This is a genomic window from Escherichia sp. R1 (assembly GCF_003000935.1).
GTDB classification, from domain to species: domain Bacteria; phylum Pseudomonadota; class Gammaproteobacteria; order Enterobacterales; family Enterobacteriaceae; genus Escherichia; species Escherichia coli.
The window spans coordinates 173,015-222,341 of sequence record NZ_PSRU01000007.1; the positions used below are offsets into that span (position 1 = coordinate 173,015).

The 49,327-nt window shown below is 51.9% G+C and carries 45 protein-coding genes, 1 rRNA gene and 1 riboswitch; of the genes, 18 read left to right on the forward strand and 28 right to left on the reverse strand.

Annotated elements, in window-relative coordinates; translation table 11 throughout:
* Nucleotides 1–49: 49 nt before the first annotated feature.
* Together pspG and dusA are read right to left on the reverse strand one after the other, a co-directional pair.
* Nucleotides 50–292 carry an envelope stress response protein PspG gene (pspG, locus tag C4F37_RS11010; protein WP_000891396.1) on the reverse strand — a complete coding sequence of 81 codons (243 nt, stop codon included), beginning with the start codon at nucleotides 290–292 and terminating at the stop codon, nucleotides 50–52.
* Nucleotides 293–425: 133 nt separating this feature from the next.
* Nucleotides 426–1,421 (reverse strand): tRNA dihydrouridine(20/20a) synthase DusA, encoded by a 996-nt coding sequence (gene dusA, locus C4F37_RS11015; protein ID WP_001110630.1) that lies wholly within the window; start codon nucleotides 1,419–1,421, stop codon nucleotides 426–428.
* 155 nt (nucleotides 1,422–1,576) lie between these two features.
* On the opposite strand from dusA, the gene zur reads away from it, so the two are divergent.
* Entirely contained in the window at nucleotides 1,577–2,092 is a 516-nt protein-coding gene (zur, locus tag C4F37_RS11020; RefSeq protein ID WP_000416264.1) for a zinc uptake transcriptional repressor Zur, read from the forward strand.
* Between the two features lie 41 nt (nucleotides 2,093–2,133).
* On the opposite strand, the gene C4F37_RS11025 is transcribed toward zur, so the two are convergent.
* The 4 genes from C4F37_RS11025 to dgkA form a co-directional block, all read right to left on the reverse strand.
* Nucleotides 2,134–2,343: a CsbD family protein gene (locus C4F37_RS11025; RefSeq protein WP_001296638.1), complete on the reverse strand. Its 210-nt coding sequence runs from the start codon at nucleotides 2,341–2,343 to the stop codon at nucleotides 2,134–2,136.
* Nucleotides 2,344–2,458: 115 nt separating this feature from the next.
* Entirely contained in the window at nucleotides 2,459–3,784 is a 1,326-nt protein-coding gene (gene dinF / locus C4F37_RS11030; RefSeq protein ID WP_001296637.1) for an MATE family efflux transporter DinF, read from the reverse strand.
* Between the two features lie 72 nt (nucleotides 3,785–3,856).
* Nucleotides 3,857–4,465, reverse strand: a complete 609-nt coding sequence (gene lexA, locus C4F37_RS11035) for a transcriptional repressor LexA (protein ID WP_000646078.1) — start codon at nucleotides 4,463–4,465, stop codon at nucleotides 3,857–3,859.
* 109 nt (nucleotides 4,466–4,574) lie between these two features.
* On the reverse strand, nucleotides 4,575–4,943 hold the full coding sequence (gene dgkA, locus C4F37_RS11040; RefSeq protein ID WP_000002907.1) for a diacylglycerol kinase: 369 nt from the start codon (nucleotides 4,941–4,943) through the stop codon (nucleotides 4,575–4,577).
* 170 nt (nucleotides 4,944–5,113) lie between these two features.
* Between dgkA and plsB the strand changes: the two genes are divergently transcribed.
* On the forward strand, nucleotides 5,114–7,537 hold the full coding sequence (gene plsB, locus C4F37_RS11045; protein ID WP_000017354.1) for a glycerol-3-phosphate 1-O-acyltransferase PlsB: 2,424 nt from the start codon (nucleotides 5,114–5,116) through the stop codon (nucleotides 7,535–7,537).
* Between the two features lie 154 nt (nucleotides 7,538–7,691).
* Here plsB and ubiA read toward each other — a convergent pair whose 3' ends face one another.
* The 5 genes from ubiA to malK all read right to left on the reverse strand — a co-directional run bounded on the left by ubiA (nucleotide 7,692) and on the right by malK (nucleotide 13,114).
* Nucleotides 7,692–8,564 (reverse strand): 4-hydroxybenzoate octaprenyltransferase, encoded by an 873-nt coding sequence (gene ubiA, locus C4F37_RS11050; RefSeq protein ID WP_000455227.1) that lies wholly within the window; start codon nucleotides 8,562–8,564, stop codon nucleotides 7,692–7,694.
* A gap of 12 nt (nucleotides 8,565–8,576) precedes the next feature.
* Nucleotides 8,577–9,074: a chorismate lyase gene (gene ubiC, locus C4F37_RS11055; RefSeq protein WP_000019227.1), complete on the reverse strand. Its 498-nt coding sequence runs from the start codon at nucleotides 9,072–9,074 to the stop codon at nucleotides 8,577–8,579.
* A gap of 178 nt (nucleotides 9,075–9,252) precedes the next feature.
* Complete coding sequence (gene malM / locus C4F37_RS11065; protein ID WP_001298285.1) at nucleotides 9,253–10,173, reverse strand: maltose operon protein MalM; 921 nt, start codon at nucleotides 10,171–10,173, stop codon at nucleotides 9,253–9,255.
* A 413-nt stretch (nucleotides 10,174–10,586) separates the two neighbouring features.
* Nucleotides 10,587–11,927 (reverse strand): maltoporin LamB, encoded by a 1,341-nt coding sequence (gene lamB / locus C4F37_RS11070; RefSeq protein WP_000973666.1) that lies wholly within the window; start codon nucleotides 11,925–11,927, stop codon nucleotides 10,587–10,589.
* A gap of 71 nt (nucleotides 11,928–11,998) precedes the next feature.
* On the reverse strand, nucleotides 11,999–13,114 hold the full coding sequence (malK, locus tag C4F37_RS11075) for a maltose/maltodextrin ABC transporter ATP-binding protein MalK (RefSeq protein WP_000179165.1): 1,116 nt from the start codon (nucleotides 13,112–13,114) through the stop codon (nucleotides 11,999–12,001).
* Nucleotides 13,115–13,478: 364 nt separating this feature from the next.
* Between malK and malE the strand changes: the two genes are divergently transcribed.
* The 3 genes from malE (at nucleotide 13,479) to malG (ending at nucleotide 17,272) form a co-directional block, all read left to right on the forward strand.
* Entirely contained in the window at nucleotides 13,479–14,669 is a 1,191-nt protein-coding gene (malE, locus tag C4F37_RS11085; RefSeq protein WP_001540421.1) for a maltose/maltodextrin ABC transporter substrate-binding protein MalE, read from the forward strand.
* Between the two features lie 153 nt (nucleotides 14,670–14,822).
* Nucleotides 14,823–16,367 carry a maltose ABC transporter permease MalF gene (malF, locus tag C4F37_RS11090; protein WP_001350408.1) on the forward strand — a complete coding sequence of 515 codons (1,545 nt, stop codon included), beginning with the start codon at nucleotides 14,823–14,825 and terminating at the stop codon, nucleotides 16,365–16,367.
* 14 nt (nucleotides 16,368–16,381) lie between these two features.
* Nucleotides 16,382–17,272 carry a maltose ABC transporter permease MalG gene (gene malG / locus C4F37_RS11095; RefSeq protein ID WP_001252058.1) on the forward strand — a complete coding sequence of 297 codons (891 nt, stop codon included), beginning with the start codon at nucleotides 16,382–16,384 and terminating at the stop codon, nucleotides 17,270–17,272.
* 93 nt (nucleotides 17,273–17,365) lie between these two features.
* On the opposite strand, the gene psiE is transcribed toward malG, so the two are convergent.
* Nucleotides 17,366–17,776, reverse strand: a complete 411-nt coding sequence (gene psiE, locus C4F37_RS11100; RefSeq protein ID WP_000202902.1) for a phosphate-starvation-inducible protein PsiE — start codon at nucleotides 17,774–17,776, stop codon at nucleotides 17,366–17,368.
* 214 nt (nucleotides 17,777–17,990) lie between these two features.
* Between psiE and C4F37_RS11105 the strand changes: the two genes are divergently transcribed.
* Nucleotides 17,991–18,269 (forward strand): periplasmic protein, encoded by a 279-nt coding sequence (locus C4F37_RS11105; protein ID WP_001295279.1) that lies wholly within the window; start codon nucleotides 17,991–17,993, stop codon nucleotides 18,267–18,269.
* 46 nt (nucleotides 18,270–18,315) lie between these two features.
* Here C4F37_RS11105 and C4F37_RS11110 read toward each other — a convergent pair whose 3' ends face one another.
* The 5 genes from C4F37_RS11110 to pgi form a co-directional block, all read right to left on the reverse strand.
* The gene (locus C4F37_RS11110; RefSeq protein ID WP_000745752.1) at nucleotides 18,316–20,412 is read right to left on the reverse strand and encodes a YjbH domain-containing protein; all 2,097 of its coding nucleotides are present in this window, start codon (nucleotides 20,410–20,412) and stop codon (nucleotides 18,316–18,318) included.
* Nucleotides 20,412–21,149 carry a capsule biosynthesis GfcC family protein gene (locus C4F37_RS11115; RefSeq protein ID WP_001540419.1) on the reverse strand — a complete coding sequence of 246 codons (738 nt, stop codon included), beginning with the start codon at nucleotides 21,147–21,149 and terminating at the stop codon, nucleotides 20,412–20,414. The genes C4F37_RS11110 and C4F37_RS11115 overlap by 1 nt, the downstream gene beginning before the upstream one ends.
* Nucleotides 21,146–21,784, reverse strand: a complete 639-nt coding sequence (locus tag C4F37_RS11120) for a YjbF family lipoprotein (RefSeq protein WP_001296632.1) — start codon at nucleotides 21,782–21,784, stop codon at nucleotides 21,146–21,148. The genes C4F37_RS11115 and C4F37_RS11120 overlap by 4 nt, the downstream gene beginning before the upstream one ends.
* Nucleotides 21,785–21,898: 114 nt before the next feature.
* Entirely contained in the window at nucleotides 21,899–22,141 is a 243-nt protein-coding gene (yjbE, locus tag C4F37_RS11125; protein WP_000757333.1) for an exopolysaccharide production protein YjbE, read from the reverse strand.
* A gap of 497 nt (nucleotides 22,142–22,638) precedes the next feature.
* Complete coding sequence (pgi, locus tag C4F37_RS11130; RefSeq protein ID WP_089502729.1) at nucleotides 22,639–24,288, reverse strand: glucose-6-phosphate isomerase; 1,650 nt, start codon at nucleotides 24,286–24,288, stop codon at nucleotides 22,639–22,641.
* Between the two features lie 236 nt (nucleotides 24,289–24,524).
* Nucleotides 24,525–24,721: riboswitch (Lysine riboswitch) on the forward strand.
* Nucleotides 24,722–24,812: 91 nt separating this feature from the next.
* Here pgi and lysC point away from each other — a divergent pair.
* On the forward strand, nucleotides 24,813–26,162 hold the full coding sequence (lysC, locus tag C4F37_RS11140; protein WP_001290321.1) for a lysine-sensitive aspartokinase 3: 1,350 nt from the start codon (nucleotides 24,813–24,815) through the stop codon (nucleotides 26,160–26,162).
* A gap of 252 nt (nucleotides 26,163–26,414) precedes the next feature.
* Complete coding sequence (locus C4F37_RS11145) at nucleotides 26,415–26,687, forward strand: DUF3811 domain-containing protein (protein ID WP_001207638.1); 273 nt, start codon at nucleotides 26,415–26,417, stop codon at nucleotides 26,685–26,687.
* On the opposite strand, the gene rluF is transcribed toward C4F37_RS11145, so the two are convergent.
* The gene (gene rluF, locus C4F37_RS11150; protein ID WP_000936385.1) at nucleotides 26,688–27,560 is read right to left on the reverse strand and encodes a 23S rRNA pseudouridine(2604) synthase RluF; all 873 of its coding nucleotides are present in this window, start codon (nucleotides 27,558–27,560) and stop codon (nucleotides 26,688–26,690) included.
* Nucleotides 27,561–27,907: 347 nt separating this feature from the next.
* On the opposite strand from rluF, the gene C4F37_RS11155 reads away from it, so the two are divergent.
* The 8 genes from C4F37_RS11155 to pepE all read left to right on the forward strand — a co-directional run bounded on the left by C4F37_RS11155 (nucleotide 27,908) and on the right by pepE (nucleotide 34,691).
* The gene (locus tag C4F37_RS11155) at nucleotides 27,908–28,855 is read left to right on the forward strand and encodes a sugar-binding transcriptional regulator (protein WP_000431663.1); all 948 of its coding nucleotides are present in this window, start codon (nucleotides 27,908–27,910) and stop codon (nucleotides 28,853–28,855) included.
* 69 nt (nucleotides 28,856–28,924) lie between these two features.
* Complete coding sequence (locus C4F37_RS11160; protein ID WP_001540415.1) at nucleotides 28,925–29,731, forward strand: SDR family oxidoreductase; 807 nt, start codon at nucleotides 28,925–28,927, stop codon at nucleotides 29,729–29,731.
* 9 nt (nucleotides 29,732–29,740) lie between these two features.
* Nucleotides 29,741–30,148 carry a mannose/fructose/sorbose PTS transporter subunit IIA gene (locus tag C4F37_RS11165; RefSeq protein ID WP_000245630.1) on the forward strand — a complete coding sequence of 136 codons (408 nt, stop codon included), beginning with the start codon at nucleotides 29,741–29,743 and terminating at the stop codon, nucleotides 30,146–30,148.
* Nucleotides 30,148–30,642: a PTS system mannose/fructose/N-acetylgalactosamine-transporter subunit IIB gene (locus C4F37_RS11170; protein ID WP_001027853.1), complete on the forward strand. Its 495-nt coding sequence runs from the start codon at nucleotides 30,148–30,150 to the stop codon at nucleotides 30,640–30,642. Before C4F37_RS11165 ends, C4F37_RS11170 begins: the two co-directional genes overlap by 1 nt.
* A gap of 65 nt (nucleotides 30,643–30,707) precedes the next feature.
* The gene (locus C4F37_RS11175; protein ID WP_000406332.1) at nucleotides 30,708–31,505 is read left to right on the forward strand and encodes a PTS mannose/fructose/sorbose transporter subunit IIC; all 798 of its coding nucleotides are present in this window, start codon (nucleotides 30,708–30,710) and stop codon (nucleotides 31,503–31,505) included.
* Nucleotides 31,506–31,515: 10 nt separating this feature from the next.
* Complete coding sequence (locus tag C4F37_RS11180) at nucleotides 31,516–32,340, forward strand: PTS system mannose/fructose/sorbose family transporter subunit IID (RefSeq protein WP_000437896.1); 825 nt, start codon at nucleotides 31,516–31,518, stop codon at nucleotides 32,338–32,340.
* Between the two features lie 51 nt (nucleotides 32,341–32,391).
* Nucleotides 32,392–33,621 (forward strand): L-sorbose 1-phosphate reductase, encoded by a 1,230-nt coding sequence (gene sorE / locus C4F37_RS11185; protein WP_000858552.1) that lies wholly within the window; start codon nucleotides 32,392–32,394, stop codon nucleotides 33,619–33,621.
* 380 nt (nucleotides 33,622–34,001) lie between these two features.
* Nucleotides 34,002–34,691, forward strand: a complete 690-nt coding sequence (pepE, locus tag C4F37_RS11190) for a dipeptidase PepE (RefSeq protein WP_000421763.1) — start codon at nucleotides 34,002–34,004, stop codon at nucleotides 34,689–34,691.
* 89 nt (nucleotides 34,692–34,780) lie between these two features.
* Here pepE and C4F37_RS11195 read toward each other — a convergent pair whose 3' ends face one another.
* The 4 genes from C4F37_RS11195 to metH all read right to left on the reverse strand — a co-directional run bounded on the left by C4F37_RS11195 (nucleotide 34,781) and on the right by metH (nucleotide 41,138).
* A complete protein-coding gene (locus C4F37_RS11195; protein ID WP_000956822.1) occupies nucleotides 34,781–36,412 on the reverse strand; it encodes a Na/Pi cotransporter family protein in 1,632 nt (543 codons plus the stop codon).
* 170 nt (nucleotides 36,413–36,582) lie between these two features.
* Nucleotides 36,583–37,032, reverse strand: a complete 450-nt coding sequence (locus C4F37_RS11200; RefSeq protein WP_001540410.1) for a hypothetical protein — start codon at nucleotides 37,030–37,032, stop codon at nucleotides 36,583–36,585.
* Nucleotides 37,033–37,074: 42 nt separating this feature from the next.
* Nucleotides 37,075–37,395 carry a hypothetical protein gene (locus C4F37_RS11205; protein ID WP_001540409.1) on the reverse strand — a complete coding sequence of 107 codons (321 nt, stop codon included), beginning with the start codon at nucleotides 37,393–37,395 and terminating at the stop codon, nucleotides 37,075–37,077.
* Nucleotides 37,396–37,454: 59 nt separating this feature from the next.
* Nucleotides 37,455–41,138, reverse strand: a complete 3,684-nt coding sequence (gene metH / locus C4F37_RS11210) for a methionine synthase (protein ID WP_001540407.1) — start codon at nucleotides 41,136–41,138, stop codon at nucleotides 37,455–37,457.
* A gap of 199 nt (nucleotides 41,139–41,337) precedes the next feature.
* Between metH and iclR the strand changes: the two genes are divergently transcribed.
* Nucleotides 41,338–42,162 (forward strand): glyoxylate bypass operon transcriptional repressor IclR, encoded by an 825-nt coding sequence (gene iclR, locus C4F37_RS11215; RefSeq protein WP_000226409.1) that lies wholly within the window; start codon nucleotides 41,338–41,340, stop codon nucleotides 42,160–42,162.
* Nucleotides 42,163–42,178: 16 nt separating this feature from the next.
* Here iclR and aceK read toward each other — a convergent pair whose 3' ends face one another.
* From aceK to metA, 4 genes are all read right to left on the reverse strand, one after another.
* Nucleotides 42,179–43,903, reverse strand: a complete 1,725-nt coding sequence (gene aceK, locus C4F37_RS11220; RefSeq protein ID WP_001137237.1) for a bifunctional isocitrate dehydrogenase kinase/phosphatase — start codon at nucleotides 43,901–43,903, stop codon at nucleotides 42,179–42,181.
* Nucleotides 43,904–43,951: 48 nt separating this feature from the next.
* Nucleotides 43,952–45,256 (reverse strand): isocitrate lyase, encoded by a 1,305-nt coding sequence (gene aceA / locus C4F37_RS11225; RefSeq protein WP_000857856.1) that lies wholly within the window; start codon nucleotides 45,254–45,256, stop codon nucleotides 43,952–43,954.
* A gap of 29 nt (nucleotides 45,257–45,285) precedes the next feature.
* Nucleotides 45,286–46,887, reverse strand: a complete 1,602-nt coding sequence (gene aceB, locus C4F37_RS11230; RefSeq protein ID WP_001540405.1) for a malate synthase A — start codon at nucleotides 46,885–46,887, stop codon at nucleotides 45,286–45,288.
* A gap of 268 nt (nucleotides 46,888–47,155) precedes the next feature.
* Nucleotides 47,156–48,085 carry a homoserine O-acetyltransferase MetA gene (gene metA / locus C4F37_RS11235; RefSeq protein WP_001122785.1) on the reverse strand — a complete coding sequence of 310 codons (930 nt, stop codon included), beginning with the start codon at nucleotides 48,083–48,085 and terminating at the stop codon, nucleotides 47,156–47,158.
* A gap of 156 nt (nucleotides 48,086–48,241) precedes the next feature.
* On the opposite strand from metA, the gene C4F37_RS11240 reads away from it, so the two are divergent.
* Nucleotides 48,242–48,685, forward strand: a complete 444-nt coding sequence (locus tag C4F37_RS11240; protein ID WP_000236965.1) for an acetyltransferase — start codon at nucleotides 48,242–48,244, stop codon at nucleotides 48,683–48,685.
* A 63-nt stretch (nucleotides 48,686–48,748) separates the two neighbouring features.
* Here the strand turns inward: C4F37_RS11240 and C4F37_RS11245 are convergent, their stop codons facing one another.
* Both C4F37_RS11245 and rrf read right to left on the reverse strand, forming a co-directional pair.
* Nucleotides 48,749–49,132, reverse strand: coding sequence for a YjaA family stress response protein (locus C4F37_RS11245; protein ID WP_001298281.1), 384 nt, complete (start codon nucleotides 49,130–49,132; stop codon nucleotides 48,749–48,751).
* Nucleotides 49,133–49,208: 76 nt separating this feature from the next.
* Nucleotides 49,209–49,324: ribosomal RNA gene (gene rrf, locus C4F37_RS11250) — 5S ribosomal RNA — on the reverse strand.
* Nucleotides 49,325–49,327 lie beyond the last annotated feature (3 nt).

The window sequence follows — 49,327 nt, forward strand, 5'->3', positions numbered from 1 at the left end:
ATTTTGTTCTAAGGATAAAACCTTAGGTTGTGATCATCCGCACAATCCCTTAGTAACGCCAGCGGTCATAACGCTGATATTTCGGCACTTTTGGTGCTTTAATCGCCCTGATCACCCACACCACCGCAACCGCCAACAGCAGCCACGGCAGCAACTTAATCATCAATGCCAGCATACCGCCGAGGAACATAAAGGCCGTCGCCACAATCAGCGCGGCGATAATACCCAGCAACGAAACACCGGTGACCATCAGCATGACAAAAAAGCCAATTACAAAAAGTAGTTCCAGCATGATGCTCTCCCAAATATGAAATCTCTTGCTGGCATTACAAGAATCATGCCAAAAATAATCTGTTGATTTAACAGCAAAACACCCCGCGACGGTGCGCAGGGCGTGGTGAATTTGACTACTTTTTGGTGAAAAGTTAACGCTTATCCGCCACCAGTTTGAGCGCGTGTTCCAGCACATTAATGTCTGCACCCGCTTTATGGGCATTTTCACTTAAATAACGCCGCCACTGCCGCGCGCCAGGAATACCCTGGAACAAGCCCAGCATATGCCGGGTAATATGGCCGAGATACGTACCCTGGCTGAGTTCACGCTCAATGTACGGATACATGGCGCGCACTACCGCCACCGGATCGGCATCGGTATCCGAGGAACCAAAAATCTCTCGGTCTACCGCCGCCAGAATCCCCGGATTCTGATACGCCTCGCGCCCGACCATCACGCCATCCATATGTTGCAAATGCGCTTTAGCTTCTTCCAGCGACTTGATACCACCGTTAATTGACATCGTCAGATGCGGAAAGTCACGCTTCAGTTGATACACACGCGGATAATCGAGAGGCGGGATCTCACGGTTTTCTTTCGGACTTAACCCAGAAAGCCAGGCTTTACGTGCGTGGATGATGAACATCTCACACTCACCTTTGCCGGAAACGGTGTTGATGAAATCGCAGAGAAATTCATAGCTGTCCTGATCATCGATGCCAATACGCGTTTTCACCGTCACCGGAATCGACACCACATCGCGCATCGCTTTCACGCAGTCGGCAACCAGCTGCGCATTACCCATCAGACACGCACCAAACATGCCGTTCTGCACCCGGTCAGACGGGCAGCCAACATTCAGGTTGATCTCATCGTATCCACGCGCTTCTGCCAGCTTCGCACACTGTGCCAGCGCCGCCGGATCGCTACCCCCGAGTTGCAACGCTACCGGATGTTCTTCTTCACTGTACGCCAGGTAATCACCTTTACCGTGAATAATCGCCCCTGTGGTCACCATTTCGGTATACAGCAACGTATTGCGGGAAAGCAGACGCAAGAAATAACGGCAATGTCTGTCCGTCCAGTCGAGCATCGGGGCAATCGAGAAACGGTAAGCGGGATAAACAGTGTGTGATTCTGCTGGCATGGCGACTTTTTAAGCATCTGGTAAATTGGGGGCGCTACTATAGCATAACGAATATGCGATCAGGCAATGTGACAGCCATGACACCCTGTTCTCGGCGTTTAAGCGAGAACTATGGTAAAGTAAGGGCATTCTTAACCCCACTGTCGAGGTGCCCAATGGAAAAGACCACAACGCAGGAGTTATTAGCGCAGGCTGAAAAAATCTGCGCACAGCGTAATGTGCGCCTGACCCCACAGCGTCTCGAAGTGTTGCGCCTGATGAGTCTGCAGGATGGCGCTATCAGCGCTTATGATCTGCTTGATTTGCTGCGCGAAGCTGAACCGCAAGCCAAGCCGCCAACGGTTTATCGCGCGCTGGAGTTTCTGCTTGAACAAGGTTTTGTGCATAAGGTGGAATCCACCAACAGTTATGTGCTCTGTCATCTGTTCGATCAGCCCACCCATACTTCAGCCATGTTTATTTGCGATCGCTGCGGCGCGGTGAAAGAAGAATGTGCTGAAGGCGTGGAAGACATCATGCATACGCTGGCGGCAAAAATGGGTTTTGCCCTGCGGCATAATGTTATTGAAGCACATGGATTATGTTCAGCATGTGTAGAAGTAGAAGCGTGTCGTCATCCCGAACAGTGCCATCATGACCACTCTATTCAGGTGAAAAAGAAACCTCGCTAAAAGGGTGTACATCCTTGTACATGTCGGGCAGGAGGGATTAATTACCAGCGGTAATCATGGCGTTTTTCCCAACTATCAACCTCTTTTTCTGCCTGATCTTTCTGATAACCGTAGCGTTCCTGGATTTTACCCACTAACTGATCACGTTTTCCTTCAATGATCGTCATATCATCATCGGTCAGTTTGCCCCATTGCTCTTTCACTTTACCTTTAAACTGTTTCCAGTTACCGCCGGCTTCATCTTTATTCATAATCAAGACCTCATCGTTAGGTTGTGAATGAGAGTACGTTCACTTTTCTTCTGAACGTGAGATTAAGTGTAGTCAGCAATTTGGCTTAGGATTATTTATTCAGAATTTTTAACCGTCACGTTGCGACAAACCAGGTATCGTTACGCCAGTGACGCCGCCAGATAGCCGCCAGAGAAAGCCCGCGTAACGCCAGAAAGACGGTTAACGCCAGCCACAAACCATGATTCCCCAGCCACGGCAGCGTAAGGAGCGTCAGTGCAAAACCTGCGGCGGCCACCGCCATACTGTTACGCATTTCGGCGGCACGCGTTGCGCCTATAAACATGCCGTCCAGCAGATAACACCAGACGCCGACCAACGGCAAAATCACCTGCCAGATAAGATAGCGGTCAGCCAGCTGCTGAATCTGGGTTAACGACGTCAGCAACGCAATGATGTGTTCCCCTGCCAGCAAATAAACCACCGAAAACAGTAACGCTACGATCCCCGACTGGCGGCACGCTGCCCGCCAGACATCCAGCAATTGACTACCGTCGCGCGCACCGTATGCCTGACCGGAATGTGCTTCAACCGCGTAGGCAAAACCATCCAGCGCATAGGCGGTAAAGGTGAGTAGCGTCATCAGAACTGCGTTAACAGCGATAATGTCACTCCCCAGTCGCGCGCCAAGTACAGTGATCGCGCCGAAACAGAGTTGCAGCAACAGCGAGCGCAGCATGATATCGCGGTTAAGCGCCAGCAAGTGACGGAAGTTTCCTCGCCAGGCTGTTTTCAGCATTTCGCCGGAGATTCCGCGTAGTTTGAGAATTTTACGCACCATTAGCAGACCAATCAGCAATGTTGCATATTCCGCAATAACCGTCGCCAGAGCCGCGCCCTGCACGTTCATATGCAGCCCCATCACCAGCCAGACATCCAGCACAATGTTGAGGATATTGCCGACCACTAACAAAATTACTGGCGCACGGGCATATTGCACGCCGAGTAACCAGCCAAGTAATACCAGATTCGCCAGCGACGCCGGTGCGCTTAACCAGCGGATTTCAAGAAAGCGTCGCGCCTGTTCCAGGACTGCTTCACTACCACCAACAATATGCAGCGCCAGATCGATAATCGGCGTACGCAGCAGCGCAATTAACGCCCCGGCCCCCAACGCCAACAGCAACGGTTGCACCAGCGCACGGGCTAATGCCTGAGGATTTTTGGCACCATAAGCCTGCGCAGTCAGCCCGGTGGTGCTCATGCGTAAAAACAGCAACAACATAAAGAGAAAGCTGGTCGCCGTTGCACCAACCGCCACGCCGCCCAAATAAACCGGACTATCAAGATGACCAATTACCGCCGTATCGACCAGTCCCAGCAACGGAACGGTGATATTGGAGAAAATCATGGGTAAGGCGAGATGCCAGAGTGCTTTATCAGATGAAGTGAGGAATGCCATGCAGACAAGCCTGATGAAGAGAGATGAAAAACAAACCGCGACGCCAGGCGGCATCGCGGTCTCAGAGATATGTTACAGCCAGTCGCCGTTGCGAATAACCCCAACCGCCAGCCCTTCAATGGTGAAGCTCTGCTGACGAAGGTCAACGACAATTGGTTTAAACTCGCTGTTTTCTGGTAACAGTTCGACTTTATTGCCCTGTTTTTTCAGGCGTTTAACGGTAACTTCGTCATCAATACGTGCGACAACGACCTGACCGTTACGTACATCCTGAGTTTTATGCACTGCCAGCAAATCGCCATCCATAATGCCGATATCTTTCATCGACATCCCGCTGACGCGCAGCAGGAAATCAGCATTCGGCTTGAACAAGGAAGGATCGACCTGATAATGACCTTCGATATGCTGTTGCGCCAGAAGCGGTTCACCGGCAGCCACACGACCTACCAGCGGCAACCCTTCTTCCTCTTCCTGCAATAAACGAATCCCGCGTGATGCGCCGGAAACAATTTCAATAACGCCTTTGCGTGCCAGCGCCTTCAGATGTTCTTCAGCCGCGTTTGGGGAACGGAACCCCAAACGCTGCGCGATTTCCGCACGCGTCGGCGGCATACCTGTCTGGCTGATGTGATCACGGATGAGATCAAACACCTCTTGTTGCCTGGCCGTTAACGCTTTCATTCCGCCCCCTGGGTGTATATACAGTTATGCTGTGAGTATATACAGCAAAAGGCGATTTTGGAACCATAAACTGCACAATAAACCAGAGATTTATCGAAATCTGGAAGGGTTATCCAAAATGCGACCATAACAGGATGCACCAGGTAATCACGGCGACGATAATGGCAATCAGCACTGCGGCGGATCCCATATCTTTAGCGCGTCCGGAAAGCTCATGGTATTCAGAGCCAATTCGGTCAACCACAGCTTCGATGGCGCTATTGAGAATTTCCACAATCATCACCAGCATCACGGAGCTGATAAGCAGCACGCGGGTAATCGCGTCCACATCCAGCCAGCAGGCGATAACCACCGCTAACAATACCGCTACGCCTTCCTGACGGAATGCCGCTTCGTTGATCCATGCAGCGCGTAAACCTTTCCAGGAATAGCCAGCAGCTTTGATAATTCGGGTGAATCCAGTGGTATTATTGGCCATTGAAAGAACCTTTTTACATTATGAGCGTCAATATCAGTGTACCGTTAAATCCGATGATTCGGGTTTGCGTAACGCCGCGCGAAACATGAGCGGATACCACAGAATTTCCCATGACTTTCTGCTATCCTTGCCGCGCATTTGCATTATTAACCAGAGGCTTTACATCGTTTATGTCCGGCTGGCCACGAATTTACTACAAATTACTGAATTTACCATTAAGCATCCTGGTAAAAAGCAAGTCTATTCCGGCAGATCCTGCCCCGGAACTGGGGCTGGATACCTCTCGTCCAATTATGTACGTTTTACCGTACAACTCGAAAGCTGACTTGCTGACGTTGCGCGCCCAGTGTCTGGCACATGACCTGCCTGACCCGTTAGAGCCGCTGGAAATCGATGGCACGCTACTGCCGCGCTATGTGTTCATTCACGGCGGGCCGCGTGTGTTCACCTATTACACGCCGAAAGAAGAGTCTATTAAGCTGTTCCACGACTATCTCGATTTGCACCGCAGCAACCCAAATCTGGATGTGCAGATGGTGCCAGTATCGGTGATGTTTGGTCGCGCGCCGGGGCGTGAAAAAGGCGAAGTGAACCCGCCGCTGCGTATGCTTAACGGTGTACAGAAATTTTTCGCTGTACTGTGGCTCGGTCGCGACAGTTTTGTGCGTTTCTCGCCGTCAGTTTCGCTGCGCCGTATGGCGGATGAACACGGCACGGATAAAACTATCGCTCAGAAACTGGCGCGCGTGGCGCGTATGCACTTTGCCCGTCAACGCCTGGCTGCCGTGGGTCCACGTCTGCCTGCTCGTCAGGATCTGTTTAATAAGCTGCTCGCCTCCCGCGCCATTGCGAAAGCGGTAGAAGATGAAGCGCGCAGCAAAAAAATCTCCCATGAAAAAGCGCAGCAGAACGCGATTGCGCTGATGGAAGAGATTGCGGCGAATTTCTCTTACGAGATGATCCGCCTGACTGACCGCATTCTGGGCTTCACCTGGAACCGACTTTACCAGGGTATCAACGTCCATAACGCCGAGCGCGTTCGCCAGCTGGCCCACGACGGCCATGAGCTAGTGTATGTGCCTTGCCACCGCAGTCACATGGACTACCTGCTGCTTTCTTACGTGCTGTATCACCAAGGGCTGGTGCCGCCGCATATCGCCGCCGGGATCAACCTAAACTTCTGGCCGGCCGGGCCGATTTTCCGCCGTCTGGGGGCGTTCTTTATTCGCCGTACGTTTAAAGGCAATAAACTTTATTCCACCGTTTTCCGTGAGTATCTCGGCGAACTGTTCAGCCGTGGTTATTCCGTCGAGTATTTCGTGGAAGGCGGTCGTTCCCGTACGGGGCGTTTGCTGGATCCGAAAACCGGTACGCTGTCGATGACCATTCAGGCGATGCTGCGTGGCGGCACTCGTCCGATTACGCTGATTCCGATCTATATCGGTTATGAGCACGTCATGGAAGTGGGTACTTACGCCAAAGAACTGCGCGGTGCGACGAAAGAGAAAGAGAGCCTGCCGCAGATGCTGCGTGGTTTAAGCAAGCTGCGTAATCTCGGTCAGGGTTACGTCAACTTCGGTGAACCAATGCCGTTGATGACCTACCTTAACCAGCACGTACCAGACTGGCGTGAATCTATCGATCCCATCGAAGCGGTGCGTCCGGCCTGGTTAACGCCGACGGTCAATAATATTGCTGCCGATCTGATGGTACGCATTAACAACGCAGGCGCGGCAAACGCCATGAACCTGTGCTGTACTGCGCTTCTGGCGTCACGTCAGCGCTCACTCACCCGCGAGCAGTTAACCGAGCAACTCAACTGCTACCTGGATCTGATGCGCAACGTGCCTTACTCCACGGACTCTACCGTTCCTTCAGCCAGCGCCAGCGAGCTTATCGATCACGCGCTGCAAATGAACAAGTTTGAAGTTGAGAAAGACACTATCGGCGACATCATCATTCTGCCGCGCGAGCAAGCGGTGCTGATGACCTACTATCGCAACAACATTGCACATATGTTGGTGCTGCCTTCGCTGATGGCGGCAATTGTCACCCAGCATCGCCACATCTCCCGCGACGTATTGATGGAGCACGTCAATGTGCTTTACCCAATGCTGAAAGCGGAGCTGTTCCTGCGCTGGGATCGCGACGAGTTACCGGACGTTATTGATGCGCTGGCAAATGAGATGCAACGTCAGGGGCTGATTACCCTGCAAGATGATGAGTTGCATATCAACCCGGCGCATTCTCGCACACTACAGCTGCTGGCCGCAGGCGCGCGCGAAACGCTGCAACGTTATGCCATCACCTTCTGGCTGTTGAGTGCCAACCCGTCGATCAACCGCGGTACACTGGAGAAAGAGAGCCGCACCGTCGCGCAACGTCTCTCCGTGCTGCACGGTATCAACGCGCCGGAGTTCTTCGACAAGGCGGTGTTCAGTTCTCTGGTGCTGACACTGCGTGATGAAGGGTATATCAGCGATAGCGGCGACGCCGAACCGGCAGAAACGATGAAGGTATATCAGTTGCTGGCGGAGTTGATTACATCAGACGTGCGTTTGACGATTGAGAGTGCGACACAGGGCGAAGGGTAATCAGTGAGAATTGCCGGATGCGGCGCAAACGCCTTATTCGGCCTACCATGATCTGCAAATTCAATAAATTGCGATATGTTGTGTAGGCCTGAGAAGCGCAGCGCATCAGGCAACCCAGAAGAAAGCCGGATGATCATCCGGCTTTTTTACATCATCAGAAATGCCAGTAACTCATTGCCAGCCCTAAAAACAGTACCAGACCAACATAGTTATTATTCATAAATGCTTTAAAGCAGGCTTCACGCTCGCGGTTGGCAATCAGTTTTTGTTGATAAACAAACAGCGCGCCAGCTACCAGAATTGACCAGTAATATCCCCAGCCTAAGCCATTTAACTCACCGATGATCGCCATCAGCGCTAGAACGCCAATCTGCAAAATACCAATAATCAATTTATCGTATTGGCCGAACAGGATTGCGGTGGATTTAATGCCAATCTTCACATCATCATCGCGGTCAACCATCGCATACTGCGTGTCGTAAGCCACCGCCCAGAGAATATTGGCGAGGAACATTAACCAGCAACTCAATGGCACCGACTCACTCACAGCGGCAAAAGCCATTGGAATCGACCAGCCAAACGCCGCGCCCAGCACCACTTGTGGTAGATGGGTATACCGCTTCATAAACGGGTACACCCACGCCAGCGCCAGCGCGGCAATCGACAACAGAATAGTCATCGTATTCAGCGTCAGCACCAGTAAAAATGAAATCAGTACCAGCACTACAAACAGCGCGCGCGCCTCTTTCTCCGTTACCGCGCCGCTGGGAAGTGGTCGGTTCGCCGTGCGCTTAACATGACCATCAAACTTGCGGTCAGCATAATCATTCACCACGCAACCAGCAGCGCGCATCAGCCAGACGCCCGCGACAAACACCGCCAGGATCCAGAGCTGGGGAACGCCCGGTGTCGCCACCCACAACGCCCATAATGTTGGCCAGAGCAGCAGTAACGCGCCAATTGGCTTATCCGTACGCATTAAGCGATGAAACGCCAGCAGCTTATTCTGCGTCAGACTCCACTCCATATTTTTTTCCTCTTAGTACAACGGTGACGCCGGTAAAAACAGTTCTGTTAGCAACAGCGGTTTACCGCTTAATCGCAGGCGGGAACGTCGCCCCCACAGTCCGGCATCACGGCCTATCTCAATAAAGTCCCGGGTTAATGTCGATGATGTGAACAGATAGCGTCCTAACGGCGTTTTACCTAATTTTTGTAACGCCAGCTCCGGCCCGCTCAACGTTGACACAGGAACGACGGTACGACCGGCAAGCCACGGTTCACCATCGGCACATAACAAAATTTCACGTAACCAGTAACGAGACTCTTTCGGCAGCAGTGGCAGTTCTTCGGGGATTTCATTCTGCTCGACAAACCCTTCGCGGATCATCGTCACGCTCACCGTTTTTCCCTGCTGTTCAAAACGTTTTGTCATGGAATCTTCCAGCAACAGCCAGTCGAGCAGTTGCGGCTCCAGGGCAGGGATCTCTGTAAAATAGCGCAGCGCACGCAGTTGCGTTAACGCGGGGTGTGACATGCCGAACTCTCCGTTACATAACGTAAAGGCATTGTATCGCAGAAAAATATTTACGGGAGATGTAAAGCAAATTAAGTGAACTAATGCGCAACAAAAACGCAACAATAGTACAGGAGGAGAAAAAAAGGTGCGCCAGGAGACGCACCAGTTGTTGCAAAATCAGCACTGTGGGGCGTAATTACCCCTTGCCTTTTACACTGCTGATAAAGGTGGAACGGGCAGATGTCGACCCCAGGCGTTCAGCTTCATCAAGCAGTTTTAACGCCTTATCAACATCACCTTTCGCGACAGCGTTTTTGATCGCGGTATTAAAATAACTTTCCGTGTCGTTGAGCATCGGCTCGCTTTTCTTCACCGGTGCCGGAGCGGGTGCAGCCACAGCTGGTGCCGCCGTGTTGCCTACCGTAACCGGAGCTGGAGCGGAAGAACCAAATAGTGGTCCTACCAACACGCTGGAGCTGGAGTTCGTTTTCACTTTCAGTTTCAGTAAGCCATCGGTGGTATGACGAGCAACCGGATCGGGAATATCCGGGATCGAGTTACCGACGCCTTTGGCATAGGCTTTAGCCGGGTCGAGCAGTTGAGTCGTCTGCTGGAGATCTTTTTCCGTGGTAAAGACCAGAACATAAAGTTTTTGCTGCCCCAACGCCGGTGTCAGGCGCATAACGCCTTCCAGCCGATCTGCACTCATCACGCCGGGTTCCTGGTAGGTGAAATAACTGCTGGGGAAGAAGGCTGATGGGGTCATGTTCTGATCAAGAATCAGCACATTCGGCGCAAATACGCTGGTTTGTTTGTTCACTTCGCTGGTCAGCGTCAGTGTCAGTTCACCAATGTTTGCCGGGACGCTGTACGCAGCAACCGGACCACTGATGCCAGGGACATTCAGTTGTTGGCCGCCGGTCGACAGTTGAGTAGTCTGGGTTTTAGATTGATCGACCGGTGTCCAGGTGAGTTGTTGCAGCGCGGCAGATGGAATGGCTGGCGCGTCGCTGGTGTTTTGCGGTACGTAGTTAACATCGGCAAGGCTGATTCCAGGTGCGCTTGCCAGCAACCCTGCTGATAAACAGAGAGCGATGAGACTTTTATTCATTTTCATTGTTTTCACCTCAAAATCTGGAGCTCAGCGGTAGCCAGGCAATAGCGCGCTAAACCCGATAATCAGAGGGGCTTTCGCCCCTTAAAGCTGTTTTTATGCCGGATGCGGCGTAAACGCCTTATCCGGCCTACTTTCGGCAGCAGTTGTAGGCCTGATAAGACGCAACAGCGTCGCATCAGGCATTGGTTGCCGGATGCGGCGTAAACGCCTTATCCGGCCTACTTTCGGCAGCAGTTGTAGGCCTGATAAGACGCAACAGCGTCGCATCCGGCATTGGTTGCCGGATGCGGCGTAAACGCCTTATCCGGCCTACTTTCGGCAGCGGTTGTAGGCCTGATAAGACGCAACAGCGTCGCATCAGGCATTGGTTGCCGGATGCGGCGCAAGCACCTTATCAGGCCCAGGTTTTGCTATTACCACCAGATTTCCATCTGGGCACCGAAGGTCCACTCGTCGCTGTCGCCACGACCGAAGCTACCGCCGTTGAAATCAGCCGACACAGCCTTGCCGTAGTATGGGTTGGTTGAAGAGCTACCGGTGTAGTCATAACCCCATTTCTCATCCCACTTGGCGTAGGTTGCGAAGACACGAATAGCCGGGCGTGACCAGATGCTGTCGCCAGCCTGCCATTGTTGTGCGAGGGTAATTTTGTACTGATTGTTCTTGTCGCCGGTGCGCTGGGATTCGACGTTGTCGTAGCCGATTTCCATCACGGTGCTCATGATTGGCGTCCACTTGTACATCGGGCGAATACCGACGGTCCACCACTTGGTGCCGTTGTCGTTATCCCAGTTGATATCCTGGTACATACCCACGTACATCATGTCCCAGTTGTCGCCCATGGAGATCGCACCGTGGTCGAGGATACGCAGCATGTGACCGTTGTTATTGATATTGTAGGCAAATTTTTCGTTATCAAACGCGACGCCAGAACCCTGCGACAGACCTTTACCCTGCGAGGTCATCGAGTCAGTAGCGTACTGAACAACAAACTTGTTAAAACCCTTCAGGACACTCTGAGTATGTTCAGCAGTGAATAACCAGCCGTCTTTCGATGCGCCATCAACCAGACGATAGTTATCACGCAGGTTGGCACGACCGTAGTCGACACCCAGTTCTAATGTGCCGCCCGGGTTGATTTCCATCTGCGCTAAACGCACATCGAAAACGTCGTTCGCGGTTTCGTTGGTATAGTCATAAATATTGTTGCTGGCGAAAGAGGAAGAACCACCCGCTTCAGAGGAGCGGGTTGCTGCCAGAGAGAGTTTACCGAAGCCAACATCGATGTTTTCCAGACCGGCACCAGGACCAGAAATATCCCAGTAGTAGAAGTCGATCATATGAACGTCATGACGTTGGTAGAAGCGCTTACCTGCCCAGATGGTGGAGCCTGGCAGCCATTCGATCAGGTTTTTACCCTGCACGTTTGCTTCACGGAAGGCCGGATCGGTAGCTTCCCAGTCATTCTGTTGCGCGACGGAATAGGCCACGTTAGTGTCGAAATAGAAGCTCTTATCGCCCTCTTTCCACACTTCCTGACCCAATTTTAATTCAGCATAAGTTTCACATTCGTTGCCAAGACGGTATTTACTTTGAGCACCGGTAGTCTGGAAACACTGTTGTTCGCCGCCGCTACCTGTCCAGCCAATACCGGAACGTGCATAGCCGTGGAAATCAACAGCCATTGCCTGAGCAGACATTACGCCCGCTGCGACGGCAACCGCCAGAGGAAGTTTGCGCAGAGTAATCATCATTCTATCTCCTGAGTCATTGCTTTTCTTTTTTCACATCACCTGTGACAGGCTTTGTGTGTTTTGTGGGGTGCTTAAACGCCCGGCTCCTTATGCAGTCGACGACATGCAGTGCCATCCTCACGGAACAGATGGCAACGCTCTGGCGGCAGGCCGATAGCGAATGTGGCACCTTCTTCTACCAACACCACGTCGTTCTGGCGGTACACCAGGTTTTGACGAATGGAAGGGATCTGGATATGGATTTGCGTTTCGTTGCCGAGTTGCTCGACGACCTGAACTTCACCCTCAAGGATGACGTCAGCGATATCACTCGGCAGTAGATGCTCCGGGCGAATACCCAGTGACATATTGGCTCCCACCTGGACATCACGGCTTTCGACCGGTAGCCAGACTTGCTGACGATTCGGCATCGGCAGCTCCACCTGCACTTGATCGATTGCGGTGGCGGTCACTTTTACTGGCAGGAAGTTCATCTTTGGCGAACCGATAAATCCGGCGACAAAACGGTCTGCCGGATAGTGATACAGCTCCAGCGGTTTCCCAACCTGCGCCACGCGACCAGCGTCCAGCACCACGATTTTGTCGGCCAGCGTCATCGCTTCGACCTGATCGTGGGTGACGTAAATCATTGTGCGGCCCAGGCGTTTATGCAGACGGGAGATTTCGATACGCATTTGCACACGCAGTGCAGCATCGAGGTTGGAGAGCGGTTCATCGAGCAAAAATACGCTTGGCTCGGCCACCAGCGTACGGCCAATCGCCACACGCTGACGCTGACCACCGGAGAGCGCTTTCGGTTTGCGATCCAGCAAATGCGCCAGTTGCAGCACTTCCGCTACCTGGTTGACGCGTTGGTTAATCACCTCTTTTTTTGCGCCTGCCAGTTTCAGGCCAAATGACATGTTTTCTGCTACTGACAGGTGGGGATAGAGCGCGTAAGACTGAAACACCATACCAACGCCGCGTTCTGCTGGCGGAGTGTCATTCATCCGTTTCTCACCGATGAACAGGTCGCCGCTGGTGATCGTCTCAAGCCCGGCAATCATGCGCAGTAAAGTCGATTTACCGCAGCCAGACGGTCCGACAAACACCACGAATTCACCTTCATGGATATCGAGATTGATATCTTTCGATACCACGACCTCGCCCCAGGCTTTCGTTACATTTTGCAGCTGTACGCTCGCCATGCCCTTCTCCCTTTGTAACAACCTGTCATCGACAGCAACATTCATGATGGGCTGACTATGCGTCATCAGGAGATGGCTTAAATCCTCCACCCCCTGGCTTTTTTATGGGGGAGGAGGCGGGAGGATGAGAACGCGGCTTCTGTGAACTAAACCGAGGTCATGTAAGGAATTTCGTGATGTTGCTTGCAAAAATCGTGGCGATTTTATGTGCGCATCTCCACATTACCGCCAATTCTGTAACAGAGATCACACAAAGCAACGGTGGGGCGTAGGGGCAAGGAGGATGGAAAGAGGTTGCCGTATAAAGAAACTAGAGTCCGTTTAGGTGTTTTCACGAGCACTTCACCAACAAGGACCATAGATTATGAAAATAAAAACAGGTGCACGCATCCTCGCATTATCCGCATTAACGACGATGATGTTTTCCGCCTCGACTCTCGCCAAAATCGAAGAAGGTAAACTGGTAATCTGGATTAACGGCGATAAAGGCTATAACGGTCTCGCTGAAGTCGGTAAGAAATTCGAGAAAGATACCGGAATTAAAGTCACCGTTGAGCATCCGGATAAACTGGAAGAGAAATTCCCTCAGGTTGCGGCAACTGGCGATGGCCCTGACATTATCTTCTGGGCGCACGACCGCTTTGGTGGCTACGCTCAATCTGGCCTGTTGGCTGAAATCACCCCGGACAAAGCGTTCCAGGACAAGCTGTATCCGTTTACCTGGGATGCCGTTCGTTACAACGGCAAGCTGATTGCTTACCCGATTGCTGTCGAAGCGTTATCGCTGATTTATAACAAAGATCTGCTGCCGAACCCGCCAAAAACCTGGGAAGAGATCCCGGCGCTGGATAAAGAACTGAAAGCGAAAGGTAAGAGCGCGCTGATGTTCAACCTGCAAGAACCATACTTCACCTGGCCGCTAATTGCGGCTGACGGGGGTTATGCGTTCAAGTATGAAAACGGCAAGTACGACATTAAAGACGTAGGCGTGGATAACGCTGGCGCGAAAGCGGGTCTGACCTTCCTGGTTGATCTGATTAAAAACAAACACATGAATGCAGACACCGATTACTCCATCGCAGAAGCTGCCTTTAATAAAGGCGAAACAGCGATGACTATCAACGGCCCGTGGGCATGGTCCAACATCGACACCAGTAAAGTGAATTATGGTGTAACGGTACTGCCGACCTTCAAAGGTCAACCATCTAAACCGTTCGTTGGCGTGCTGAGCGCAGGTATTAACGCCGCCAGTCCGAACAAAGAGCTGGCGAAAGAGTTCCTCGAAAACTATCTGCTGACTGACGAAGGTCTGGAAGCGGTCAATAAAGACAAACCGCTGGGTGCAGTAGCGCTGAAGTCCTATCAGGATGAACTTGCGAAAGATCCACGTATTGCCGCCACCATGGATAACGCTCAGAAAGGTGAAATTATGCCGAACATCCCGCAGATGTCCGCTTTCTGGTATGCCGTGCGTACTGCGGTGATCAACGCCGCCAGCGGTCGTCAGACTGTGGATGCTGCGCTGAAAGATGCACAGACTCGTATCACCAAGTAATGCTGTGAAATGCCGGATGCGGCGTAAACGCCTTATCCGGCCTACGAAATTGAAACGTATGTAGACCTGATAAGACGCGTCAGCGTCGCATCAGGCAGTTGTTGTCGGATAAGGTATGAAAGCCTTATCCGTCCTGGAATGAGGAAGAACCCCATGGATGTCATTAAAAAGAAACATTGGTGGCAAAGCGACGCGCTGAAATGGTCAGTGTTAGGTCTGCTCGGCCTGCTGGTGGGTTACCTTGTTGTTTTAATGTACGCACAAGGGGAATACCTGTTCGCCATTACCACGCTGATATTGAGCTCAGCGGGGCTGTATATTTTCGCCAATCGTAAAGCCTACGCCTGGCGCTATGTTTACCCGGGAATGGCTGGAATGGGATTATTCGTCCTCTTCCCTCTGGTCTGCACCATCGCCATTGCCTTCACCAACTACAGCAGCACTAACCAGCTGACTTTTGAACGTGCGCAGGAAGTGTTGCTAGATCGCTCCTGGCAAGCAGGCAAAATCTATAATTTTGGTCTTTATCCGGCGGGCGATGAGTGGCAACTGGCGCTCAGCGACGGCGAAACCGGCAAAAATTACCTCTCCGACGCTTTCAAATTTGGCGGCGAGCAAAAACTGCAATTGAAAGAAAGCGCCACGCAGCCTGAAGGCGAGCGCGCGAATCTGCGCGTGATTACCCAGAATCGTCAGGCACTGAGTGACATTACCGCCATTCTGCCGGATGGCAACAAAGTGATGATGAGCTCCCTGCGCCAGTTTTCTGGCACGCAACCGCTCTACACACTCGACGGTGACGGCACGTTGACGAATAATCAGAGCGGCGTGAAATATCGTCCGAATAACCAAATTGGCTTTTACCAGTCCATTACCGCCGATGGCAACTGGGGGGATGAAAAGCTAAGCCCCGGTTACACCGTGACCACCGGCTGGAAAAACTTTACCCGCGTCTTTACCGACGAAGGCATTCAGAAACCGTTCCTCGCCATTTTCGTCTGGACCGTGGTGTTCTCGCTGATCACTGTCTTTTTAACGGTGGCGGTCGGCATGGTTCTGGCGTGTCTGGTGCAGTGGGAAGCGTTGCGCGGCAAAGCGGTCTATCGCGTCCTGCTTATTCTGCCCTACGCGGTGCCATCGTTCATTTCAATCTTGATTTTCAAAGGGTTGTTTAACCAGAGTTTCGGTGAAATCAACATGATGTTGAGCGCGCTGTTTGGCGTGAAGCCCGCCTGGTTCAGCGATCCGACCACCGCCCGCACGATGCTGATTATCGTCAACACCTGGCTGGGTTATCCGTACATGATGATCCTCTGCATGGGCTTGCTGAAAGCGATTCCGGACGATTTGTATGAAGCCTCAGCAATGGATGGCGCAGGTCCATTCCAGAACTTCTTTAAGATTACGCTGCCGCTGCTGATTAAACCGCTGACACCGCTGATGATCGCCAGCTTTGCCTTTAACTTTAACAACTTCGTGCTGATTCAACTGTTAACCAACGGCGGCCCGGATCGTCTTGGCACGACCACGCCAGCCGGTTATACCGACCTGCTTGTTAACTACACCTACCGTATCGCTTTTGAAGGCGGCGGGGGTCAGGACTTCGGTCTGGCAGCAGCAATTGCCACGCTGATCTTCCTGCTGGTGGGCGCGCTGGCGATAGTGAACCTGAAAGCCACGCGAATGAAGTTTGATTAAGGGAGATAACAAAAATGGCAATGGTCCAACCGAAATCGCAAAAAGCACGTTTGTTTATTACTCACCTGCTACTGCTACTTTTTATCGCGGCGATTATGTTCCCGCTGCTGATGGTCGTCGCCATCTCGCTGCGTCAGGGGAACTTCGCGACCGGTAGTCTGATCCCGGAGCAAATCTCCTGGGATCACTGGAAACTGGCGTTAGGTTTTAGTGTGGAACAGGCTGATGGTCGCATTACGCCACCGCCATTCCCGGTACTGCTGTGGCTGTGGAACTCGGTAAAGGTCGCCGGGATTTCCGCGATTGGCATTGTGGCGCTCTCCACCACCTGCGCCTACGCTTTCGCCCGTATGCGCTTTCCAGGCAAAGCGACGCTGCTGAAAGGAATGCTGATTTTCCAGATGTTCCCGGCAGTACTTTCACTGGTCGCGTTGTATGCGTTGTTTGATCGTTTGGGTGAGTACATTCCATTCATTGGCCTGAATACTCACGGCGGCGTAATTTTCGCGTATCTGGGCGGGATTGCGCTGCATGTCTGGACCATCAAAGGTTATTTCGAAACCATCGACAGTTCGCTGGAAGAAGCGGCGGCGCTGGATGGTGCGACACCGTGGCAGGCCTTCCGCCTTGTCCTGTTGCCGCTGTCAGTACCGATTCTGGCGGTTGTGTTCATCCTGTCGTTTATCGCTGCCATTACTGAAGTTCCGGTCGCGTCGCTATTACTGCGTGACGTAAACAGCTACACCCTGGCTGTGGGGATGCAGCAATACCTCAACCCGCAAAACTACCTGTGGGGTGACTTTGCCGCCGCTGCCGTGATGTCTGCATTACCGATCACCATCGTCTTCTTGCTGGCTCAACGCTGGCTGGTCAACGGCCTGACGGCAGGTGGTGTGAAAGGTTAAAGATGTTGTTCTGCCAATGTTATGCCGCTGCACCCTCAACTTACGTTATCCCAACTTGTGACTGTTATTCGGCGCTCCACGGAGCGCCTTTTTTTACTCCCGCTTCAGCCGTTTCGAATTACACAGCCACAGGGTGATCACCAGTAACAGGATCGCTGCCGAGTAGATCAACACATCCAGTGGCGATTTATGATCGACGATGATCAAGCGCACAATGGCGGTGATCCCAATATAGACAAAGTAACGTAGCGGGAAGTGAAAACCGGACTGAAAGTACTTCACAATCAGCGCGATAAATTCGAAATAGAGAAAGTAAACCACCAGCCCTTCTACCAGCTCATATTTACTGGTTTGTTCTGGCGCGAACAGCACATCAGCCAGATGCACCGTTTCTTTGCCGAGGAAGACAACCAAAATCAGGCCGAGGCACAACAGGCCAAGATTGAGTACGGTCTGCAAAATGGTGGATATAAACTCCACGCGCGGACGAGAGAGTGACGTCATAGCAGTACCTCCTTCACAGTGGCGAGCTTCCTGTATAACGCAAAAATGTGACGGAGATCTATATTTTTTGTGTATGTTTTGTTCAGCTCAATTAAGTGGGCATCTCCCATCAATGTCGCATCTGGCAAAACACACAGCCCAAAAAAATCACCCATTCAGGTGATTCCCAGCCACCAGCAATGCGCGAAAAATCGACAATGTTCCTCTGGAACAAATGAAACGTAACCTGATAAAGGTGGTAAAAATGAAGCCTTATTTTGCTGCTTTGATGTTATCAGTCTCTGTTCTTCCTGCTTATGCTGGTCCGCTCGGTACTGCTGATAAAGCCGACCTACCGCAAAGCAATGTCTCCAGCCCAATGATGGCCCAGTCGCTCAGGCAACCAGACCTGCAACCGATATCGACGGACAGGAAGACAGAATGTTTTCGCCTTTACACACCAGATCGCAAACCGGGGGTGAACTGCGTTCCTGATGGCTCGACAGGCCATTAAGAATGAAGGTGCCAGTGAGTGCGAAAACTGGCACCTTTCCCATGACTTAGCGGAAATTGACGCTACGGTCGCTGGTCATATCATACAACTGGAACTTACGCCCAAGTTGCTGACCACCGTCACGCGTCAGCGGCGTCCAGCCAATCGCCGCACGGCTGCGTGTCGGGCCAGACGAGAAGAGATCCAGCGGTACAGAGACATACACGCCTTTGGTGAAGTCCCCTTCGCCGTACTCCTCTTTCGAAACATTCGTGATCGTGGCATAGCCCCCCACTACCACGCCGCTATCAAAGCGTTTGGCGATCTCCAGCGTGCCGCCTTTATCCCCAGCCAGATACTGCCCGACGCTCGCTTTCACTAACACGTCCTGGGCGAAAGATGGCGTCCAGTACGCGGTCAGATGTCCGGTTTTCACGCTGTAATCGGTGAATTTCATCATATCTTTTGCGCTACGCCAGTCGCGCTGTTTAACGTAGTTGGCATCCAGACCAAACGCCCAGTTGCTATCCAGCGGGCGATACAACACTTCTGCCCCCACGCCGCCAAACATGGTTTCGAGATAACCTCCGTAGACCTGACCGTAGAAGCCGTTGCCCAGATGCTGGAAGTAGTTGGCTTGCAGGTTATTCACATAGACATCATTCTGCACATACTCGCGCACATGGGTACGCACGCGCGGTAAGTGCGAGTCCTGCGGTGGATTGGTGTAGTTAAACTTGTCGTAGTTGTTGGCAAGGTTAGCAAACAGGCTGCCGGTGGTCAGCAGATGGTCCGTCAGCCACAAATCCGCCGTTCCCATCACGCCCAGCTGATACATGTAAAAGTTTTCCGGGCCACCGACCGACTGGTTCAGCACCGGATCGATATGGAAATCAAAGCGTGATTTGTCGATATACCAGCCCTGCTCGGTGGACTTCGGAACCACTGGCTCGACGCGTTTTTGCACCAGCTTCGTTTCGTGGCCCAACGGCTCTCCGGCGAGATGATTTTTCAGGCTGGCGACATCGGTTTCCGTCGTCACCTGCGGCATGTTAAGGCGATTTTCCGTAATGCGGATCGTTTTGATCCCATCAGGCAGATCGTTCATCACGATCCGATTAGCACGGATGATCCCTTCGCGCGAATCACGATATTTCACCTGCTCGCCGGTGACATACAGCGTATCGCCTTTCGCCTGGATCTGCGGATCGGCCAGTCCGGCATTGTATTTCAACAGCGTTAACTGATTCGCCACCACCGAGTGCTGCAAAATGGCATCCTGCGGTTGCGGCTGGTATTTCGGTCGGGCGTTATCGTTGTAGGACGGGCGCAGATCGTTAAAGTTGGTGCGCAGCGTGACGCCAAACATAAAGGTGTTGCCACGTTCATAGCTAAGGTTAACGTCGGCCCAATCGGTAACGCGATAAATCGCCCCGACGTTAAACTTACTTTTTTGCTCCAGCTTCCCGGCAAAATCCTGCTGATAATTATTACCTTCATACTCCAGTTTCAGGCGCAGCGGTTGCCAGGGCGTCTGGTATTCCACGCCGCCAAACAGTGAGGCCGGGCCGTGGAACATCTGACTGCCGTCGATAGATCCCGCTTGTTTGTAGCTGTTATCGCGATAGCAATATTTATCACTGGCTGAACAGAGCGGATTTTTCACATTACCGCTGGTGCCCAGATATCCCCAGCCCAGGCCGAGCGTAAAATCGAACGGCCCCCAGGCTTTGCTGGCAACAAGATATTCCGCATCAAACAGCCCCGTACCGCCGATATCCCGCGCACCAACCGCCACTTGCGGCAGCCAATAACTCTCTTCCCACAAACGCAGTTTGAGATCGAAGGCTTTATCTTTATACGTTTGATCGCCAGAGAACGCTTCGACGCTGCTGTACTGCCGGGTGCGCACGTCGGTGTAGCGCAGCGTTGTTTCCAGCCACGGGAAGAGTTGCACTGAAGCTGAGTAATAACGGTACTGATCATTATCGCGATAGTTCAGGCTCAGCTCCCCTTCCCGCGCCATGCGCGCGGTGGGCGTTTGTAATAATCCTACGCCACCGAAATCCGATTGCGACGGACCAATGGGCGCAGGATATGTTTCGCCGTAGCAAGCTGTGCTAATACCCAGCGCCAGTAAGCTAAGCAGATGTCTTTTTTTCATTATTGGGGTATCCGCTGCGTCAGAGTCTGAAGAATGTCGGCGTTAAGGGCATCAGGTGTCTCACTCCAGACGGAGTCCGCGAGGCCAACATAAATAATGCTGCCGGGCATCGGCTCTACGTGACGCTTGTTCCAGTAAGCCACCGGCGCTTTTTGCGTGCGTCCGTCAGGGTAAACCACCCACGCGTAGCTGCGATCCGCACCGCTGAGCAGGCTCTGGTCAGAGAGATAGCTCGCCACGTCGCGACCTGGAGTGAATGGCTGCTTGCCAGGACGGCTGATAAGCCCGAACAACATGACCGTGGACGGCGGTGGTCCGACCCACAGCGTGTAGTTGCCCTGCAACGGCGGGTTACCGCGTTCGGCAACGCGGACGATATCGGGATCAAGATTGATTTTTTGCCTGCCCGTCACTTTCAACGCCTGAATTTGCTGGCGTAAGGCGTTAATCGCGGCGGCATCGTCGGCGCTGGAATCTGCAGCCAGTTCTGCCAGCCGTGTCAGCAACGCCTGCTGCTGACGCAATGCTGCCGCCGTTGCCAGCTCTTCGCTAATCACCGCACCGGGCCACCAACTGTTTGCCAGCCGTGGTTGGCCTACCAGATCGATTAAATGCTCTGCACCCGTCAGCGTTTTGGCCTCACTGCTGCCATTGCTGAATACCTTGACGGTTCCCGCCGCGAAGACCGATGACGCCCCCACACTCAAAATCAATGCGACAATAGTTTGTTTAATCATTGTTTTGCCGCCTTGATGAGAGTGGTTTTCACCGGGAAATAATCCGCGCCGAGATACTGTTCCGACTGGCGAATTTGCCCTTCGCTGTCGATCCAGTAGCGGTTATGCCAGCGCGCCTGGTCGGTGGAGACTTCTTCGTCCAGCACGCGAACCGGAGTTTCATCGCTGCCGACTTTGACGGTATCGGTGCCATCCCATTTGAAGACTGAGCGTGCGGTGGCGTAGCGTACCTGCTGGTACTCGGTCCAGCCCATCGTGCGCGTCCATGTTGCACCATCAACAATTTGTGCGGGTTTAATCAGCGGGTCGGCGGCAAGGTTATTCACTTCAATCAGGTTGTCGCCGCCAAGCAAAGTCTTCACCAGACGACCATGTTGTGTGACAAGGGTGGCCTGATCCTGAGTGACCCATTTTTGTTGTCCGTCTTCAGCGAAGGCCAGCACCACAAATAACTGCGGCCCGCCATTAAGCTGCATGTACTGGCTGGCGTAGGGCATATTTTGAATATCATCGTCCGTCAGCTGTACGCCTGGCGTGCCGAACAGACTGTCCCACAGTGAATTGCCCAGCTCTTTAGTCGTGGCTGAACAGGCCTGTAATAGCAGGCAGATAAGAATGAGTGCTGGTCGCTTCACGACTCTTCTCCAGAGGGGCAGAATAACCACACCGGAGTGTGGTTATGGTTAATCCCCTTCATACTTCAAGCTTCAGATGCGATGACTCGAATTATTTTGGGGATACATACTTTATTACTGGGTACTGGTGGTCGTGGTTGTGGTGGTCCCGGTATTAGAACCATCACCGCCACCGGTTGCCGCGAGCGCGACACCCACCGCCGAGCTTACGGTGCTGACGCTGGTCGCGGAGGAACTCCCCGCCGAAACCGACGTTGCTGCCGATCCTGCCGCTTCGCCCACCTGTACAGGTGCAGCCCACGCAGAAGTCGCCGCAAGCGCAGATATGGCAAAAATGCCATACAGAACTTTTTTCATAACAATTTCCCTTCATTGAATGAATGGAGATTTACCCAAAAACATTTCGGGCGGGATCGAGTATACACAACTAAAGCATGCGAATTACGGCGCGGGGAATTAGTGATGGGGTTTTAGGATAATTGGAATGAATATCAAATATAAGCTTCAGCTTATATATAAATAGCACTAAAAATCATAAGCTTAAAATAAAAATAAAAGTAATTAATCTGCGTATTTTCCGAAATCAATCACGATTAAAAATCTATTTTAGGATTAACCTCACGGTATGATTTCCGTTAAATCACAGACAAGGGGATTTATCTGATAAAAAATGCCGACATAACGTCGGCATTGTTTTTAAGGCTATTTAATCAATCGTACTATGTATTAATTGCCGAATACGATGTACATATCGGCATCGACCTGTAGGCCTGATAAGACGCGACCGCGTCGCATCAGGCATCGGTTGCCGGATGCGGCGTGAACGCCTTATCCGGCCTACATATCGACAATGATTAACCGCGCCACGCTTTATAGCGGTTAATCAGACCATTGGTCGAGCTATCGTGGCTGCTGATTTCTTTGTCATCTTTCAGCTCTGGCAGAATACGGTTCGCCAGCTGTTTACCCAGTTCCACGCCCCACTGGTCGAAGGTGAAGATGTTCAGGATCACGCCCTGAGTAAAGATTTTGTGCTCATACAGCGCAATCAACGCACCCAGGCTGAACGGAGTGATTTCACGCAGCAGGATGGAGTTGGTCGGGCGGTTACCTTCGAACACTTTGAACGGCACCACGTAGTCAAGCGTTGCCGGATCTTTACCCTGATCACGATATTCCTGCTCAACCACTTCGCGGGATTTACCAAACGCCAGCGCTTCGGTCTGAGCAAAGAAGTTAGACAGCAGTTTCTGGTGATGATCAGAGAGCGGGTTATGGGTGATAGCCGGAGCGATGAAATCGCACGGTACCATTTTGGTTCCCTGGTGGATCAGCTGATAGAACGCGTGCTGACCGTTCGTGCCAGGTTCACCCCAGATAATCGGGCCAGTCTGGTAATCCACAACCTTACCGTTACGGTCAACATACTTACCGTTGGATTCCATATTGCCCTGCTGGAAGTACGCCGCGAAACGGTGCATATACTGGTCATACGGCAGAATCGCTTCAGTTTCCACGCCAAAGAAATTGTTGTACCAGATGCCAATCAGCGCCAGCAGTACAGGCAGGTTTTTCTCGGCAGGCGTGGTGGAGAAATGCTTGTCCATCGCGTGTGCGCCAGAAAGCAGTTCAACGAAGTTATCAAAGCCGATGGAGAGAATAATCGACAGGCCAATCGCTGACCACAAAGAGTAACGACCGCCGACCCAGTCCCAGAATTCGAACATGTTGGCAGTATCAATACCAAACTCGCCAACGGCTTTGGCGTTGGTTGAGAGCGCCGCAAAGTGTTTCGCAACGTGCTTCTCATCACCTGCCGCTTTCAGGAACCAGTCACGCGCGCTGTGGGCGTTGGTCATGGTTTCCTGAGTGGTGAAGGTTTTAGATGCTACCAGGAACAGCGTGGTTTCCGGGTTTACTTTTTTCAGCACTTCCGCGATGTGAGTCCCATCGACGTTAGAAACAAAGTGCATGTTCAGGTGGTTTTTGTATGGACGCAGTGCTTCAGTCACCATGTACGGGCCGAGGTCAGAACCGCCGATCCCGATGTTCACTACGTCAGTGATTGCCTTGCCGGTATAGCCTTTCCACTCACCGGAAATAATCGCTTCCGAGAAGGTTTTCATCTTCTCCAGCACCGCGTTGACTTCCGGCATAACATCTTTGCCATCAACCAGAATCGGGGTATTGCTACGGTTACGCAGCGCTACGTGCAGTACGGCGCGGTTTTCAGTGCGGTTGATCTTCTCGCCAGAGAACATCGACTTAATCGCGCCCGCCAGATCGCACTCTTTCGCCAGATCTTGTAATTTCGCCAGCGTCTCTTCAGTGATGCGGTTTTTGGAGTAATCCACCAGCATCTGATCGTCGAAGGTTGCGGAGAACTTAGAAAAACGATCGCCGTCTTTAGCAAAAAGATCGGCGATCGTAACGTCTTTCATTTCATCGAAGTGTTTCTGTAGTGCCTGCCAGGCAGCGGTCTGCGTTGGATTGATGTTTTTCATTAGCAATACTCTTCTGATTTTGAGAATTGTGACTTTGGAAGATTGTAGCGCCAGTCACAGAAAAATGTGATGGTTTTAGTGCCGTTAGCGTAATGTTGAGTGTAAACCCTTAGCGCAGCGAAGCATTTATTAGCTGAACTACTGACCGCCAGGAGTGGATGAAAAATCCGCATGACCCCATCGTTGACAACCGCCCCGCTCACCCTTTATTTATAAATGTACTACCTGCGCTAGCGCAGGCCAGAAGAGGCGCGTTGCCCAAGTAACGGTGTTGGAGGAGCCAGTCCTGTGATAACACCTGAGGGGGTGCATCGCCGAGGTGATTGAACGGCTGGCTACGTTCATCATCGGCTACAGGGGCTGAATCCCCTGGGTTGTCACCAGAAGCGTTCGCAGTCGGGCGTTTCGCAAGTGGTGGAGCACTTCTGGGTGAAAATAGTAGCGAAGTATCGCTCTGCGCCCACCCGTCTTCCGCTCTTCCCTTGTGCCAAGGCTGAAAATGGATCCCCTGACACGAGGTAGTTATGTCTGAAATTGTTGTCTCCAAATTTGGCGGTACCAGCGTAGCTGATTTTGACGCCATGAACCGCAGCGCTGATATTGTGCTTTCTGATGCCAACGTACGTTTAGTTGTCCTCTCGGCTTCTGCTGGTATCACTAATCTACTGGTCGCTTTAGCTGAAGGACTGGAACCTGGCGAGCGATTCGAAAAACTCGACGCAATCCGCAATATCCAGTTTGCCATTCTGGAACGTCTGCGTTACCCGAACGTTATCCGTGAAGAGATTGAACGTCTGCTGGAGAATATTACTGTTCTGGCAGAAGCGGCGGCGCTGGCAACGTCTCCGGCCCTGACAGATGAACTGGTCAGCCACGGCGAGCTGATGTCGACCCTGCTGTTTGTCGAGATCCTGCGCGAACGCGATGTTCAGGCACAGTGGTTTGATGTACGTAAAGTGATGCGTACCAACGATCGATTTGGTCGTGCAGAGCCAGATGTAGCCGCGCTGGCGGAACTGGCCGCGCTGCAGCTGCTTCCACGCCTCAATGAAGGCTTAGTGATCACCCAGGGATTTATCGGCAGCGAAAATAAAGGTCGTACAACGACGCTTGGCCGTGGAGGCAGCGATTATACGGCAGCCTTGCTGGCGGAGGCTTTACACGCATCTCGTGTTGATATCTGGACCGACGTCCCGGGCATCTACACCACCGATCCACGCGTGGTTTCCGCAGCAAAACGCATTGATGAAATCGCGTTTGCCGAAGCGGCAGAGATGGCAACTTTTGGTGCAAAAGTACTGCATCCGGCAACGTTGCTACCCGCAGTACGCAGCGATATCCCGGTCTTTGTCGGCTCCAGCAAAGACCCACGCGCAGGTGGTACGCTGGTGTGCAATAAAACTGAAAATCCGCCGCTGTTCCGCGCGCTGGCGCTTCGTCGCAATCAGACTCTGCTCACTTTGCACAGCCTGAATATGCTGCATTCTCGCGGTTTCCTCGCGGAAGTTTTCGGCATCCTCGCGCGGCATAATATTTCGGTAGACTTAATCACCACGTCAGAAGTGAGCGTGGCATTAACCCTTGATACCACCGGTTCAACCTCCACTGGCGATACGTTGCTGACGCAATCTCTGCTGATGGAGCTGTCTGCACTGTGCCGGGTGGAAGTGGAAGAGGGTCTGGCGCTGGTCGCGTTGATTGGCAATGACCTGTCAAAAGCCTGCGGCGTTGGCAAAGAGGTATTCGGCGTACTGGAACCGTTCAACATTCGCATGATTTGTTACGGCGCATCCAGCCATAACCTGTGCTTCCTGGTGCCCGGCGAAGATGCCGAGCAGGTGGTGCAGAAGCTGCATTTTAATTTATTTGAGTAAACACAGTATGGCCCGGAAGACATTATTTCGGGCCGTATTGTTTTTCTTGTCATTATGCCCATAAATAAACGAGCCTGTACTCTGTTAACCAGCGTCTTTATCGGAGAATAATTGCCTTTAATTTTTTATCCGCATCTCTAACTAATTATCGAAAGAGATAAATAGTTAAGAGAAGGCAAAATGAATATTATCAGTTCTGCTCGCAAACGAATTCCCGTACACTGAACTCTCTGGCTCACTGAGGGCACCATCATGGCACTCCCCCGTATTACCCAAAAAGAGATGACTGAACGCGAGCAGCGTGAACTTAAAACACTGCTGGATCGGGCGCGGATTGCGCATGGTCGCGTACTGACCAACTCCGAAACTAACAGCATTAAGAAAGAGTACATCGATAAATTAATGGTCGAGCGTGAGGCTGAAGCGAAAAAAGCCCGCCAATTGAAGAAAAAGCAGGCTTATAAACCGGATCCTGAGGCGTCATTTAGCTGGTCAGCAAATACATCGACGCGCGGCAGGCGCTGATTAACGCCCCTTCTTTTTGCGCCCCGGCGAGGTAAAACGCTTACCGTTGGACGCCGGGCGACCGCCTTTTTCCGCCGTTTTTTCCATCTTAACGACTGGACGTTTGATGCCTACCGTTTTCGGTTTGGCCTTCGCTTTAGGTTTTGCCTCGGAAGAGGAATTTTCAATGAGCTTAAAGAGATCGATTAACTCATCGTCGGTTAAATCGCGCCACTCACCCAGCGGAATGCCGCTTAAGCTGACGTTCATAATGCGCGTACGTTCCAGCTTTTTCACTTCGTAACCAAAGTGCTCGCACATGCGACGAATCTGACGGTTCAGCCCCTGCACCAGGGTAATGCGGAAGACAAACGGTGCTTCTTTTTTGACTTTGCACTTTTTAGTTACCGTCCCGAGGATCGGTACTCCCGCCCCCATACCACGAATAAATTCATCGGTAATCGGTTTATCAACCGTCACCAGATACTCTTTCTCATGATCGTTACCCGCACGGAGGATCTTATTCACCAGATCGCCGTGATTGGTGAGGAAAATCAGCCCCTGGGAATCTTTATCCAGGCGGCCAATCGGGAACACGCGTTTGCTGTGGTTAACGAAATCGACAATGTTATCGCGCTCGCCATCTTCGGTGGTGCTGACAATACCGACGGGCTTGTTCAGGGCGATAAGTACCAAATCTTCGGATTCCCGAGGCTCAATCAACTGACCATTTACTTTCACAACGTCGCCGGGTTTCACCTGATCGCCAATGGTGGCTCGCTTGCCATTAAGGAACACATTGCCTTGCTCGATATAGCGATCCGCTTCGCGGCGTGAGCAAATTCCGCTTTCGCTGATGTATTTATTTAAACGGACTGATGAGTCGGGCAGCATAAATTCTCCTGTAAAACGCGGAATATACCGTACCTCTTAGCGGGGAAAAACAGGGTTATGCGGCAACGTCGAAATTAAATGTGATCTGCCACGCCTTTTATCACAAAAGTGTCTCCGGAAGTACGATGCAAATTTGCCTGGCAAAATAAGAATAATCAACAAATTACGCATCGCTGCACACCTGTGCTGATGACTACTACGCAGAGAAACAAATGTGCAAGAGAAAGCGCTATTTCCCCCCATGCAAAGAGTGAAAAATCGCTTTGAAAGGCCATCATGATGGGGTTATATCAGATCAAGCGGTGAGAAAGCGTATTTGCACAAATGTGCAGAACCAGGAGGCGGCAATGGAAAACAGTGACGATATCCGTTTGATTGTGAAGATTGCCCAACTCTATTACGAACAGGATATGACGCAGGCGCAAATTGCGCGCGAACTGGGTATTTATCGCACTACCATCAGCCGCTTGCTTAAACGAGGCCGCGATCAGGGAATTGTCACCATCGCCATCAACTATGACTACAACGAAAATCTCTGGCTGGAGCAGCAAGTGAAGCAAAAGTTTGGCCTGAAAGACGTTGTGGTGGTGTCAGGAAATGATGAGGATGAAGATATTCAACTGGCGATGATGGGGTTACACGGCGCGCAACTGCTGGATCGCTTGCTGGAACCTGGCGATATTGTCGGTTTTTCCTGGGGCCGCGCGGTGAGCGCACTGGTTGAAAACTTGCCGCAGGCGGGGCAATCGCGGCAGTTAATTTGCGTGCCGATTATTGGCGGCCCGTCCGGTAAACTCGAAAGCCGCTATCACGTAAACACATTAACCTACAGCGCGGCAGCGAAGCTGAAAGGGGAATCGCATCTCGCGGATTTTCCGGCGCTGCTGGATAACCCATTAATTCGTAATGGGATCATGCAGTCTCAGCACTTTAAAACCATCTCTGCCTACTGGGATAATCTGGATGTCGCCCTGGTGGGAATTGGCTCACCGGCCATTCGCGACGGCGCTAACTGGCATGCGTTTTATGGTGGTGAAGAGAGTGACGACCTGAATGCCCGCCAGGTTGCTGGCGATATTTGCTCGCGCTTTTTTGATATTCACGGCGCAATGGTTGAAACGAATATGAGCGAAAAAACACTCTCTATCGAAATGAATAAATTAAAGCAGGCACGGTATTCCATTGGCATTGCCATGAGCGAAGAAAAATACAGCGGAATTGTTGGTGCACTGCGTGGAAAATATATTAATTGTCTGGTAACGAATAGCAGCACAGCTGAACTATTACTGAAATAAAAATCTTCCCGATGTTTACCGTAATAAAAATTACGGCGGGTCCCTACTATCTAAAATCAGGAGTCTGTTATGCAAACGTGGTTAAATTTGCAGGATAAAATCATTATTGTCACCGGTGGCGCATCCGGTATTGGTCTGGCGATTGTAGAGGAATTATTAGCACAAGGCGCGAATGTACAGATGGTCGATATTCACGGTGGCGATGGTCAATATGAAAGCCATAAAGGTTATCAGTTCTGGCCGACCGATATTTCCAGCGCCAAAGAGATAAATCATACGGTAGCAGAAATTATCCAGCGTTTTGGTCGCATCGACGGTCTGGTTAACAACGCCGGGGTCAATTTCCCGCGTCTGCTGGTCGATGAGAAAGCGCCTGCCGGGCAGTATGAACTCAACGAAGCTGCATTCGAAAAAATGGTCAATATCAACCAGAAAGGCGTTTTTCTGATGTCGCAGGCGGTGGCGCGACAGATGGTCAAACAACATGATGGCGTGATTGTGAATGTTTCCTCAGAAAGTGGGCTGGAAGGCTCAGAAGGCCAAAGCTGTTACGCCGCGACCAAAGCCGCGCTCAATAGCTTCACGCGCTCCTGGTCGAAAGAGCTGGGCAAGCACGGTATCCGTGTGGTCGGTATCGCGCCAGGGATTCTGGAAAAAACAGGACTGCGCACGCCGGAATATGAAGAAGCGCTGGCGTGGACGCGCAATATCACCGTCGAGCAGCTGCGTGAAGGCTATACCAAAAATTCCATTCCTATTGGGCGCGCCGGAAGATTAGCAGAAGTGGCTGATTTTGTTTGTTATCTGCTGTCTGAACGCGCCAGCTATATCACCGGAGTAACCACTAACATTGCGGGCGGCAAAACGCGCGGCTAAGGAGGCTTTATGGTCAACGCCATTTTTTGTGCGCATGGCAAATTAGCTTGCGCCATGCTGGAATCGGTTCAGATGGTGTACGGCGATGCCAGGGTCGAGGCCGTTGAATTTGTGCCCGGCGAGAACGCCGGAGACATCGTAGCAAAGCTGGAAAAGTTAGTAAGCATTCACAATCAAGATGAGTGGCTAATCGCCGTGGATTTACAGTGCGGCAGCCCGTGGAATGCGGCAGCGATGCTTGCGATGCGCAATCCTCGTCTGCGGGTAATCAGCGGCCTTTCTCTGCCGCTGGCGCTCGAACTGGTTGATAACCAGGACAGCATGAATATTGATGAACTGTGTGAACACCTGACGCAAATCGCAAAGCAAACCTGCGTCGTCTGGAGACAGGTGGCAACAGCGGAGGAGGATTTCTGATGAACATTACGCTCGCCCGCATTGATGACCGCCTGATCCACGGCCAGGTCACTACCGTCTGGTCTAAAGTGGCTAACGCCCAACGCATTATTATCTGCAATGACGAAGTTTATAACGATGAAGTTCGCCGGACATTATTGCGTCAGGCTGCGCCACCGGGAATGAAGGTTAACGTGGTCAATATTGAAAAAGCCGTCGCGGTTTATCACAACCCGCAATATCAGGACGAAACCGTTTTTTATCTTTTCACTCGCCCACAGGATGCCTTAGCAATGGTTCGCCAGGGGGTAAAAATAGGTACCCTGAATATTGGCGGTATGGCCTGGCGTCCTGGTAAGAAACAGTTAACCAAAGCAGTTTCATTAGATGACGATGATATTAACGCATTTCATGAGTTAAATAATCTTGGCGTCATACTGGATTTACGCGTCGTAGCGTCAGATCCCTCAATCAATATTATCGACAAAATAAACGAACAGTTAATCGCAAATTAAATAATAGCGCCTGTGTACATATGCTTTAACAGGCAGGGATGACGACACTTAAAAGGTGACAAATCATGGAAATAAGTACCCTACAAATCATTGCTATATTTCTTTTTTCCTGTATTGCCGGAATGGGCAGCGTGCTGGATGAATTTCAGACTCATCGTCCGTTAATTGCCTGTACGGTGATTGGTTTAATTCTCGGTGATTTAAAAACCGGAATTATGCTCGGTGGTACGCTGGAATTGATAGCTCTCGGCTGGATGAACGTCGGCGCGGCGCAATCTCCGGATTCTGCACTCGCCAGCATAATCTCCGCCATTCTGGTTATCGTTGGTCAGCAAAGCATCGCCACCGGAATCGCCATCGCGTTGCCTGTGGCTGCGGCAGGCCAGGTGCTGACGGTGTTTGCCCGTACCATCACCGTAGTGTTCCAGCACGCGGCGGATAAAGCAGCGGAAGAAGCACGGTTTCGCACTCTCGATATTCTGCATGTCTCCGCGCTTGGCGTGCAGGCACTGCGCGTTGCTATTCCGGCACTGATTGTCTCGCTGTTCGTCAGCGCTGATATGGTGAGCAATATGCTGAGCGCCATTCCCGAATTTGTGACCCGTGGACTGCAGATTGCTGGCGGTTTTATCGTGGTGGTCGGTTACGCCATGGTGCTTCGCATGATGGGCGTGAAATATTTGATGCCTTTCTTTTTCCTCGGTTTCCTCGCAGGTGGCTACCTCGATCTCAGTCTGCTGGCGTTCGGTGGCGTCGGCGTGATCATGGCCCTGCTCTACATCCAGTTAAATCCACAGTGGCGTAAAGCTGAACCACATCCCCAGACCACCACTATCACCGCCCTTGACCAACTTGATGATTAACGGAGCCATCATGGAACAGAGAAAAATTACACGCAGCGATCTGGTGAGCATGTTTCTGCGCTCCAACCTGCAACAGGCATCCTTTAACTTTGAACGTATTCACGGGCTGGGTTTTTGCTACGACATGATCCCCGCCATCAAACGACTTTACCCATTAAAAGAGGATCAGGTTGCGGCGCTCAGGCGACACCTGGTGTTCTTCAATACCACGCCAGCCGTATGTGGCCCGGTCATCGGCGTCACTGCCGCCATGGAAGAGGCGCGAGCCAACGGCGCGGAAATTGATGACGGTACCATTAACGGCATCAAAGTAGGTCTGATGGGACCATTGGCAGGAGTTGGCGATCCACTGGTCTGGGGAACGCTGCGCCCGATTACCGCCGCGCTCGGCGCATCTCTGGCACTTTCGGGCAACATTCTCGGCCCCCTGCTGTTCTTCTTTATTTTCAACGCGGTGCGTCTGGCGATGAAGTGGTATGGCCTACAGCTCGGCTTTCGCAAAGGGGTGAATATCGTCAGCGATATGGGCGGTAATTTGCTGCAAAAACTCACCGAAGGCGCGTCGATTCTCGGGCTGTTTGTGATGGGCGTGCTGGTGACCAAATGGACGTCAATCAACGTACCGTTGGTGGTTTCACAAACGCCTGCCGCCGATGGTGCCACCGTCACCATAACCGTGCAGAACATCCTCGACCAACTTTGCCCTGGTTTGCTGGCGCTCGGTCTGACGCTGCTGATGGTTCGTCTGCTCAACAAAAAAATTAACCCGGTATGGCTGATTTTCGCCCTGTTTGGTTTAGGGATTATCGGTAATGCGCTGGGCTTCCTGTCCTGATTCTTCGCCCCGGCGCAACCGTCGGGGCCATCGTTCAACACGAGGTGGTTTATGAAAACAACAGCTCTGCGTCTTTATGGTAAACGTGATTTACGCCTGGAAACCTTTGACCTTCCTGAAATGCAGGAGGATGAAATCCTCGCAACGGTGGTCACTGACAGCCTGTGCCTCTCTTCCTGGAAAGAGGCCAATCTGGGTGAAAACCATAAAAAAGTACCCGACGATGTGGCGACCAACCCCATCATCATCGGCCACGAATTTTGCGGCGATATTCTGGCCGTGGGTAAAAAGTGGCAGCACAAATTCCAGCCGGGTCAGCGTTATGTGATTCAGGCCAACCTGCAACTCCCCGACCGCCCGGATTGCCCCGGCTACTCCTTCCCGTGGGTAGGCGGCGAAGCGACGCATGTGGTTATTCCCAACGAGGTCATGGAACAAGATTGCCTGCTGGCATACGACGGCGAAACCTATTTTGAAGGCTCGCTGGTTGAACCGCTTTCCTGCGTGATTGGCGCGTTCAACGCCAACTATCATCTTCAGGAAGGTAGTTATAACCACACGATGGGGATTCGCCCGCAAGGGCGCACGCTGATCCTCGGCGGCACCGGACCAATGGGACTGTTGGCGATTGATTATGCGCTACATGGACCCGTTAACCCTTCGCTGCTCATCATTACCGATACCGACAACGACAAATTGAGTTATGCGCGCAAGCACTATCCATCAGAACCGCAAACACTGATTCATTATCTCAATGCCGCCGATGCAGCATTTGATACGTTAATGGCACTGAGTGGCGGTCACGGCTTCGATGATATTTTCGTCTTTGTGCCTAATGAAGGACTGGTGACTCTCGCCTCTTCCTTGCTGGCGACAGATGGTTGTCTGAATTTCTTCGCCGGACCGCAGGATAAGCACTTCAGCGCGCCAATTAATTTCTACGATGTGCATTATGCATTTACCCACTACGTGGGCACATCAGGCGGCAATACCGACGACATGCGCGCAGCGGTCAAATTGATTGAAGAGAAAAAAGTGCAGGCCGCAAAAGTGGTAACACATATTCTTGGGCTGAATGCCGCGGGCGAAACCACGCTTGAATTGCCTGCCGTCGGCGGCGGCAAAAAGCTGGTGTATACCGGGAAATACCTGCCGCTGACGTCACTCACGCAGATTCAGGATCAAGCACTGGCGGTGATTCTGGCGCATCATCAGGGGATCTGGTCCGGTGAGGCGGAGCAATACCTGCTCGCCCATGCAGAGGCAATTTCCCATGATTAATCGCGCTACTTAACTCTGCATGTCGCTGGCTGGTCGCCGCAGCAACTTCGCGGCCTGATGTGCGGCTGATTGCAGAAGCGGCACAATGTGCACGAGAAGAATAAAAAAACATCAGCGCCTTAAGGGGCGCTCAAATTGGTGGCAAAGTGCACATTGTTTATGCCGGATACGGAATGAAGCCTTATTCGCCTACATAATCTTGAAAATTCAATATATTGCAGTTATCTGGTAGGCCAGGTAAGCGTAGCGCATCAGGCAATCCTGTGTTTGTCATCAGTCTCAGCGCCTGTGCAATATGTGACATCGTGAGCCATGTCAGTAAGTGGTTAAATTCGCAGTGGTAGCATTCCTTCCGTGTTTTCTTACTAACCGGAGAAGTAATGGAACTGCTTTTATTGAGTAACTCGACGCTGCCGGGTAAAGCCTGGCTGGAACACGCGCTGCCGCTGATTGCTGAACAGTTGCAGGGTCGCCGTTCTGCGGTATTTATTCCTTTCGCTGGCGTAACGCAGACCTGGGATGATTACACAGCGAAAACGGCTGCGGTTCTCGCTCCGCTGGGTGTTTCTGTCACCGGTATTCATAGCGTTGTCGATCCCGTTGCCGCGATTGAAAATGCGGAAATTGTGATTGTCGGCGGCGGTAATACTTTCCAGTTGCTGAAACAGTGCCGCGAGCGCGGGCTGCTGGCACCCATTACTGACGTGGTGAAACGTGGCGCGCTGTATATTGGCTGGAGCGCAGGCGCTAACCTTGCTTGCCCAACCATTCGTACCACCAACGATATGCCGATTGTCGATCCGCAAGGTTTCGATGCGCTAAATCTGTTCCCGCTACAAATCAACCCGCACTTCACCAACGCGCTGCCGGAAGGCCATAAAGGTGAAACCCGTGAGCAGCGTATTCGCGAACTGCTGGTCGTCGCGCCAGAACTGACGATTATTGGTCTGCCGGAAGGTAACTGGATCACAGTAAGTAAAGGTCACGCTACGCTGGGTGGCCCGAACACCACTTATGTGTTTAAGGCTGGTGAAGAAGCGGTGCCGCTGGAAGCGGGTCACCGTTTTTAAGTGAATTGCCGGATGCATGATCCGGCATCTTGTTCATAGTGCCTGATGCGACGCTTTACGCGTCTTATCAGGCCTTCAGGGTCACGGTATTAATACTCGTCCCGTCCTTCATCTTCATCCGGCTGTTCCAGCACACTGTAAGCCACCGAACAAAACAGCGAGTTCAGACGCTGCATATCTCCCAGTAAGCCTAAATGTAGCGAACTGGTTTCAATACTCTGCACGTTTTGCTGGTGCAGGCGATCGACGTGGGCGTGGGAATAGCGGCGATTAAGAATGCGAAAACGATGTTTGCTGCGGCGCAAACGACGGGCGCTGGTAACATCGCCAGAGAAGAAAACCGACATTGCCAGTTTTAAATTACTGAGCAATTGCTCATAGAGCGCATCCAGTTCCTTCAAGCCATCAAGCGAAAATGCTCGCCTTGCTGCCAGCGATTTGTCGGCAATTTCACTCCCCATGCGCTCGACGATATCGGAGGCCTGTTCAAGGTTGAGCGACATTTCGATGATCTCCGCCCAGCGGCGCGACTCTTCTTCTGCCAGTTCCTCTTTTGGCATCCGCGCCAGATACAGCTTAATGGCGGTATAGAGAACGTTGATGTCATCAGCCAGCTTACGCAGCTCTTTCTCCTGCCGTGGCTCGCCGTGCATCACTTTATTCAACCCTTCCATCATCTGTTCCATGGCGTCGCCAATGCGCAGGGTTTCGCGGGCAGCGTTCGCCAGAGCAAGCGTGGGCGTATCCAGCGCGCTGACATCCAGATGTTTAGGCCGTAGCTGGGTATCCAGTTCCGGTTCATCGCGAATAATCGTTTTGCAAAACCGTGCCATCGGGTCAACGAATGGCAACATGACCAGGCAGCGTACAAGGTTGTAGAAGACGTGGAAATAGATCACCAATTCCGCTTTTGGCAATGGCAACTTCCCCATTGTCTCTGCCAGCAAATGAACAAACGGCAGGATAATCAGGCTACCCACCAGCTTAAACAGCAGGCTACCCAGCGCGACACGGCGGGCTGCGGCATTGGCGGCACTGTTGTTGAGCATCGCCAGCAGGCCGGAACCGAGGTTTGCCCCAATCACCAGACAAAGCGCCACTGGGAAAGAGATAATGCCTGCGGCGGTCAGAGTCGCGGTCAGCAGTACCGCGGCAAGGCTGGAGTAGCTGATAATGGCGAACATCGCACCAATCAGCGCATCCAGCAAAATGTCGCCAGTCAGCGAGGCAAAGATCACCTGAACGCCGTTTGCCTGAGTGATCGGCGTTACGGCCTGCACAATCAACTCCAGCGCCAGTAAAATCAGCCCAAGACCAATACCGACGCGGCCCAGTTGCCCGGCGCGTGACTGTTTGCGTCCGAGGAAAAAAATCACGCCGATAAAAATAAGTAACGGTGACAGCCAGGATAAATCGAAGGTGAGAATACGCGCCATCAGCGCCGTCCCGACATCTGCACCCAGCACAATCACCAGCGCAGGCGCGAGAGCAACCAGATCCTGAGCGACGAACGAGGTCACCAGCATGGTGGTGGCATTACTGCTCTGCACCAGTGCGGTAACGCCGATCCCCGCGCAAAAGGCGAGCGGCTTTTTTTCGACGCTCCGGCTAAGGACAGTACGCAGACGCGCGCCGAAGACGCGCATTACGCCTGTTCGAACAATATGAGTCCCCCAGACCAGCAGGGCGACGGCAGAAAGCAGGTGAAGCAAAGTTAGCACGGAATCAGGTTCTCCTTTTTGTTATGCATTTTCCTGTTAAGATTTTTCTAATCACGTTGTTTTTATCCAGGCATTTCTCTTGTATGTACTTTCAGTATAAGAGATTTATACAAGAAAGCATTTAAAAAGGCATTTATATAAAAATCCACCTGTATCTGTTGCTATTTCTGTCACACTTTCCCCTGTCGTTTACACCAGATAATCGTTGTCACTTTTGTGACCTCTGAGAAGATAAACAACGAAATATTTAAGACCAGATCCTGTGAATAAAAATAATTAAGTAACAACGGTATTACGGAGATTGAACAGCTTACGGTAGCAAAACGCATAAACTCCTGAATCGCCAAAAAAGAGAAACTAAATAATTTTTGTCTTAAAAAACATTGCGCAGAAAAAAATAAAGAGAACAATAATACTATTTGTAGCGTAACAGTGGCGACTGCATAAGCGTAAAAACCGCCTTCAACACCGATATCCTTAAGTAAAGAAAGTGAATGAACGATATCGGAATAAAAAGGGATACGATCATTACCAAGCGAGTAGAACAGATATGTGGCTATCGCGATAACATCCATAACACCCCAAAAAAGAAGAATGTATTTTTTATATTGACGTTGCATAAAGTAAATCCTTTTTACGAAAACAAATATTACCAGGAATTATTATAATTGCGGGCGTTTTTGGATTAACACTCCACCCGTATTTTTTAAACCTCTGTCAGCTATACCTTCACTAAACAAGACATCGATACGCCCTTTACTTTTATCGTGATACAGAATACTGCATGAGATACACCTTATACCCTCTTTGGATTTACGAAAATCTAACCAATAACGACCATCATAAAATACCCACTCCACACCTGTTTTTATATTAATTATCCAATGATTATAACCTGTTGGTTTTTTTCCTAATAGTTCAGTAACTTCGGACTCTGAACATCCTTCGAAAGCAAAAAAATCTATTTCATCAATTTTTATCATGTTCAATAATCCATTATTTATGACATTAAAAACCGGGGCAAATACCCCGGTGTTATCACTTACTCGGCATCATACCCCAGATTCGGTGCCAACCAACGCTCAACTTCGGTAACGCTCATTCCTTTACGGCGGGCATAGTCTTCAACCTGATCGCGCTGAATTTGCGCCACCGCGTAATACTTGCTGTCTGGATGACTGAAGTACCAACCCGAAACCGATGCACCCGGCCACATGGCGAAGGATTCCGTGAGTTTCATACCGGTATGTTTTTCCACTTCCAGCAGCTCCCAGATTGTGGCTTTTTCCGTATGTTCCGGGCAGGCAGGGTAGCCCGGTGCCGGACGGATGCCCTGGTAGTTTTCGCGGATCAGCTCTTCGTTGCTGAGGTTCTCGTTCGGCGCATAGCCCCAGTAGACTTTACGCACACGCTCATGGAGATACTCCGCAAAGGCTTCCGCCAGACGGTCGGCAAGCGCTTTCACCATGATTTTGTTGTAATCATCATGCTGTGCTTCAAAGGCATCAGCCAGTGCGTCCTCTTCCAGCCCGCCAGTCACGGCAAATGCGCCGATGTAATCCGCTTTGCCGGAAACCTTCGGCGCAACGAAGTCAGCGAGACAGTAGTTAGCGAAGCCGGTTTTTTCGGTCTGTTGGCGTAGATGGTGGCTGACATTAATCACATGGGTACGCGTTTCGTCACGGTAGATTTCAATGTCATCGCCCACACGGTTTGCCGGGAACAGGCCCACCACACCACGCGGGTTCAGCATTTTTTCGGCGCTTAATTTATCCAGCATGTCGTTGGCGTCTTTAAACAGCCGCTGCGCCTCAACACCTACCACTTCATCTTCCAGAATGCGCGGATACTTCCCGGCCAGCGACCAGGTCATAAAGAACGGCGTCCAGTCGATGTAATTACGCAGCGTTTCGATGCTGGCTTCGACTTCCTGCACACCGAGACGGTGCACCACCGGCGGCGTGTAAGCCTGCCAGTCAAAAGCGAAGTCGTTATCACGCGCCGCTTCCAGCGTGACCGGTGGTGTGCGTGGTTTCTTTCGTCCGTGCTGAATACGCACGGTTTCGTACTCCTTGCGGGTACGAGCAACGAAATCATCACGCTGAGTGTCGGAAAGCAACGCCGCCACCACACCAACGGTGCGTGAAGCGTTCTGCACATACACCGTCGGGCCGCTGTAGTTCTGCTCAATTTTCACCGCCGTGTGCGCTTTTGAGGTGGTCGCGCCGCCAATCAATAGCGGAATGGTGAAGCCCTGACGCTCCATCTCTTTCGCCACGTTAACCATCTCGTCCAGCGACGGCGTGATCAGCCCCGAAAGGCCAATCAAATCAGCATTCACTTCTTTAGCGGTACGGAGAATTTTTTCCGCAGGCACCATCACGCCGAGATCGACAATTTCGTAGTTGTTACATTGCAGCACCACACCAACGATATTTTTACCGATGTCGTGGACATCGCCTTTCACGGTGGCGATCACCATCTTGCCGTTGGTTTTACCCTGCTCTTTGCTGGCTTCAATAAACGGTTCGAGATACGCCACCGCCTGCTTCATTACGCGCGCCGATTTCACCACCTGCGGCAGGAACATTTTGCCCTCGCCAAACAGGTCGCCGACCACGTTCATGCCGTCCATCAACGGGCCTTCAATCACTTCAATCGGACGCGTAGCCTGCTGGCGGGCTTCTTCGGTATCCTGCTCGATAAACTCGGTAATGCCTTTGACCAGCGAGTATTCCAGACGTTTATTCACTTCCCACGAGCGCCACTCCGCCTGCTGGGTGTTAGCGGTGTCGTCGGTTTTGCTGCCGCGATATTTCTCGGCAAGCTCGAGTAAACGCTCGGTGCCATCGTCGCGACGGTTGAGGATCACATCCTCCACCGCGTCGCGTAGCTCGGTAGGCAGGTCGTCGTAAATCGCCAGTTGCCCGGCGTTGACGATCCCCATATCCATGCCATTGCGAATAGCGTAGTAGAGGAACACCGCGTGAATGGCTTCGCGCACCGGATCGTTGCCACGGAATGAGAAAGAAACGTTAGAAACGCCGCCGGAAATCAGTGCGTGCGGCAGTTCACGTTTGATGTCTTCACACGCGCCGATAAAGTCCTGCGCGTAATTGTTGTGCTCTTCAATGCCAGTTGCGACCGCGAAGATGTTCGGGTCGAAGATGATATCTTCAGCCGGGAAGCCAACCTCTTCGGTGAGGATTTTGTACGCCCGACGGCAAATCTCGATTTTCCGTGCGCGGGTATCGGCCTGGCCCTGTTCGTCAAAAGCCATTACCACGACTGCCGCACCGTAGCGACGCAACAGTTTCGCGTGATGGATAAAGGCGTCGACACCCTCTTTCATCGAGATAGAGTTAACAATGCCTTTGCCCTGGATACACTTCAGACCTTTTTCAATAACGTCCCATTTTGAGGAGTCGATCATAATCGGCACGCGAGCGATATCCGGTTCACCGGCAATCAGATTGAGAAAACGCACCATCGCCGCTTCGGCGTCGAGCATCCCTTCATCCATGTTGATATCGATAATCTGCGCACCGTTTTCCACCTGCTGACGCGCCACATCCAGCGCCTCGCTGTATTTCTCTTCTTTGATCAGTCGCTTGAACTTAGCGGAACCGGTGACGTTGGTGCGTTCACCCACGTTCACAAACAGGCTATCTTCGCCAATGTTCAGCGGCTCCAGGCCGGACAAACGGCAGGCTACGGGAATTTCCGGTAGTTTGCGCGGCGCTAATCCTTCTACTGCACGACTCATCGCTGCAATATGTTGTGGCGTGGTGCCGCAGCAGCCGCCGACGATATTGAGAAAGCCCGCTTCTGCCCATTCACGTATCTGTTTTGCCATCGTGTCGGCGTCGAGATCGTATTCACCAAAGGCGTTGGGCAGCCCGGCGTTCGGGTGGGCGGTGACATAGCATTCCGCAATACGCGACAGTTCCTGTACGTACTGGCGCAGTTCGTCTGGCCCCAGCGCACAGTTCAGGCCAAAGGTCAGCGCTTCGGCGTGGCGCAGGGAGTTGTAAAACGCTTCAGTGGTCTGCCCGGAGAGCGTGCGCCCGGAGGCGTCGGTGATGGTGCCGGAGATCATAATCGGCAGTTCAACGCCCAGCGCTTCAAACTCCGTTTTCACCGCAAAGACCGCCGCTTTGGCGTTAAGGGTGTCGAAAACGGTTTCAATCAGGATCAGGTCCGCGCCACCTTCCACCAGCGCTTTGGTGGATTCTCGATAAGCCGCCACCAGCTGGTCAAAAGTGATGTTGCGGAATGCCGGATCGTTGACGTCCGGAGAAATAGACGCCGTGCGGTTGGTCGGGCCGAGAACACCGGCAACGTAGCGCGGTTTCTCCGGCGTGCGGGCAGTCCACTCGTCGGCACAGGCGCGCGCCAGTTTCGCCGCTGCAAAGTTGATTTCCGCCGACAGGGATTCCATCTGGTAATCCGCCATCGCAATGGTCGTGGAGTTGAAGGTGTTGGTTTCGATGATATCCGCGCCCGCTTCAAAGTAGGCGTTGTGGATAGCGGCGATCACTTCCGGTTTACTGAGCACCAGCAGATCGTTATTGCCTTTGAGGTCGCATGGCCAGTCGGCAAAGCGTTCACCACGAAAATCGGCTTCGTTCAGTCGATAGCTCTGGATCATGGTGCCCATACCGCCGTCCAGCACCAGAATACGTTCATTTAACTGCGCACGCAGTTGTTCCACTTTGCTGCTCACACTTGCTCCCGACACGCTCAACCCAGATTTAATAAAAATTCAACAAACCATACTGGCATAAACGCATCTGTGGTAAAAGCGACCACCACGCAACATGAGATTTGTTCAACATTAACTCATCGGATCTGTTCAGCAACTATTGCATTCGCTGATAATAAAAATGAAAATGATTTCCACGATACAGAAAAAGGAGACTGTCATGGTCGCACCCATTCCCGCAAAACGCGGCAGAAAACCCGCCGTTGCCACCGCACCAGCGACTGGACAGGTTCAGTCTTTAACGCGTGGCCTGAAATTACTGGAGTGGATTGCCGAATCCAATGGCAGTGTGGCACTCACGGAACTGGCACAGCAAGCCGGGTTACCCAATTCCACGACCCACCGCCTGCTAACCACGATGCAGCAACAGGGCTTTGTCCGTCAGGTCGGCGAACTGGGTCACTGGGCAATCGGCGCACACGCCTTTATGGTCGGTAGCAGCTTTCTCCAGAGCCGTAATTTGTTAGCGATTGTCCATCCTATTCTGCGCAATCTAATGGAAGAGTCTGGCGAAACGGTCAATATGGCGGTGCTTGATCAAAGCAATCACGAAGCGATTATTATCGACCAGGTACAGTGTACTCACCTGATGCGAATGTCCGCGCCTATCGGCGGTAAATTGCCGATGCACGCTTCCGGTGCGGGTAAAGCCTTTCTGGCCCAACTGAGCGAAGAACAGGTGACGAAGCTGCTGCACCGCAAAGGGTTACATGCCTATACCCACGCGACGCTGGTGTCTCCTGTGCATTTAAAAGAAGATCTCGCCCAAACGCGCAAACGGGGTTATTCATTTGACGATGAGGAACATGCGCTGGGGCTGCGTTGCCTTGCAGCGTGTATTTTCGATGAGCACCGCGAACCGTTTGCCGCAATTTCAATTTCCGGACCGATTTCACGTATTACCGATGACCGCGTGACCGAGTTTGGCGCGATGGTGATTAAAGCGGCGAAGGAAGTGACGCTGGCGTACGGTGGAATACGCTGACTTTTTCGCCTCTGATTTATACGAATCGGACGCTAAACCGCTGCCTGCGCCGATACGCATAAACATCTTCCACATGCCCTTCACGTATGCGGTTTTGTAGTGCGCGCCAGTAATCAGCGCGGAACAAGTCGGCGTGCATCTCTTCAAATAGCGGACCAATACGCGGGTCGGCACATAACCAGTGACGGAACTCTTCCGGGAAAACATCACCCGGCGAGACGCTGTACCACGGTTCGCTGGCAAGTTCGTCTTCCGGGTAGCGCGGCAGCGGGATGTCGCGGAAATTCACTTCCGTCATGTAGCAAATTTCGTCGTAATCATAAAACACCACGCGCCCGTGACGGGTGACGCCAAAGTTTTTAAATAACATATCCCCAGGGAAGATGTTGGCAGCGGCAAGCTGGCGAATGGCGTTGCCGTACTCTTCAATAGCGTCGCGCAGCTGCTGACCTTCCACTTGTTCCAGCCAGATATTGAGCGGCACCATCCGCCGCTCAATATAAAGATGGCGAATCACAATCTGTTCGCCGAGATCGGTGATTTTTTCCGCTGCTTCCTGGAGCAGTAATTCCATTAATGCCGGGGAAATATGCCGCTTCTCCAGCACAAAGTTTTCAAACTCCTGGGTGTCCGCCATTCGGCCCACGCGATCGTGCTCTTTCACCAGTTGATAGCAGGCACGAACGTGAGCGGCAGACATCTCTTTCTGCGGCGCGAACCTGTCTTTGATGACTTTAAATACCCGATCAAAACCCGGCAACGTAAACACCAACATCACCATTCCACGAATACCCGGCGCTTCAATGAACTGCTCATTACAGCCCTGTAGATAAACGAGATATTCGCGGTAGCTTTCGGTTTTGGCGTGCTTCTGGCAGCCGATAGCCATATACAATTCAGCGGTGGTTTTACCTGGCAGAATTTCCCGTAGCCACTCGACCAGCGCTGCGGGCAGCGGTGCATAAACCATAAAATAAGAACGCGCAAAGCCAAAAACAATGCTCGCTTCGGCGGTCGTCGTCAGGCAGGTATCAATAAATAACTCGCCGTCGTCCGTCTGGTGGATCGGCAATAAAAATGGCAACGTGCCGGAAGGCGTTATTAGTTTGCCCACCAGCCAGGCTGCCTTATTGCGGTAAAACAGTTCGTTCGCCACCTGTAAATGACTTTCCGCGAGGTTGTCTGTCCCCAGCGTTTCCGTCAGATGGCGAACGATGTAATGAATGTCACGGCTTTTATTCTGCCAACGCAGACGCAGCGGCAGATCGCTGATAACGCGCATCAGCAGAGATTCCCAGCCGTGATCGGGGTGAAAGTCTTTCGCCAGTGGGCGTGGAATGGTACGAAAGCGGCGCTCTGGCTGGGAGCTAAAGATAAAAAGCCGCTCGGGAGTAAGCGAGCGGTGGTCAAATAACCGACAGTACACGGAGTTGAAAAAGCTCTCCGCAATCTCGAAGCGCGGGTAATCTGGCAACAGCCGGGTGTAATGCTCTTTAACGCGCAGTAAAAATGCCGCGTCCGTGCTTTGGCCGTTAGTAATGCAGCGCAGTTGCTCCACGACCAGACCCACGTGATGATCGTAAAGATGAATACGGTTTTTCATCGCCTGCTGGACAGCATGCCAGTCGGCTTGCTCGAAACGCTGCTGCGCCCCGGAAGTCACTTCGAGGAATCGACCATACTGAGCGTCGAAACCTTGCAAAATGGTTTGTGCAATCAGTAATTCCAGGCCACGCGGCATCGCCTCTCCTTAATTCGCCCCTCGCCTTACGGAAAGGGGCGTTGGTTGTTAGAACTGCGATTCTTCAGTGGAGCCAGTCAGTGCGGTAACCGACGACGTGCCGCCCTGAATAATGGTCGTCACTTTATCGAAGTAACCTGTACCCACTTCCTGCTGATGAGATACGAAGGTATAGCCATCTTTCGCGGCGGCAAATTCCGGCTGCTGCACTTTCTCAACATAGTGCTTCATACCCTCGCCCTGGGCATAGGCGTTTGCCAGGTCAAACATGTTGAACCACATGCTGTGGATACCTGCCAGGGTGATGAACTGGAACTTGTAGCCCATATCCGACAGCTGCTGCTGGAAGCTGGCAATAGTTTTGTCGTCGAGGTTTTTCTGCCAGTTGAACGAAGGCGAGCAGTTATAAGCCAGCAGTTTGCCCGGATATTTCGCGTGGATGGCTTGTGCAAAGCGACGCGCCAGTTCCAGATCCGGCGTGGAGGTTTCACACCATACCAGGTCAGCATATGGCGCATACGCCAGGCCACGGCTGATCGCTTGCTCAATACCCGCATGAGTACGGAAGAAGCCTTCACTGGTACGCTCGCCAGTAATAAATTCGCTGTCATATGGGTCGCAATCGGAGGTAATCAGATCCGCCGCATCGGCATCGGTACGAGCAACCAGCAGGGTTGGAACGCCCGTCACATCAGCTGCCAGACGCGCCGCGACCAGTTTCTGAATAGCTTCCTGAGTTGGCACCAAAACTTTGCCGCCCATGTGACCACATTTCTTCACTGATGCCAGCTGATCTTCGAAGTGAACTGCCGCTGCACCGGCTTCAATCATCGCTTTCATCAGTTCAAAGGCATTCAGTACACCGCCAAAACCGGCCTCCGCATCGGCGACGATCGGCAGGAAGTAATCGACATAGCGCGGATCGCCCGGCTCAATGCCCGCGGACCATTGGATCTGATCCGCACGGCGGAAAGTATTGTTGATCCGCTCCACCACCGCTGGCACCGAGTTTGCCGGATAGAGCGACTGATCCGGATACATGCTGGCCGCCAGGTTAGCGTCCGCCGCTACCTGCCATCCCGACAGATAGACTGCTTCAATACCCGCTTTCGCCTGTTGCAGCGCCTGACCACCAGTCAGTGCACCGAGGCTGTTGATGTAGCCTTTTTTCGACTCGCCGTGCAGCAGACGCCACATTTTCGCCGCGCCCAGTTGCGCCAGGGTGCATTCCGGATTGACTGAACCGCGTAATTTCACCACATCTTCCGCGCTGTACGGGCGAGTAATGCCTTCCCAACGCGGTTGAGTCCACTCTTTCTGTAATTCTTCAATTTGTTGTGTACGGGTTTTCATGTGCAGATGCTCCATAGTTATGTGGTGGTTTACGCTAACAGGCGGTAGCCTGGCAGGGTCAGGAAATCAATTAACTCATCGGAAGTGGTGATCTGTTCCATCAAGCGTGCGGCATCGTCAAAACGCCCATGGGAGAAACGTTCTTCGCCCAGTTCGCTGGCAATGACTTTCATCTCTTCGCCCAGCATCTGGCGGAACAAGGCTTTAGTCACCGGTTTGCCATTGCTCAACGTTTTTTGATGATGGATCCACTGCCAGATTGAGGTACGGGAAATTTCAGCCGTCGCCGCATCTTCCATCAGGCCATAAATCGGCACACAGCCATTGCCAGAGATCCACGCTTCGATGTACTGCACAGCCACGCGAATGTTGGCGCGCATACCTTCTTCGGTGCGTTCACCAGCACAAGGTGCCAGCAGCTGATCGGCAGTAATCGGCGCGTCTTGTTCGCGCATCACCTCAAGCTGGTTTTTGCGGGAGCCGAGAATATCGTTGAATACCGCCATTGCCGTATCAGCAAGGCCCGGGTGAGCGATCCATGTGCCATCGTGACCGTTATTGGCTTCCAGCGATTTATCCGCTTTTACTTTGTCGAGCACCTGGTTATTGCGCTCTTCATCTTTGCTCGGAATAAACGCCGCCATGCCGCCCATCGCAAAAGCACCGCGTTTATGGCAGGTTTTAATCAACAGGCGTGAGTAAGCATTCAGGAAGGGTTTATCCATCGTCACTGCCTGTCTGTCTGGCAGGACGCGATCGGGATAGTTTTTCAATGTTTTGATATAACTGAAGATGTAATCCCAACGACCGCAGTTCAGACCAACAATATGGTCACGCAGCGCGTGAAGGATTTCATCCATCTGGAACACGGCGGGCAGCGTTTCAATCAGCAACGTCGCCTTGATGGTGCCGCGCGGCAGATTAAAGCGATCTTCTGCATAGCTGAAGACTTCGCTCCACCAGGCCGCTTCCTGCCAGGACTGGGTTTTCGGCAGATAGAAATAGGGACCGCTGCCCTTTGCCAACAGTGCCTGATAGTTGTGGAAGAAATAGAGCGCAAAATCAAACAGGCTACCGGGGATTGTCTCACCACGCCAGGTGACATGTTTTTCCGGCAAGTGCAGACCGCGTACCCGACAAATCAAAACCGCTGGATTGGGCTTGAGCTGATAAATTTTGCCTGCTTCATTGCTATAGCTGATGGTGCCGTTAACCGCATCGCGCAGGTTAATTTGCCCATCGATCACTTTGTTCCAGTCTGGTGCCAGTGAATCTTCGAAATCGGCCATAAAGACTTTCACATTGGCGTTGAGCGCGTTGATCACCATCTTGCGCTCTACAGGTCCGGTAATCTCTACGCGACGATCTTCTAAGTCCGCAGGAATCCCGCGAATTTTCCAGTCAGCATCACGAATGGAAGCTGTTTCCGAAATGAAATCAGGCAACGTTCCGTTATCGATATCCTGCTGCTGCTGAATGCGCGCTGCCAGAAGTTTATTGCGTTGTGGCGTAAAATGCGTCACCAGCTCAGTCAGAAATTCTACCGCTTCGGCAGTAAGAATTTGCTTCTCCTGCTCGCCATACGGCCTTGTAAAAGCCAGTTCATCGATTGTTGTTGCCTGTTCAGTCATCGTGCAGCTCCTCGTCATGGATCCGAAAACTTCCCCACTGTGAACGAAGGATCGTTGTGCGCTTTTCGTTCAGCACAACTAAGACTACTCATTTAAAATGCAAAATCAAAAACAATTTCCATTTTAATTAAAAATACATGTTAACTTATTGATAACAATATAAATAAAATTTATTCACTTACTGAGGTGTGTTTCGGAAATAAAAAAGGCACCCGAAGGTGCCTGAGGTAAGGTGCTGAATCGCTTAACGATCGACTATCACAGAAGATTAATCCAGCGTTGGATTCATGTGCCGTAGATCATATGGCGTGATCTGGTAGACGTAATAGTTGAGCCAGTTGGTAAACAGCAAATTACCGTGACTACGCCAGCTCGCTCGCGGTGTATTTTGCGGATCATTGTGCGGGAAATAGTTATACGGTACATCCGGGTCTAGCCCGGCTTCCACATCGCGGAAATATTCCTGCGCCAGCGTTTGCGCATCATATTCGGGATGGCCCGTCACAAAGGCAATGCGCTTATCTTTGCTGGCAAACAGATATGCATCCCCTTCTTCCGTCTCTGCCAGAATTTCCAGATCGGTATAATCACGAATCAACGCTGCCGGAAAGTCAGCATAGCGCGAATGCGGTGCCAGGAATGAATCATCAAAGCCACGCGTCAGAAGCGCATGAGGATGGAGAATATGATGCTCGTAAACGCCAGAGAGTTTGTCGGTGCGGGTTTGCTTAGGAATACCATAGAGGATATTGAGCGCGGCCTGTACAGCCCAGCAGACAAACAGCGTCGAGGTGACGTGATCTTTCGACCACTCCAGCACCTGTTTGATCTGCGGCCAGTAAGCGACATCATTAAACTCCACCAGGCCCAGCGGCGCGCCGGTAACTATCAGACCGTCAAAGTTTTGTTCCTGAATATCTTCAAAGTTACAGTAGAAGTTATTCAGATGCTCTGCGGGCGTGTTGCGCGATTCACGGGAATCGATGCGCAACAGCTGAATATCGACCTGCAAAGGTGAGTTTGAAAGCAGGCGCAGAAACTGATTTTCAGTTTCGATCTTCTTCGGCATCAGGTTAAGGATAAGCACCTTTAGCGGACGAATTTCCTGACCAGACGCGCGAGAAGTTGTCATCACAAAGACGTTTTCTTCACGCAAGAAATTGACGGCGGGTAGCTCGTCCGGCACACGAATCGGCATAACCTGATTACCTCACTACATACGCTTATACGTTTAGACATCCAGATAGCTGAAGATAACCAGAAAATTTACCAATGTCGAGCCTGCATGTTGAAGGTGAGAAAGTTTCAAGGAAAAGGCTACGTTAGAATATAAGAATGACGAAAAGGAGAGAAAATGGTTATTAGTATTCGACGCTCACGGCATGAGGAGGGGGAGGAACTCGTTGCGATTTGGTGTCGTTCTGTCGATGCCACTCACGATTTTTTATCAGCAGAGTATCGGGCCGAGCTGGAAGAGCTGGTGCATTCCTTTCTGCCGGAAGCACCGTTGTGGGTCGCGGTTAATGAGCGGGATCAGCCGGTTGGGTTTATGTTGTTAAGTGGGCAGCATATGGATGCGCTGTTTATCGATCCTGATGTGCGCGGCTGCGGCGTGGGCCGGATGCTGGTGAAGCATGCGCTCTCAATGGCCCCGGAACTGACAACCAATGTTAATGAGCAAAATGAGCAGGCGGTTGGGTTCTATAAGAAGGTGGGCTTTAAGGTTACGGAACGCTCTGAGGTGGACGATTTGGGGAAACCGTATCCGTTGCTGAATCTGGCATATGTGGGGGTGTAGGCGGTTTTTTTCTCATCCCGGTGGGCTGAACTTTAGGTTTCGTACCCACCAATGGTGACATGATTATTTCTGCTTAAACATTGCCAGGACCGCACTATCACTGAGTACCACTGATTGCGCATGGATGTGGAACTGGCGATATTTCATTAACGTTGCCCCTGCGACCACTTCATGAAGAATGCGTTCCTCAACCTGTGACAAACCGCCCTCATTCATTTCCAGCGCGCTCACAACAATATCCATACGTTTTGCTGGCAAAAAAGAATGCCAGGTTGAACGTGGGTGGAGTTGCAGAACAAGATCTTGCAGAACTTTTTCTGCAACAAAGAAATTGGCGATTAACAGGCGCTGGTTACTGAAGGCAGCATCTCCTGACACTTCACGTTTGCTTTCAAGATCGCGAACAGTAATTTGATTACGACGAATTTGGATATACAGAACTGACATGAGATTCCCTTCATCATGCAAATAATTGATATGCAAAAAACCCCGGCCTTATTGACCGGGGTTTTTCTAATTTGATGCCTGGCAGTTCCCTACTCTCGCATGGGGAGACCCCACACTACCATCGGCGCTACGGCGTTTCACTTCTGAGTTCGGCATGGGGTCAGGTGGGACCACCGCGCTAAGGCCGCCAGGCAA

Excerpts from the sequence above, each read along its gene's own strand:
- pspG (WP_000891396.1), bottom strand. The coding sequence starts at position 292 with ATGCTGGAACTACTTTTTGTAATTGGCTTTTTTGTCATGCTGATGGTC.
- dusA (WP_001110630.1), bottom strand. The coding sequence starts at position 1,421 with ATGCCAGCAGAATCACACACTGTTTATCCCGCTTACCGTTTCTCGATT.
- zur (WP_000416264.1), top strand. The coding sequence starts at position 1,577 with ATGGAAAAGACCACAACGCAGGAGTTATTAGCGCAGGCTGAAAAAATC.
- C4F37_RS11025 (WP_001296638.1), bottom strand. The coding sequence starts at position 2,343 with ATGAATAAAGATGAAGCCGGCGGTAACTGGAAACAGTTTAAAGGTAAA.
- dinF (WP_001296637.1), bottom strand. The coding sequence starts at position 3,784 with ATGGCATTCCTCACTTCATCTGATAAAGCACTCTGGCATCTCGCCTTA.
- lexA (WP_000646078.1), bottom strand. The coding sequence starts at position 4,465 with ATGAAAGCGTTAACGGCCAGGCAACAAGAGGTGTTTGATCTCATCCGT.
- dgkA (WP_000002907.1), bottom strand. The coding sequence starts at position 4,943 with ATGGCCAATAATACCACTGGATTCACCCGAATTATCAAAGCTGCTGGC.
- plsB (WP_000017354.1), top strand. The coding sequence starts at position 5,114 with ATGTCCGGCTGGCCACGAATTTACTACAAATTACTGAATTTACCATTA.
- ubiA (WP_000455227.1), bottom strand. The coding sequence starts at position 8,564 with ATGGAGTGGAGTCTGACGCAGAATAAGCTGCTGGCGTTTCATCGCTTA.
- ubiC (WP_000019227.1), bottom strand. The coding sequence starts at position 9,074 with ATGTCACACCCCGCGTTAACGCAACTGCGTGCGCTGCGCTATTTTACA.
- malM (WP_001298285.1), bottom strand. The coding sequence starts at position 10,173 with ATGAAAATGAATAAAAGTCTCATCGCTCTCTGTTTATCAGCAGGGTTG.
- lamB (WP_000973666.1), bottom strand. The coding sequence starts at position 11,927 with ATGATGATTACTCTGCGCAAACTTCCTCTGGCGGTTGCCGTCGCAGCG.
- malK (WP_000179165.1), bottom strand. The coding sequence starts at position 13,114 with ATGGCGAGCGTACAGCTGCAAAATGTAACGAAAGCCTGGGGCGAGGTC.
- malE (WP_001540421.1), top strand. The coding sequence starts at position 13,479 with ATGAAAATAAAAACAGGTGCACGCATCCTCGCATTATCCGCATTAACG.
- malF (WP_001350408.1), top strand. The coding sequence starts at position 14,823 with ATGGATGTCATTAAAAAGAAACATTGGTGGCAAAGCGACGCGCTGAAA.
- malG (WP_001252058.1), top strand. The coding sequence starts at position 16,382 with ATGGCAATGGTCCAACCGAAATCGCAAAAAGCACGTTTGTTTATTACT.
- psiE (WP_000202902.1), bottom strand. The coding sequence starts at position 17,776 with ATGACGTCACTCTCTCGTCCGCGCGTGGAGTTTATATCCACCATTTTG.
- C4F37_RS11105 (WP_001295279.1), top strand. The coding sequence starts at position 17,991 with ATGAAACGTAACCTGATAAAGGTGGTAAAAATGAAGCCTTATTTTGCT.
- C4F37_RS11110 (WP_000745752.1), bottom strand. The coding sequence starts at position 20,412 with ATGAAAAAAAGACATCTGCTTAGCTTACTGGCGCTGGGTATTAGCACA.
- C4F37_RS11115 (WP_001540419.1), bottom strand. The coding sequence starts at position 21,149 with ATGATTAAACAAACTATTGTCGCATTGATTTTGAGTGTGGGGGCGTCA.
- yjbE (WP_000757333.1), bottom strand. The coding sequence starts at position 22,141 with ATGAAAAAAGTTCTGTATGGCATTTTTGCCATATCTGCGCTTGCGGCG.
- pgi (WP_089502729.1), bottom strand. The coding sequence starts at position 24,288 with ATGAAAAACATCAATCCAACGCAGACCGCTGCCTGGCAGGCACTACAG.
- lysC (WP_001290321.1), top strand. The coding sequence starts at position 24,813 with ATGTCTGAAATTGTTGTCTCCAAATTTGGCGGTACCAGCGTAGCTGAT.
- C4F37_RS11145 (WP_001207638.1), top strand. The coding sequence starts at position 26,415 with ATGGCACTCCCCCGTATTACCCAAAAAGAGATGACTGAACGCGAGCAG.
- rluF (WP_000936385.1), bottom strand. The coding sequence starts at position 27,560 with ATGCTGCCCGACTCATCAGTCCGTTTAAATAAATACATCAGCGAAAGC.
- C4F37_RS11155 (WP_000431663.1), top strand. The coding sequence starts at position 27,908 with ATGGAAAACAGTGACGATATCCGTTTGATTGTGAAGATTGCCCAACTC.
- C4F37_RS11160 (WP_001540415.1), top strand. The coding sequence starts at position 28,925 with ATGCAAACGTGGTTAAATTTGCAGGATAAAATCATTATTGTCACCGGT.
- C4F37_RS11165 (WP_000245630.1), top strand. The coding sequence starts at position 29,741 with ATGGTCAACGCCATTTTTTGTGCGCATGGCAAATTAGCTTGCGCCATG.
- C4F37_RS11170 (WP_001027853.1), top strand. The coding sequence starts at position 30,148 with ATGAACATTACGCTCGCCCGCATTGATGACCGCCTGATCCACGGCCAG.
- C4F37_RS11175 (WP_000406332.1), top strand. The coding sequence starts at position 30,708 with ATGGAAATAAGTACCCTACAAATCATTGCTATATTTCTTTTTTCCTGT.
- C4F37_RS11180 (WP_000437896.1), top strand. The coding sequence starts at position 31,516 with ATGGAACAGAGAAAAATTACACGCAGCGATCTGGTGAGCATGTTTCTG.
- sorE (WP_000858552.1), top strand. The coding sequence starts at position 32,392 with ATGAAAACAACAGCTCTGCGTCTTTATGGTAAACGTGATTTACGCCTG.
- pepE (WP_000421763.1), top strand. The coding sequence starts at position 34,002 with ATGGAACTGCTTTTATTGAGTAACTCGACGCTGCCGGGTAAAGCCTGG.
- C4F37_RS11200 (WP_001540410.1), bottom strand. The coding sequence starts at position 37,032 with ATGCAACGTCAATATAAAAAATACATTCTTCTTTTTTGGGGTGTTATG.
- C4F37_RS11205 (WP_001540409.1), bottom strand. The coding sequence starts at position 37,395 with ATGATAAAAATTGATGAAATAGATTTTTTTGCTTTCGAAGGATGTTCA.
- iclR (WP_000226409.1), top strand. The coding sequence starts at position 41,338 with ATGGTCGCACCCATTCCCGCAAAACGCGGCAGAAAACCCGCCGTTGCC.
- aceK (WP_001137237.1), bottom strand. The coding sequence starts at position 43,903 with ATGCCGCGTGGCCTGGAATTACTGATTGCACAAACCATTTTGCAAGGT.
- aceA (WP_000857856.1), bottom strand. The coding sequence starts at position 45,256 with ATGAAAACCCGTACACAACAAATTGAAGAATTACAGAAAGAGTGGACT.
- aceB (WP_001540405.1), bottom strand. The coding sequence starts at position 46,887 with ATGACTGAACAGGCAACAACAATCGATGAACTGGCTTTTACAAGGCCG.
- metA (WP_001122785.1), bottom strand. The coding sequence starts at position 48,085 with ATGCCGATTCGTGTGCCGGACGAGCTACCCGCCGTCAATTTCTTGCGT.
- C4F37_RS11240 (WP_000236965.1), top strand. The coding sequence starts at position 48,242 with ATGGTTATTAGTATTCGACGCTCACGGCATGAGGAGGGGGAGGAACTC.
- C4F37_RS11245 (WP_001298281.1), bottom strand. The coding sequence starts at position 49,132 with ATGTCAGTTCTGTATATCCAAATTCGTCGTAATCAAATTACTGTTCGC.